General features: G+C 37.4%; 42 protein-coding genes, 16 pseudogenes and 1 other annotated feature. Of the genes and pseudogenes, 31 read left to right on the forward strand and 27 right to left on the reverse strand.

The window, feature by feature from the left end; all coding sequences use genetic code 11:
- Positions 1-186 (forward strand): integrase core domain-containing protein (locus tag FTT76_RS15755; protein WP_139791357.1); only part of this gene is annotated, 186 nt, incomplete at its 5' end.
- 172 nt (positions 187-358) lie between these two features.
- Here FTT76_RS15755 and FTT76_RS15760 read toward each other — a convergent pair.
- Entirely contained in the window at positions 359-580 is a 222-nt protein-coding gene (locus FTT76_RS15760; protein WP_004658364.1) for a helix-turn-helix transcriptional regulator, read from the reverse strand.
- Between the two features lie 194 nt (positions 581-774).
- Here FTT76_RS15760 and FTT76_RS15765 point away from each other — a divergent pair, with 194 nt between their 5' ends.
- On the forward strand, positions 775-1,026 hold the full coding sequence (locus FTT76_RS15765) for a hypothetical protein (protein WP_004658363.1): 252 nt from the start codon (positions 775-777) through the stop codon (positions 1,024-1,026).
- Positions 1,027-1,278: 252 nt separating this feature from the next.
- Here FTT76_RS15765 and FTT76_RS15770 read toward each other — a convergent pair.
- Positions 1,279-1,422: pseudogene (locus FTT76_RS15770) on the reverse strand (antitoxin HicB); the annotation flags it as partial.
- Here FTT76_RS15770 and FTT76_RS15775 point away from each other — a divergent pair.
- Positions 1,422-1,646 (forward strand): annotated as a pseudogene (locus tag FTT76_RS15775) (efflux RND transporter permease subunit); the annotation flags it as partial. The pseudogenes FTT76_RS15770 and FTT76_RS15775 overlap by 1 nt on opposite strands.
- 84 nt (positions 1,647-1,730) lie before the next feature.
- Here the strand turns inward: FTT76_RS15775 and FTT76_RS15780 are convergent.
- Together FTT76_RS15780 and FTT76_RS15785 are read right to left on the reverse strand one after the other, a co-directional pair.
- Entirely contained in the window at positions 1,731-2,618 is an 888-nt protein-coding gene (locus tag FTT76_RS15780; protein WP_127800877.1) for a cation diffusion facilitator family transporter, read from the reverse strand.
- On the reverse strand, positions 2,605-3,009 hold the full coding sequence (locus FTT76_RS15785) for a hypothetical protein (RefSeq protein ID WP_163146585.1): 405 nt from the start codon (positions 3,007-3,009) through the stop codon (positions 2,605-2,607). The genes FTT76_RS15780 and FTT76_RS15785 overlap by 14 nt, the downstream gene beginning before the upstream one ends.
- 79 nt (positions 3,010-3,088) lie before the next feature.
- Here FTT76_RS15785 and FTT76_RS15790 point away from each other — a divergent pair, with 79 nt between their 5' ends.
- Positions 3,089-3,502 (forward strand): Cd(II)/Pb(II)-responsive transcriptional regulator, encoded by a 414-nt coding sequence (locus FTT76_RS15790; RefSeq protein ID WP_005245163.1) that lies wholly within the window; start codon positions 3,089-3,091, stop codon positions 3,500-3,502.
- Between the two features lie 41 nt (positions 3,503-3,543).
- On the opposite strand, the gene FTT76_RS15795 is transcribed toward FTT76_RS15790, so the two are convergent.
- A complete protein-coding gene (locus FTT76_RS15795; protein ID WP_005245164.1) occupies positions 3,544-4,743 on the reverse strand; it encodes an integrase arm-type DNA-binding domain-containing protein in 1,200 nt (399 codons plus the stop codon).
- 642 nt (positions 4,744-5,385) lie between these two features.
- On the opposite strand from FTT76_RS15795, the gene FTT76_RS15800 reads away from it, so the two are divergent.
- Both FTT76_RS15800 and FTT76_RS15805 read left to right on the forward strand, forming a co-directional pair.
- A complete protein-coding gene (locus tag FTT76_RS15800; RefSeq protein WP_159153749.1) occupies positions 5,386-6,768 on the forward strand; it encodes an IS200/IS605 family accessory protein TnpB-related protein in 1,383 nt (460 codons plus the stop codon).
- A gap of 30 nt (positions 6,769-6,798) precedes the next feature.
- Positions 6,799-7,017 carry a hypothetical protein gene (locus FTT76_RS15805; protein WP_000550047.1) on the forward strand — a complete coding sequence of 73 codons (219 nt, stop codon included), beginning with the start codon at positions 6,799-6,801 and terminating at the stop codon, positions 7,015-7,017.
- Positions 7,018-7,161: 144 nt separating this feature from the next.
- Here the strand turns inward: FTT76_RS15805 and FTT76_RS17835 are convergent, their stop codons facing one another.
- From FTT76_RS17835 to FTT76_RS15820, 4 genes are read right to left on the reverse strand one after another with little or no spacing between them, the layout of a single operon-like run.
- A complete protein-coding gene (locus FTT76_RS17835; RefSeq protein ID WP_372551473.1) occupies positions 7,162-7,269 on the reverse strand; it encodes a hypothetical protein in 108 nt (35 codons plus the stop codon).
- Positions 7,270-7,329: 60 nt separating this feature from the next.
- A complete protein-coding gene (locus tag FTT76_RS15810; protein ID WP_127800785.1) occupies positions 7,330-10,530 on the reverse strand; it encodes a site-specific integrase in 3,201 nt (1,066 codons plus the stop codon).
- 4 nt (positions 10,531-10,534) lie between these two features.
- Complete coding sequence (locus FTT76_RS15815; protein WP_127800787.1) at positions 10,535-12,874, reverse strand: hypothetical protein; 2,340 nt, start codon at positions 12,872-12,874, stop codon at positions 10,535-10,537.
- A complete protein-coding gene (locus tag FTT76_RS15820; protein ID WP_002046161.1) occupies positions 12,861-13,310 on the reverse strand; it encodes a hypothetical protein in 450 nt (149 codons plus the stop codon). The genes FTT76_RS15815 and FTT76_RS15820 overlap by 14 nt, the downstream gene beginning before the upstream one ends.
- A gap of 317 nt (positions 13,311-13,627) precedes the next feature.
- On the opposite strand from FTT76_RS15820, the gene FTT76_RS15825 reads away from it, so the two are divergent.
- The 7 genes and pseudogenes from FTT76_RS15825 to FTT76_RS15855 all read left to right on the forward strand — a co-directional run.
- Complete coding sequence (locus tag FTT76_RS15825) at positions 13,628-13,795, forward strand: YhfG family protein (RefSeq protein WP_000946583.1); 168 nt, start codon at positions 13,628-13,630, stop codon at positions 13,793-13,795.
- Positions 13,796-13,807: 12 nt separating this feature from the next.
- Positions 13,808-14,404: a putative adenosine monophosphate-protein transferase Fic gene (locus FTT76_RS15830; protein WP_179990952.1), complete on the forward strand. Its 597-nt coding sequence runs from the start codon at positions 13,808-13,810 to the stop codon at positions 14,402-14,404.
- Between the two features lie 349 nt (positions 14,405-14,753).
- Positions 14,754-15,011 carry a hypothetical protein gene (locus FTT76_RS15835; RefSeq protein WP_004726728.1) on the forward strand — a complete coding sequence of 86 codons (258 nt, stop codon included), beginning with the start codon at positions 14,754-14,756 and terminating at the stop codon, positions 15,009-15,011.
- A 920-nt stretch (positions 15,012-15,931) separates the two neighbouring features.
- Positions 15,932-16,237, forward strand: coding sequence for a helix-turn-helix domain-containing protein (locus tag FTT76_RS15840; protein WP_000366814.1), 306 nt, complete (start codon positions 15,932-15,934; stop codon positions 16,235-16,237).
- The gene (locus tag FTT76_RS15845; RefSeq protein WP_000934717.1) at positions 16,237-17,502 is read left to right on the forward strand and encodes a type II toxin-antitoxin system HipA family toxin; all 1,266 of its coding nucleotides are present in this window, start codon (positions 16,237-16,239) and stop codon (positions 17,500-17,502) included. Before FTT76_RS15840 ends, FTT76_RS15845 begins: the two co-directional genes overlap by 1 nt.
- 748 nt (positions 17,503-18,250) lie before the next feature.
- Positions 18,251-18,445, forward strand: a complete 195-nt coding sequence (locus FTT76_RS15850) for a heavy-metal-associated domain-containing protein (RefSeq protein WP_179990953.1) — start codon at positions 18,251-18,253, stop codon at positions 18,443-18,445.
- A 176-nt stretch (positions 18,446-18,621) separates the two neighbouring features.
- Positions 18,622-18,843, forward strand: a pseudogene (locus FTT76_RS15855) (cation transporter); the annotation flags it as partial.
- Positions 18,844-18,956: 113 nt separating this feature from the next.
- On the opposite strand, the pseudogene FTT76_RS15860 reads toward FTT76_RS15855, so the two are convergent.
- The 6 genes and pseudogenes from FTT76_RS15860 to FTT76_RS15885 form a co-directional block, all read right to left on the reverse strand.
- A pseudogene (locus FTT76_RS15860) lies at positions 18,957-19,421 on the reverse strand (reverse transcriptase N-terminal domain-containing protein); the annotation flags it as partial.
- Positions 19,422-19,996: 575 nt separating this feature from the next.
- Positions 19,997-21,355 (reverse strand): annotated as a pseudogene (locus FTT76_RS15865) (IS66-like element ISAba25 family transposase); the annotation flags it as partial.
- A 74-nt stretch (positions 21,356-21,429) separates the two neighbouring features.
- Positions 21,430-21,765 (reverse strand): IS66 family insertion sequence element accessory protein TnpB, encoded by a 336-nt coding sequence (gene tnpB / locus FTT76_RS15870; protein WP_179990954.1) that lies wholly within the window; start codon positions 21,763-21,765, stop codon positions 21,430-21,432.
- Entirely contained in the window at positions 21,762-22,145 is a 384-nt protein-coding gene (locus FTT76_RS15875) for a transposase (protein ID WP_179990955.1), read from the reverse strand. Before FTT76_RS15875 ends, tnpB begins: the two co-directional genes overlap by 4 nt.
- 430 nt (positions 22,146-22,575) lie before the next feature.
- Positions 22,576-23,487 carry a ParB/RepB/Spo0J family partition protein gene (locus tag FTT76_RS15880; protein WP_119879449.1) on the reverse strand — a complete coding sequence of 304 codons (912 nt, stop codon included), beginning with the start codon at positions 23,485-23,487 and terminating at the stop codon, positions 22,576-22,578.
- 7 nt (positions 23,488-23,494) lie between these two features.
- Positions 23,495-24,274 carry a ParA family protein gene (locus FTT76_RS15885; RefSeq protein WP_179990956.1) on the reverse strand — a complete coding sequence of 260 codons (780 nt, stop codon included), beginning with the start codon at positions 24,272-24,274 and terminating at the stop codon, positions 23,495-23,497.
- 856 nt (positions 24,275-25,130) lie between these two features.
- On the opposite strand from FTT76_RS15885, the gene FTT76_RS15890 reads away from it, so the two are divergent.
- The 8 genes and pseudogenes from FTT76_RS15890 to FTT76_RS15925 all read left to right on the forward strand — a co-directional run bounded on the left by FTT76_RS15890 (position 25,131) and on the right by FTT76_RS15925 (position 32,333).
- The gene (locus FTT76_RS15890) at positions 25,131-26,303 is read left to right on the forward strand and encodes a replication initiation protein (RefSeq protein ID WP_127800989.1); all 1,173 of its coding nucleotides are present in this window, start codon (positions 25,131-25,133) and stop codon (positions 26,301-26,303) included.
- A gap of 162 nt (positions 26,304-26,465) precedes the next feature.
- Positions 26,466-27,699: pseudogene (locus FTT76_RS15895) on the forward strand (IS3 family transposase).
- Positions 26,741-26,857 (forward strand) — a sequence feature (AL1L pseudoknot). Its footprint overlaps the pseudogene before it by 117 nt.
- Before the next feature lie 121 nt (positions 27,700-27,820).
- The gene (locus tag FTT76_RS15900) at positions 27,821-28,879 is read left to right on the forward strand and encodes a 2,3-butanediol dehydrogenase (protein WP_004281883.1); all 1,059 of its coding nucleotides are present in this window, start codon (positions 27,821-27,823) and stop codon (positions 28,877-28,879) included.
- 262 nt (positions 28,880-29,141) lie between these two features.
- Positions 29,142-29,540, forward strand: a pseudogene (locus tag FTT76_RS15905) (aldehyde dehydrogenase family protein); the annotation flags it as partial.
- Positions 29,540-29,926, forward strand: coding sequence for a carboxymuconolactone decarboxylase family protein (locus FTT76_RS15910; RefSeq protein ID WP_177155611.1), 387 nt, complete (start codon positions 29,540-29,542; stop codon positions 29,924-29,926). The pseudogene FTT76_RS15905 and the gene FTT76_RS15910, both read left to right, overlap by 1 nt.
- Before the next feature lie 301 nt (positions 29,927-30,227).
- A pseudogene (locus FTT76_RS15915) lies at positions 30,228-30,546 on the forward strand (helix-turn-helix domain-containing protein); the annotation flags it as partial.
- 214 nt (positions 30,547-30,760) lie between these two features.
- A complete protein-coding gene (locus FTT76_RS15920; RefSeq protein WP_180004308.1) occupies positions 30,761-32,065 on the forward strand; it encodes a type II toxin-antitoxin system HipA family toxin in 1,305 nt (434 codons plus the stop codon).
- Positions 32,058-32,333 (forward strand): helix-turn-helix domain-containing protein, encoded by a 276-nt coding sequence (locus tag FTT76_RS15925; protein ID WP_016658816.1) that lies wholly within the window; start codon positions 32,058-32,060, stop codon positions 32,331-32,333. The genes FTT76_RS15920 and FTT76_RS15925 overlap by 8 nt, the downstream gene beginning before the upstream one ends.
- A 370-nt stretch (positions 32,334-32,703) precedes the next feature.
- Here the strand turns inward: FTT76_RS15925 and FTT76_RS15935 are convergent.
- Positions 32,704-32,922, reverse strand: a pseudogene (locus FTT76_RS15935) (IS66 family transposase); the annotation flags it as partial.
- On the opposite strand from FTT76_RS15935, the pseudogene istA reads away from it, so the two are divergent.
- Together istA and istB (FTT76_RS15945) are read left to right on the forward strand one after the other, a co-directional pair.
- Positions 32,920-33,765: pseudogene (gene istA / locus FTT76_RS15940) on the forward strand (IS21-like element ISAba8 family transposase); the annotation flags it as partial. The pseudogenes FTT76_RS15935 and istA overlap by 3 nt on opposite strands.
- Positions 33,765-34,538: an IS21-like element ISAba8 family helper ATPase IstB gene (istB, locus tag FTT76_RS15945; RefSeq protein ID WP_180004306.1), complete on the forward strand. Its 774-nt coding sequence runs from the start codon at positions 33,765-33,767 to the stop codon at positions 34,536-34,538. The pseudogene istA and the gene istB (FTT76_RS15945), both read left to right, overlap by 1 nt.
- A 22-nt stretch (positions 34,539-34,560) precedes the next feature.
- Here the strand turns inward: istB (FTT76_RS15945) and FTT76_RS15950 are convergent.
- From FTT76_RS15950 to FTT76_RS15960, 3 genes and pseudogenes are all read right to left on the reverse strand, one after another.
- A pseudogene (locus FTT76_RS15950) lies at positions 34,561-34,794 on the reverse strand (integrase core domain-containing protein); the annotation flags it as partial.
- A gap of 863 nt (positions 34,795-35,657) precedes the next feature.
- Entirely contained in the window at positions 35,658-37,442 is a 1,785-nt protein-coding gene (locus tag FTT76_RS15955; RefSeq protein WP_180190629.1) for a hypothetical protein, read from the reverse strand.
- Positions 37,435-38,871: a phospholipase D-like domain-containing protein gene (locus FTT76_RS15960; RefSeq protein ID WP_174763292.1), complete on the reverse strand. Its 1,437-nt coding sequence runs from the start codon at positions 38,869-38,871 to the stop codon at positions 37,435-37,437. Before FTT76_RS15960 ends, FTT76_RS15955 begins: the two co-directional genes overlap by 8 nt.
- An 86-nt stretch (positions 38,872-38,957) precedes the next feature.
- On the opposite strand from FTT76_RS15960, the pseudogene FTT76_RS15965 reads away from it, so the two are divergent.
- The 3 pseudogenes from FTT76_RS15965 to FTT76_RS15975 all read left to right on the forward strand — a co-directional run.
- A pseudogene (locus tag FTT76_RS15965) lies at positions 38,958-39,230 on the forward strand (integrase core domain-containing protein); the annotation flags it as partial.
- Positions 39,231-39,315: 85 nt separating this feature from the next.
- A pseudogene (gene istB, locus FTT76_RS15970) lies at positions 39,316-39,765 on the forward strand (IS21-like element ISAba8 family helper ATPase IstB); the annotation flags it as partial.
- A 75-nt stretch (positions 39,766-39,840) separates the two neighbouring features.
- Positions 39,841-40,353 (forward strand): annotated as a pseudogene (locus FTT76_RS15975) (DUF4113 domain-containing protein); the annotation flags it as partial.
- Here FTT76_RS15975 and xseB read toward each other — a convergent pair.
- The 3 genes and pseudogenes from xseB to FTT76_RS15990 all read right to left on the reverse strand — a co-directional run.
- The gene (xseB, locus tag FTT76_RS15980; protein WP_004644823.1) at positions 40,350-40,544 is read right to left on the reverse strand and encodes an exodeoxyribonuclease VII small subunit; all 195 of its coding nucleotides are present in this window, start codon (positions 40,542-40,544) and stop codon (positions 40,350-40,352) included. The pseudogene FTT76_RS15975 and the gene xseB sit on opposite strands and share 4 nt — an antisense overlap.
- Positions 40,537-41,799: an exodeoxyribonuclease VII large subunit gene (gene xseA / locus FTT76_RS15985; RefSeq protein ID WP_180004301.1), complete on the reverse strand. Its 1,263-nt coding sequence runs from the start codon at positions 41,797-41,799 to the stop codon at positions 40,537-40,539. The genes xseB and xseA overlap by 8 nt, the downstream gene beginning before the upstream one ends.
- 231 nt (positions 41,800-42,030) lie before the next feature.
- A pseudogene (locus tag FTT76_RS15990) lies at positions 42,031-42,618 on the reverse strand (recombinase family protein); the annotation flags it as partial.
- A 216-nt stretch (positions 42,619-42,834) separates the two neighbouring features.
- Between FTT76_RS15990 and FTT76_RS15995 the strand changes: the two are divergent.
- Positions 42,835-43,134: a hypothetical protein gene (locus FTT76_RS15995; RefSeq protein WP_000358348.1), complete on the forward strand. Its 300-nt coding sequence runs from the start codon at positions 42,835-42,837 to the stop codon at positions 43,132-43,134.
- Positions 43,135-43,307: 173 nt separating this feature from the next.
- Here the strand turns inward: FTT76_RS15995 and FTT76_RS16000 are convergent, their stop codons facing one another.
- The gene (locus FTT76_RS16000) at positions 43,308-43,622 is read right to left on the reverse strand and encodes a hypothetical protein (protein ID WP_070155405.1); all 315 of its coding nucleotides are present in this window, start codon (positions 43,620-43,622) and stop codon (positions 43,308-43,310) included.
- A gap of 2 nt (positions 43,623-43,624) precedes the next feature.
- Entirely contained in the window at positions 43,625-44,038 is a 414-nt protein-coding gene (locus tag FTT76_RS16005) for a hypothetical protein (protein ID WP_070155403.1), read from the reverse strand.
- 210 nt (positions 44,039-44,248) lie between these two features.
- On the opposite strand from FTT76_RS16005, the gene FTT76_RS16010 reads away from it, so the two are divergent.
- Positions 44,249-45,574: an ISNCY family transposase gene (locus tag FTT76_RS16010; protein WP_180025629.1), complete on the forward strand. Its 1,326-nt coding sequence runs from the start codon at positions 44,249-44,251 to the stop codon at positions 45,572-45,574.
- Between the two features lie 84 nt (positions 45,575-45,658).
- Here FTT76_RS16010 and FTT76_RS16015 read toward each other — a convergent pair.
- A pseudogene (locus FTT76_RS16015) lies at positions 45,659-45,754 on the reverse strand (transposase domain-containing protein); the annotation flags it as partial.
- Between the two features lie 88 nt (positions 45,755-45,842).
- Here FTT76_RS16015 and FTT76_RS16020 point away from each other — a divergent pair.
- Genes FTT76_RS16020 through FTT76_RS16030 form a run of 3 tightly spaced genes read left to right on the forward strand, consistent with a single transcriptional unit; the run spans position 45,843 to position 46,814 of the window.
- Positions 45,843-46,166, forward strand: a complete 324-nt coding sequence (locus FTT76_RS16020; protein ID WP_104505828.1) for a transcriptional regulator — start codon at positions 45,843-45,845, stop codon at positions 46,164-46,166.
- Positions 46,147-46,461, forward strand: a complete 315-nt coding sequence (locus FTT76_RS16025) for a DNA-binding transcriptional regulator (RefSeq protein WP_104505827.1) — start codon at positions 46,147-46,149, stop codon at positions 46,459-46,461. Before FTT76_RS16020 ends, FTT76_RS16025 begins: the two co-directional genes overlap by 20 nt.
- 38 nt (positions 46,462-46,499) lie before the next feature.
- Positions 46,500-46,814: a hypothetical protein gene (locus tag FTT76_RS16030; RefSeq protein ID WP_104505826.1), complete on the forward strand. Its 315-nt coding sequence runs from the start codon at positions 46,500-46,502 to the stop codon at positions 46,812-46,814.
- A gap of 699 nt (positions 46,815-47,513) precedes the next feature.
- On the opposite strand, the gene FTT76_RS16035 is transcribed toward FTT76_RS16030, so the two are convergent.
- Both FTT76_RS16035 and FTT76_RS16040 read right to left on the reverse strand, forming a co-directional pair.
- Entirely contained in the window at positions 47,514-48,014 is a 501-nt protein-coding gene (locus FTT76_RS16035) for an META domain-containing protein (RefSeq protein ID WP_074163995.1), read from the reverse strand.
- A gap of 2 nt (positions 48,015-48,016) precedes the next feature.
- Complete coding sequence (locus tag FTT76_RS16040) at positions 48,017-48,286, reverse strand: hypothetical protein (RefSeq protein WP_180190630.1); 270 nt, start codon at positions 48,284-48,286, stop codon at positions 48,017-48,019.
- Positions 48,287-48,407: the final 121 nt, after the last annotated feature.

Consider the following 48,407-nt stretch of genomic DNA (forward strand, 5'->3'; position numbering starts at 1 on the left):
TTATGGCGGAGCGTTAAATATGAAGAGGTGTATCTCAAAGCTTATAGCAGTGTCACAGATGCGAAAAAGCAATTGAGTGCATATTTTGAGTTTTATAATCTGAAACGACCTCATTCGAGTCTAGACAAAATGACACCAAATGAGTTTTACTATGATCAGCTACCCCAACAAAACAAGGTGGCTTAACTAGAGCGGAATATCACTTATAAATACGCTTTTAGTTGTTCAAACAAGTGGAACCACCTCTGTTTGTAATGATATTTTATAAAATTCAATATTAGATCTGCAGAGAAAAACTTATCAAACTAAGTATTGGCTAGTCTTTTTCTTCGAAAAACTTATCAAACGAAGTATTAAGTTAATCTTTTTCTTCAACTTCTTCCTTAAACTCAAACAAATCATTCATCGTACAGTTAAAGTACTTACACAACTTATCGGCGACTGGTAATTCAATACGTACAGCACGGTCATAATACATACTTGTGAGCGTGTTGCGATTGATACCTGTTGCATGCACCACTTCACTTAATTTTAAAATTTTTCTATCGCCCATGAGGCTAGATAACTTACAAGTAATCATATTTAAATTAATTTACAAAAAATAACTTGCTGTGGGTTATTTGAAGTTGTTGACTGAGTAATACTTTGCTAAAATTAACCTACAGCAGGTTATTACAACTTATAGAAAGTATATTTTATCCATTTCAACTAAATTATAACTTTTTAAATATAAGGATTGAACCTGCATTAGATTATTTTGTGGAGATGACCGCCGTGTTACCAAATGAGTTATTGATCAGCCAGCAAGCTCGTGACTTAGGAAATCAATTAATTAAAGAAATGAACATCAATAGAAGTTATGGAATGGCTAATTTTCTTGGAGTAAATACTTGCTATGATAATCATCAGGCTGTACTTATTTGGACATTTCAACTGCTTGAAAGGGAACCTGCCTTAAATGAATTAGCAGAAATTAAAAAATATTTTCTTTTAATCTTTCCAGATAGTGTTTATCAATTAGCCTAAGTTGTTTTTAAAATTAATTTATTAAATAAAAAGCACTAAATCAAAGAAAGCTTTATTTAAAAATACCTATTAATTCAAAAACATACCATTTACTGAATATATGAAGCATAGGTTCCTGCTCTATCACTCACTCGTACTAAAATTACATCGCTCTTTTTACTGATACTAAACAATTTATGTCCACGCCACGTTCTGCGGCTTCGAGGGCTAGTTTTTGTTGAACCACTGAGAACAAGGACAACAAACTGCCTACTATATTTTCCCGGAGAGTGGTGTAGGAACTTTTTCATTATTGCTAATCATATCAGCGACAACATCAGCAACGAGCTCCTCTATTCCTGAGAATGCTTTAGACTGATCCGCATCAAGCCAAGACAATGATGGAAACTCAGCACATCATTCGTTTAAGACCTATTTTAATGACGGCACTGGTCGCAAGTTTAGGTTTTATTCCAATGGCGTTAAACACTGGAATTGGTGCAGAAGTACAACGACCACTAGCAACAGTTGTTATCGGCGGTATTGTATCTTCTACAATTTTAACTTTGTTTGTATTGCCTATTTTATATCAATGGGCGCATGGCTCTGAGAGTAGCAAACAGCAATCCGACGAAATTTAAAATCAAAAAAAGCAGCTTAATTACTAGGTTATGCCTAATTAAGCTGCTTTTAATATTGTATGCCCAACATTTTATTGATAAAGCTTACTGCGCTTCATCCCGACAATTTTCATTTAAAAACTCAAACTCTATCGTTGTATGCGATAAATGATAGGAAGATAATTTAGCTGCAACTTCTTGTTTAAGCCTAATTAATTCTTTAACGTCAAAGTTGTCACTCAGCTCAAGGTGCGCTGTTAAAACGTGACTTTCACCATCTAGTGACCAAAAGTGCATGTGGTGGATACCATTAACTTCAGGAAATTCCATTAGTGATAGTTTAATACGCTTTTGAGTCTCTTTATCGGGTGCAGCTTGAAGAAATAAAACGAGTGTTGATTTCAGGTTTTTGAAAACATTAAACAAGATGAACAGCGTGAACCCTATTGATAAAAGGGGATCTAATATCGGCAGTTCAGCGAACAACAGTACGATAGAGACTATAAGAACGGCAACCCATCCAAGTACATCTTCAAGAAGGTGCCATGTCAGCACTTTCTCATTTAATGTTTCACCCGCTTTTAATTTTAATACAGCATATCCGTTAACGGCAACGCCGAGTATCGCTAGCCCTAACATCCCCTCGACTACAGGCATTTCAGGATTGGACAGCTTTGGAATTGCTTCAAATAAAATCCAAATTGAGCCAATGATTAAAACAATACTGTTTATCAATGCGCCAAAGAGAGTAAGTCTACGATAACCATAACTAAACTTATCTGATGCTTCTTTATCTGAAAAACGACTTAAAATCCACGCAAAACCTATTGAAAGACTATCACCAAGATCGTGAACTGCATCTGCCATTATCGCCGTACTGTTAGTGAGCCAACCACCTATAAATTCGATAATAGTGAATGTCACATTAAGGAAAAATGCCCAACCAATACGGTCATCTTTACCATGTTGATGACTATGATTATGGTTGTGCATTTTGTACCTCTAGTACTTTTCTATTTCTTAGTTTTGATACATTCATATTAATCAAGTGACGTATCAAGCGTTGATATATCCAGCGTTTGAACCCCGACAAGTTAGTCCCTTTTTCGAGATAGAACTCATCAGGGGAATCATAAAGCCCAAAGTCATCATGAATACCTTCTTTTTGAATATAGGTATTTTCTCCACGCCAATCTGTATCTGGTGATGAAAAGCACTTTGTTGCAACACCATAACCACAAAAATCATCTTTTACAAACTGATAAGCGGCACCAATTTTGTTGAAGTTATCCAAGTTTTTCCACCTACGTTGATCGATCAAGGATTGGATATCTTTGTGTTCAAAATTAACGATATTCGTATTGTTTAAATATTTCTCAGTCATTTTTTATATATCCTTTTCGTTGCATACTTATACTATAGACTCTATAGTAACTATAGAGTCAAATGTCTGGGGGAAATTGATGAAAATAGGCGAATTGTCAAAAAAATCGGGCTGTTCAATACAAACGATTAGATATTATGAAAGAGAAGGATTACTGTTAAATCCAAATCGTTCAGAAGGTAATTTCAGGCTGTATGATAGCAAAGCACTTAAACAATTGGAATTCGTAAAGCATTGTCGCAGCCTAGATATATCACTCAATGATATTAAACGTCTTATCGAATTAAAAAATAAGCCAGAAGAAAGCTGCTCTAGCGTTAATGCATTAATTGATCAGCAACTTGCACTAGTGAATAAACGCATGAAAGAATTAAGGGCGCTTAAAGCTGAATTACAACAAATGGCTAGTGCTTGTGGTTCGAACAACCCAACATACTCATTATATTCTGCTGACCATGTAACACGGCAAGTATATTGTTTACTATCCATTTGAAACCCCATAATGTTTTAAGTCTATGTATAAAAGTACGATTTTCACTTAGCAGTACTTAAATAATCACCCCACCACTGCATCATTTCAGTCCGCTGGGCTAAATAGTCAGCGTGATTATAGCTGGCACGGGTACGGTTCTTATCAATATGTGAAAGTTGTGCCTCAATCCAGTTATCCTGGAACAAACCTGAGTCATTCAAAATGGTACTAAAAGTGGAACGTAGTCCATGAGAGGATAATTGATGTTTTCCATAGCCCATCTTACGTATAGCCATATTTAATGTATTAAAATGAATCGGTTGATTATGTTTCCGTGGGCTAGCAAAAATGTACTTTTCACCGTATGACCATTGCATGACGTCTTTTAAAATATCTAAAGCCTGATCTGAAAGTGGAACTAAGAAGTCGGGAATCTCATGGCCTAATATGACTTTTCGTCGAAACTGTTTAATATGCAAGGCAGGTATTTTCCAGACTTTTTCATTTAAATCAAAATGATGAGGCTCAGCCAATAACAATTCAGCCCCTCGCACGCCAGTATGTAATTTGAACAGCAGTGCTTTTTTAATAATCGGATGGGCATCCAATTTTTGTAATTTATACTTAAAATCAGATATATCCTCCGCTTTCAAATACGGATAATTTTTCTTGATTTTACTGTTAATGGCGATTTTATTTAAACCATGCGCGATGTTGAATTCACAATAACCCATCGCTACAGCGTAGTCATAAATTTGGTTCAAATAACTACAAGCTTTCTTGACAGGTTCTTTTACTTGGCGTCCCTCTATTTTTTTGATTACTGAAACCAGGTCATAACGCTTGATGTTTTGAAAAGGTAGATCCTGAAGGTCTGGATAAATATCTTGCTGTAAGCATCTTTCTGCTAACTGTAGTACACCACAGCGGGGTAGATCGTTGAAGGCATTTTTCAGTTTGAACTGTAACCACTCCTCCCCGACCTTACCAAAGGTGATGACATTAGAGGCAGTATCTTGTTCAAAACAGAAATCATTGTCTTTAAAGTCATCTCTGACTTGTCGTGCCTTTTTCAGCGATAAATCAGGATAACGACCTAACTGAATGCGTCGACGTTTTTTAGTTTGTGGATCTGTATAGCGATAGCACCAAGATTTTCTTCCACTCGGCTCAATCTTCAGGCTAAGCCCATCTTCATCGGATAAAAAACTGGTTTTTTCCTTACAATGAGCTTGGCGAACTTTAATTTCAGTAAGACTCATGGAATTTAAATGAAACCTAACAATGGGTTGATTGGATCAATTATATCAAAATAGAACGCTTTATGTATGATGCGTACACTACGCATCATATATATTTGTAATATATTGTTTTATATATTTAATATTTTAAGTATTTGTATTTTAGTAACCATTATAAGTACCACCTCTTCTTTAAGTTCCCAACAACTCACTTTTTCTGTCATCAATGTTAAATAAGTCTTGTGCTTTAAATTCTTAGATGACCTCCTCTACCCTTTATTATCATTTTTATAAAAGTAACTATATGTACTCATTAAAATTTGTAGAGCTCAAAAACAAAAAAGACCGCTATATAGCAGTCTTTTAACTTAATTAAATAATAATTAATTCATTTTCATCATAAGTGCATAAGCATCACGTTTGTTTTGACGCAATGATTCTATCTCGGACTTCGTCAGCTGTTTTACGAGAGTAATTAACTATAACTAAAAATATAGACAAATATTTGCATAAGTTCTCATTTTGTCTATGTCGATTCAGTAGTGGCAAGGTGGGTATTTATTAGAGATTTAAATGATTATCTTTTGTATTTTAGGTGAGTGTCTTGGTATATTAGCATCCATATCTATTGATTATCCAATCCCTTAACCTAGGCATGACTTTGTGAAATTAACACGCATCCACCATTGTAAAAACTTGAATGTGCAAAAGTACAAACAGCTTGAGAAACAAGCTGTTTTACTTGGTCGTATTCGTAGCGAGGTGTGGGCTAAATATGGTGCTATTTCAGGTTTGAATATCAGTGACAGAGCTATTCGTGATGCGTGGATGAAAGAAAGTCGTGACTTTGGTGTTTCTGCAAATGCGTGGAAAGAAACGCTACGTGATTGCATAGGTGATATTAAAGCCTATCGAGAAGCATCAAAAGACAAAGTAAAGCAGGCGATCCGAAAACGCACCTCCTGTAATAATGAACAAAAAAGACTATACACCTTGCTTAAAAAAGATGAATGGATGACTGATAATTTCCTCCATCGTCAAATGCGTAATCACTTTAAGCATGGTGTTAATCACACACATAATCAAATTATTGTTCGTGCGGATATGTGTAAAACCTTTGAGTTAAATGGTCAATGTTGGCTTAAAGTACCAAGCCTAATCCCTCGACAAACCATTAAAATCCCATTAAATACGACTGTTGATTTTGCGCCACAAGGCACACTTAGAATCATTCTAAAAAACGGTAATGTTGAAGTTCACTCAACTTATGATGCAGTTGAAACACAGGATTGTGGTCAGGAAACCGTAGGTGTTGATAAAGGGTACTCAGAAGCTTTTGTGGACTCTGATGGCGATGTATATGGGAGTGGTCTAGGCAAGCTGATCTCAAGTGAATCAGATTATTTAAATCAAAAGTACAAGCACAGAAACAAGCTCAGAGCGATTGCTAAAGCTAAACCACACAAGAAACAGAAAATTGAGTTAAATAATCTAGGTCGAAAAAAACTAGATAAGCGACAAGATACTCAAAAAGCAAAGCTCAAAACATTAATATTTACAGCAACTCACAAGTTGGTTGATAAAGCCAAAGTGATTGTTGCGGAAGATTTAACATCCCCAATTCAAAGTAAACGCAACTATGGCAAAAACACCAATAGACGCTTAAATACATGGGCTAAAGGTTTGTTAGCTAATGCCCTAACTTCTATATCTCACCGTAGAGGTTCTACGGTGCATCTAGTCAATTCTGCATATACTTCGCAAAGTGATTCTTTCTTGCATGGCCTTTTAATAGGTACACGTAAGGGAGATCGTTTTCACCGTTTCAATGGGGAAGTTGTGCAAGCTGATTGGAATGCTGCGAGAAACGTGCTTGCAAGATTAAACGACAATGAGATAAGTCGTTATACGCCTTACAAAACTGTAAAGCGTATATTGCAAGAACGGACTGACCGCTACAAGTCGGAACTGACCGACTCAGGCTCTAGTTACACGCTTGGCAACAAGACATTAACAGAGTGCGAATTAGTCCTTGAGTATGTTTGAATACATTTTAAGGAACAGTAGGATAAAAACATGCACTTATTTAAATTAACTGACGAACAACTCGCACAAATTCTTATCCCGAAACGATTTGTACCACCTACTCCACCTGAACATGAAGGCAAGAATATGGTCTATGTATTTGATAGTGAGGATAAGTTTGAACTGACTTATGATGAGCTGGTGGAAATCATTAGCAAAGCTAGAATGGCTGGTCCGAAGTTGATACCTGTCTTAGGCACCGTGAATTAAATTGTGCAGTGTTCGCACGCCACTTGAAACATAACTTGATTGGAAATGAATTTGGGCTGAGAAAAATTCAGTTCAAATTTAACCTGACGGGCACACTAAAAAATGGGTAATTGTCAGATCGAGTTTGGACTACAACACTTTAGCTCATCGATTTACCATACCGCTAATCTTCACACCATTTTCGTAAATCCAGCGATCAAACTGTGATACTACATTCCGCTTATTAATCCAAGTCAGCATGGTGCTTTTCATAAAGGCAGTTTACTTATAAACAGGGAAATTTCTAAACAATTCCCCTTTAACATGCTTAGGCTATTTGATCCAGAGTTCATCTTTTTGCATCATTTTTAACATTAAATTAAATATAACCAGCGGAGTAACATTTTTTTTGTTAGAGCCGACAACTCTTTGAAAACTAAATTTAACGGTTCGCTCAGGAGCATCCAAATTAACTGGGTAGTTTTGTTTTTCTAAATACAGATGATCTCCTAACATTGGCTCTATACCAGTAATAAAATTAACAATTTGTTGCTCATCACCTTTCATTCGGCATTGAAAATGTAGAAAATTCTTACGCAGTTTTCCAAATAATAATAATATTTTAAGCGCCTTAACCATGTTCTTTTCTTTCAGTGCATCTTGCTGCCTATCATCTTTATAATGAAAATCAAGGAGAGGAATTATTTCATCTGGACGAGTCAGTTTTTTAGCCTTTTCGTAAAGTTCATCAAACCAACTCTCTTCTAAATTCTTACTATAAACATAATTCGTTTTTAAATTAAATTTTTGGCGATCCATCCATTTAGTGCTCATCCATTGACATCGTTGCATCCATTCTTGAGCTTGGGTATCTTCGCTTAATCGACCTTCTCTAAAACTTATCAAACGTTGAAAAGGTGTCAGAGTACTCTTCTCTATACTAAACTTCTTTTCTTGTCGGCCAGCCATCGTAACTGGCTGTGTTTGCTGATAAGAATTAAACCATTTCTGCTGCTGAGTATAACGATTTAGGTTTATGTAGTCTGTACTTGACTTCACTGGACTAAAACACTGTTCTAATACTTTTTTTGAAATGATACACGGCGAATTATAAATTCGATCGACTGCTAATAAATCCAAAACATGAAGGTAATTTGAAGCCGTTTGCTCAATACTGCTATGCCCCATCCAAGAGGCGAGCACCTGCCATTTATGTTGAATAATCTCTTCTTGAGCACGTGCTTTCATACCAAACAATAAATCCCTCATCTTTTTTGCTTTTACCCAAGGACAATCTGTGTAGGTCTTGATCATTTCTTTTGAACCGAGCAAAGTTATTGCTAGATAGTTAGCAGCACTGTGGCGTAATGTATGAAAACTAAAGCCATGATGCATACCTAATATTTGACTAAACAAATCTACTGTAATTTTGCTGATACATTGATCAGTTAATACACGATGATTCACACTAAAAAGTAGATCATCCTGCTGATTAACCAAATATTGCTCATAACGATGTTGTATGTAACGTTGTACTACTAAAAACTCATGTTCTGACAATGCAATTTTCAATGGTATTTGACGATTCGCACTTCGCGTTTTCAGACGGCGATATGAATTGTCTTGGATATGAAGCGTGATATTATTAAAAACTGTATTTTCTTTTTCTTTATAAAGTAGCTCTGGGCAAATAATATCTTGTATTTTAAGACAACGAACTTCATTTAATCGAAGTCCAGTTCTATAACTTAGTAAATACATCAGCTTTAAACAACTCAGATGATCGACCCACTCTGATGCCGTTGGCTCTTGACTTAAATTTTCTAGTTTTTCCAATAATTTGCCAAATAGCAAAGGACTCACTAGCCGTGCATTGCAAATTTGTAAATGCTTAAAACTTGAATTCTGTAACACCAATACCCCTGGAGCATCATAATTCTCTATACAGAATTGATGAAAATCTTTTAGGCGACCAAAACGGTATTCTGCGCTTTGGTGCATCTTACGAGAGGTTTTTCCTTTCACCGAATCTCGTTGAACTGCTTTTTCATCACGTTCACTGCTGTATTTCAATAGCTGCCGATATAAATCCTCATAGTCATCTATGGATTGTTGCTTTAAATCTAATTTATTGAGCCAAATCTCAAATATAAATTCTTTGCCAAACGATCCTAAGTAGCTTTCAATAGTTGATAATTGAAGCCCTCGTTTTTTTAAATGCATTAACCAGTGAATTAAGCGTAGTTGAGCATCAATTAAAGACTTTTCCTCCGTATTAGCATCAACTATCTTCTCCTCTAACACCCTTCTAGTTTCTTGCCAAAAACGTAGCGTGCGTTCTTCTTTATTCCTCTTTTTATCTAAACGCTCAACTTTTTGACCTTTACGTTTCTTTTGACCAAACAACATCAACTCATACGGAATCGTTTGTAATTTGCTTTGAACAGTCGGAACTTCAGGAAGTAACTGCTCTTGTTCAAAATGAATAGGGCGATTATCTGGTTCTGTGACTTGATTGTAATCATTATTCCACAGCAATCTAAATTCGGATGGCCTTAAAGCAACAGTATTAATCTCTTGCTGAAGCACATTACTCAAAAATATATCTATGCTGAGGTTTGGATTAAATTCGAGTACCATTTGCACATCATTAAATGCACGAAATCCACGGCGTTTAATTTGATATTGCAGATCCCCAAGACTTTTTTTCCTGCCTATCTTACTCAAGCTTTCTAAAATACAATCTTCAACTGAATGTTGCAGACAAAATTCTTTCTGAGCAGCTTTCAACTTTTTTAAATATTGCAAAATGAACTGCGCATATGGGTTAAAAAAAACATGTTTCCATTGGTACAACTTTCCCTGTTCTACATCGTTGCCATATTGAGAGTTTTCAACACGATAATGTAGTAACAATGGATTAGTGATTTTTTTGTAGTCCGAATGGTATAACCGAAAACAATTCAGATCTGTACCAAGCTCAATGGCCTCCTGCAATTGCTTCTGAATAGCAATCAAATGCTGTTCATCTGCACAGCCTGAAATATATATAAAACTTAAGCATAAATTTCCCCATAAGTACTTTGGTTCATTCCAATATTCAAATGAATCTTGCCAATACTGCCTTAATTCCTTAAGTACATGGATATGTAGATGCCCCTGTTCTAACCGTGACTCTGTACTCTCAATTTTTCTAGGCAGTACGATCCGTTTAGTATGTGGATTTAGCTTAATTCTGTATGATTTTTTATCTACATTCTGGTTGAATTGCTTCCTTCTTTTATTAAATTCATCTTCAGTAAATTGCATCAGTTTTGATTGTTCGTCTCGGCTCAACTTTTGACTCAAACAATCAACACTATCTTTAATGTCATGCCATTTTTCAGCGATCTGCTGATCAAGTTTTTGCTGCATTTCTTTCGTCAATACTTCAGGTGGAGAAGGCTGTCTATCTAGCGACTTTTTCACCATTTTATGAATATCAACAAATAGATCATCTAGTTGTGGTTTTATTAGTTCTTTGATTTTTTGCATACAACTATTTTCGCTCTAAGTGTTTAATCGATAAAGATTTGACATTATCTTGCAATTGCTGGCGGGCTTGCTGTACATAGACATTCGGGATAAGTGAAGAATGCGGATGAAAAGCCTCTCGGTCACGTTGGTCATGACCATACAGGGCCTGAATTAAGTGAAAAGCTAATGCTGGTTTACCCTCTTGCTGCTCATGCATCAAAAAGTTCATGTCAAAATGACGTAACCAATTCGAATACATATTCTTTGGAAAGACTCCTTGCATATATGAATTCACCCATTTTCTCGATAAAGGGATTAACTTAATTTTCCTGCTCTGCCATTCTTTGACAGTTATCGGCAAGATATCTTTACTAAAAATGACCTTACCAAAAAGATCATTTACAGTTATCTTCTTCTTTGCAAAGACTTGTCTAAAAAATGAACCGTACGCTTCAATAATTTGTTCTAAAAAGGCAGTGTAATTTTGCAGTGTTTTTATGAAAAAATCAGATAAAGGGATAAAACGACCATCTTTTCTTGCTTTACTATTTTTTTTATCATTCACATATAAAAGCTTGAGCTCAACACAATAATCATCCAAATTCCCCAACAGGTTTTTTTTAGGCCGACTTGCCAAACTCAACAAACTGATATGCCACATCCAACACGCATATGCATTAAGTTGATTAATAATGTGCTTATCTTCTTGGATGTTTTCGTGACAATGTCTATGTAAAATATGGAATTGCTCTTTCACAAAATTGGGTTCAAGTGCCAGTTGGCTCCCTATCCTTCCTATAGATAATGCAGATTGCACTTTGAATTGTTGTTGCAATATTTTTAGTTCAGCCGTGTCTTCAGTAAAATGTGTGGAATGTGGTGTAAGTGCTTTTTCTAAAAAGGCTAGATATGTGCTACTGAGTTGAGTTTTCGGTAGCCCGCCATAATAGATACCAGGCATGTGATGCTGACTATCCCGCCCAGCAATTACATGAGCAAGATATTCATTATATGTTTCATAATATATATGAAAATATAATTGAGCCTGCAGTTTTTCTACAGTGATCGAACCTACAAACCGATTATCAAGCCAATTCTTAAGTTTCGTATTAATGTGTGTTGATGAAATTAGTGGATTCGATGCTTGTTCTATATAGTCAAACCAAGCAGAAGGTAAATGTAGTTGATGTGTCATCACTTCATTCCACCGCACATGATTTAAGCTCTTAATCTTCTGCTCTGTAATTTTAAGATTTAATTTGAGTAAATATTCGCGACGTCTACTTGAACCATTCTGGATCAAAATTCCATCTTGAATAAGCTCGTTAAAATCCATCAGTGCGACGGGTGATAATCCCGTCAAAAGTGACAATAAACATGCTGCAGCGATTGCAGCATCCCTCCAGTGCCCGGATAACTCGGTTCTCAACACATAAACAATTTGCTTCAGTATATCTGGCGCCAAATAATGTGGATTTGTAACAAAAGGAGCATGACGGCGCTGGCGATGCCGCATTAGATGCGTCGCATTATCGCTGAGTATATAATTTAAATTTTTAGACTTTTCATCTTCTGAATAAAACTCCATTTCAGGATCTAATAGATCAACTTCACCCTCTTCATCTTTGTGAAGAGCAGCATCATAAATACTAATCTTTGCGTTATGTCCAATATCTACTTGCTTACCCGTTTTAATTTCACGAAATTTTTTGAGTTCATTTTTCGTCGGCCATTGCAAAACTTTGCTTTTTTTTGACTTACGCTGACGATGAACTACACGACGATCATCTAGTCTTTTAAAAATTATTAATAGAGCCGATAAATACTCTATGACTTGTACTTGTTCGAAATCTTTAATATTAAAAAGTTGATTACGATCCTCTTTTTTCAAATTACGTTCGTACGTGACATAACAATTTAGCAGCTTACTACATTCATGAAATAATTCAGCATGATTAGAATCCAGCACATATCGTGAGACATAGCGTAATAGGTCACAAACATGTTTTTGCTTATTCTCAGCTTTATCAATTTTTGCAAATTCTTGATACTGCCGATATGTTAAAAAACTCGCTTGTAGAATCAAATAACGTTGCGATGACAGCTCTTGTGTATTACTAGAATCTGGACATGCAAAAAAACTCACAGCAGCTAAAAAAGAATACTTACCGATCTGTCTGGAGCCTGATATATAGCTATAAATTTGTTGTGCTAATTTGTATAGAGCGTAGACATCTTTATACAAATCATCTGATAGATCGACAAATTGTGTATTTACAATATCATCACGTAATAGACAATAATCTTGTTGATATTTTTCTGCTAAATCTAAGAATTGCTCTTGTGTTTCAATGTTTGGCATATTCATTTTCGCTTAATATTTTTATCACGTTGCATTGTTTAAATTCATTGTGATCAGAACGATTTGGTAAAAGTTGATCCTTTATTGAATTCTTTGTTAGCTTAAAAAATCTTGCAAAAAATTTAGCATCCAGTTCTTTCTGAGCTTTTCTTTCAAAGCACAAGTGTTGTTGTGATTTTTCGATAAAATCATCAAGATTATGTATCAACTGTAAGATTGCAACATAATTAGAATGCACACGTAAGCCTGGCTCCGTTTGCATCAATAGCAAGATTTTTTGCCAAATTTTCACATAGATTATTTTGAACTTTGCTTGTACTACTACTTTCTGACTCTGTTTAATCTTTTTGATTTTCAGTAGTTCTGAGTTAATTTTTACTATCTCAAGTTGAACATTTTTTCGGTCAAAGCAAAAGGGCATGATAAATTGCCCCATAAAAATTTCTATATTTTTTACCAAATAGTCAAATCTTAACATTTTTATCGATTTAAAAAATGAGCATATCTTTGTATATGAAACTTCATTTAATTTATCAACTAAATTTTCTCAAAATTACAATTCTCAACAAATACATACGGTTTGCTTATCTATGACGGTCTAAATTTTAAGAATTCTTCCACTTTTTTTTAGTTTTCTGTTATTACATGAAACAATACCGTTGTATTACATTTTAGAAATGCTGTGTATGCAGCATTGATCAAAAAGATTCTCTGCTATACTTACTTCACGTGTAGCATCAATGGAGTTTCGAAATGCTCAGAACCACTGAACAGAAAAGAAAATATATTCAAGCGACACGTTCGCAAAACTATCAAGCCAGCCTAAAGCTTGAAGGCATTACAACGACAGCTCAAACAACTCAACAAAGTAAAGCTGAAATCTTGCAAAAATATAAGAAGTATTCGCAACCCGAATCTTAGTCAGGTGCATGTATGGATAAATATGGGGAAATGGGTGACAGCCTGTATTGTTACCCTGGCACAAATATCCTAAAGAACAAACTCAATATTCGTGATGAACAAATTTTAGAACAAGCTGAACTAGAACTGTCTGGATTGGCAAGTAACTTAATTGAATATGCTGAACCACCTTACGACTTACAATACTTAAAATCAATTCATGCGCAGCTCTTTGGCGACTTATACGACTGGGCAGGAAAGTTAAGACAAATCGATATTTCCAAAGGTGACACCCGTTTTTGTAATTTTTCCCGTATTGAAATTGAAACCAATAAACTACTCAAACCGCTTCAAGAAAAAAAATACTTTCAAGGCTTAGCACCACAACAACTGATTCCTCAACTTGCCGACTTGTATTGTGAGCTTAATGTCATACACCCATTCCGTGAAGGTAATGGACGTACACAACGGATTTTCTTTGAGCATCTGATTGCTCATTGTGGTTATGGTATTGATTGGTCTCGCATTGACTCTCAACAACAATGGATTCAAGCCAATATTGAAGGTTTTTATGGTAATTTAAATCCATTAATTAAGATTTTTGAAATATGCTTTATTCAAAATACCTAAAATTTAAGTAGTCGAAGCCCACAATCCTTAATGAGCCATCATCTTTGCTTCAATCCACTGATTAATTTCCCAAATAAACCAACAATCACGATTCTTAGAAATCTTAATACTCTTCGGGTAATTTAGGATCGTAATATTCAGATTACTTATCCAGAATTGAATAGATCGTTAACTTAGATAGACTTTTAAGCAATGTAACTTGCCGCATGTTTATCAACATATGTCTCAAAAAAGTCTGCCCATACATAGATTTATGGTGTTTAGTGCTTAAATTTCAGATTAATCTTCGTCTGATGACCTGAATGGATGTTACAGATTACATGCAGGTGAATTACTCTGTGGCTGTATCATGGCTTTTGTGCAATCCAATCCATTTGATCCGAATGTTCTCTTTTGCAATAAAGCAGCCTCTTCTGCTTTTCCTGAACCAACGAACTATGTCATTGATTTGATTCAACCGACAACAGTGATGCTGAATCAAATCTCCAAAGAAGGGATTAAATGCAAGAAATGTGGTAAGAAAAAGATAGGGGATGGAAGTTATTATCCGTCTAATTGGAACCAGCCCATGAGTCGAGATCAGTTGAGTAAGAATCATTTTAAATGAATAAGAGAAGGATGGCTTACCTCACTTCTCCGAATAACAATGCTATGCTTTTCAACCAAGGTTATAAATTGGCAACTACATTTCATTCTTCTTCATGCTGGTCCTATAGCCTGTAGACAATTACTACATCATTTGCATTCAATGCTCAATACAGCCTGTCAGCAGAACCGCAGCGATACTTTTTTTCGTGCATACATGTAGTGTTTAAATCCATTCATTTTTCAATGATCCTCTGCCGTTTATCACATTTATGGTCGATCTTTAACCTTGTGAAAAATGCACATACCGATCCCTTCAAACTGTCAAATTTATGTATGCATGACATTTAAAGAAAATTATCTGATCAATTTTTTTAGGTAAAATTCATCAAGAAAAAAGTTATTATTATTCATAACATCACCAATAACCACATAAAAACAATAATTTAATAAATTATTCTTCCAATTTTTTTATATTTAGTGTTATTACCTCTAAATCCATGTTTACCACCTTCTATTACATAAGTAATTTAGAAGTATCCACGATATAAATTGCTTGCCCTCACACCTCTCCCCTCTCACGCCCAAAAAATTTATACTGAAAGGCAGATTAAGCCCGTTCGAGTTACATATAGCCGCATGCTATATTGAAAGCATTAAGAAAATATCCTCAATATTTATAGGATTTTTAAAGTATGAACTAATTTTCGAAGAACCCTTTCTAAGTAATGTGACCTATTAGGAAAAATGAAAATACTGAAATCTCCGTATCAACAATCAGTCAAAGTACATCCTGATGATTTTCTGTAACCGATACCCAAGGACTATACCTACCCTTCTGATGTGCTGTGCAACAAAGCCCTCCTTAGCCACACTATAGCTATAGATTAATTCCATTATTTTGTGATTTAATTAAATTATTCATTCTTAAGACCCAATTTAATGGATTTATATTTCACTAAACCAGAAGAAGTTGTGACTCTTTTAGGTGAGCGTTTACGTAAGCAACGACTCTTTCTGGAGATGTCTCAAGCTGAGGTAGCAGCACGCGCTGGTGTCGGCGTGAATACAGTTTCGAATCTTGAAGCGGGACGAAATGTATCTGTTGAAAATTTAGTCCGTATTGCAATGGTCTTGGGTCGATTAAACGAACTTCAGGAACTATTTAAACCTCAGCTTAACAGTGTGAATGACATTCTTCGCTATGAGAGTCAAAGTAAGCGCCACCGTATTAAGAGGAAGGGATAATGCTCAATAGACTTAATGTTTATTACAACGGTTGGGGCGAATCATGGTTATGGGGAACGCTGATTAGTTCAACAGCCACGACAGGTAGACCCACCATTGCTTTTGAATATAGTCCAGAAGCAATACAGCAAGGTGTTGAGCTCTCTTCTTACTTGCTGCCTTTAAAAGGTCTACCATTCAGACAAGGTTTTCCTACTCATCAAATGGGACTCCCAGGTCCAGTCTATGACGCTTTACCAGATGGTTGGGGCATGATGTTGATGGATCGATATTTCAAAAAAATTGGCTTAAATTCAGCACGAATTGGACCTTTGGAGCGTCTGACCTATATTAGTAGTCACGCAATGGGTGCCCTCTCCTTTGAACCTTGTGTTGCTGACATGCAAACCTCAGAAAATATCCCTTTACAACAACTGGCCCAGGAAGTTCAAGAAGTACTCAAAGGTGAAGGTGGTGAATTTCTACAGCATTTATTGGTCATGGGTGGCTCCCCTCAAGGTGCCAGACCAAAAGCGTTGGTTTACCGAGATCCTGTCAATTTAGAGTTTTCGACTCAAGATTCTGATCAACATGAAGCCTGGCTGATTAAGTTTCCTGCTCAGCAAGAGCATCCTGAAGTCTGCGCCATTGAAGCCGTCTATGCAGAATGTTTGCGACTTTGTGCAATTGAGACTCCAGATACCCATTTCTTTAATTTGCCCAATGGTTTAACGGCTTTTGCTTCTAAACGATTCGATCGTCAAAATGGTATGCGGATTCCAATGCAGAGTTTGGCTGCATATACAGGAGCAGACTATAAAGTTCCAGGTAGCCTAGACTATCGCAATTTTCTCCGGGCAACCTTGATGTGTACGCAAGATGTACGAGAAAGATTGCATGCTTTTAAACGTGCTGTGTTTAATGTGCTTTTCAATAATCGGGATGACCATACTAAGAACTTTTCATTTCTCATGGAGAAAAATGGTCAATGGAAATTGGCTCCAGCCTATGATGTGACCTTCTGCGAGGGTCCAGGTGGTTATCATCAAATGGACATTATGGGAGAAGCGCTCAATATTTCCCGAAATGACATACATAAACTCGGTACTTCAGAAGCTAATCTGACTACTCTAGAAGTCGATGAGATCATCTTGACCATGCGTGAAATTGCACTTCAATTTAGTCAAATTGCGCAGCGCCTGTATCCCCATCAAATTCGAGAATCTACCCTACAGATGATTCAATCACGGATTCAACAGAATATTGATTTTTTAACTGAAACCTAAGCGTAAATATAAACTAAGCGCCAACCATCAACTGCAAATAGACTTTGATATAGTTAGTCGCTACATAATCTGTAGAACCTGTGAATTAGCTCTCTTTATAATCACGAATATTAGATGGATCACCGCCAAGATATATTCTGCAAACGTGAAATCACTACATCCAGATCGAAAATCACTAAGAAAAAACTGTCACCAAAAAAAGGTCTGCACTATGGATAGATGCAGACCAAACTCTGGATAACTACCAGCACGAGAAATATGTCGCAATTTTGCATAGACATGAATTTGATAAAATCAGCCCAGAAAGCCAGAAATTCATAAAAACTATTTCATCAATCCCCTATAACTTAATCACGTTCATGGTCGATCTTAAATCTTGTGAAAAGTACTCATGCTGACCTAGCCAAACTGTAAAACTCATGTATTCATAGCCTTTAAATGAATCTTTCAATCGGTATATTTAAGGTAAAAACTAGTAATCAGAAGTTATTATCACCCCCATATAAAACAAGGATCAACTTAAAAACAATAACTTAGTAAATTATTCTTCCATTTTTTTTATATTTAGTGTTATTTACTGTAGTCATTAGAACACTCTTCTTTGGAATACTCTGAAGAAAACTGTAAGGTTGTAAACAGACCAAGTTACAGCGAGTAACTGATTCAGAAAAAGGCTGGTTGTATGGTGAAAGTTTAGAGTTACTGTTCTAATGTTTTAAACAAATGTTTTGTTAAAAAGGAGCAACATATGAAATTTCACATCGCTAATATGACTTGTGGTGGTTGTGCACGCGGCATTACTACCGCAATTAAAGAGCTCGACTCGAATGCCTCACTCGATATTGATTTACAAAACCGTATTATTGAAATCAACACAACGGTGAGTCAGGATCAAGTCATTGCCACTCTCAGTGAGCGTGGATTTACAGCTGATCCTGCTTAATCTCTGTTAGAGTAACAGTGGGAATTCCTTACCACTTTTACTCTCTTATTTTCCTCATCGTACAGATAAAACCTGTACTTGCTTGAAATAAAAGTAATCCCTGAATTCCACCTAATCTTGGTTCGAGCTGATCTTCGCATATAGAACTCAGCATATCTAAATGATAGAGATCGTATATGAGTACCGAAATGACTGATACGCCACACTACAGTGAAACATTAGAGATTGAGGGGATGACATGTGCTTCTTGTGTAGGCCGTGTGGAAAAAGCTTTAAAATCTGTTGAGGGTGTTGAATCGGCTCATGTAAATCTGGCTACCGAAAAAGCAGTCATTTATGCGCATCAACCACTTGATCGCGCTACTTTAATTAAAGCCGTAGAAAAAGCAGGCTACGAAGGGCTTTGTTGCATAAATATGTAAGCATCTGATTTAAATAAATTTAATTTTGGATCAAAAAACAATCAAAACTTTTAAAATCATATAGTTATGAAATCTTTGTGCAACAAAGCCCTGAATCCATAAGAGTTCCGATCAGCAGTGGTCTCCGCGATGGGTTCCAAAGCCAGCAGATGGAGCGCCTGCATGGCCCGGCATTTCATCGTGGGTATCCCGAGAGGTCTCATCTTGCCATTTTTCTTCGGAATAAGGACTCTCCGAAGCGGAAGGGGCGTGTAACCTCGCCTCTTCAACGACATCATCGCACCGGTCTTGGCCTTGGGTGTATTCCAAGTCACCTTGTCGACCCCAGCCGTGTTTTTGCCTTTGTTTTCAGACACTCGTTTGACGGCCAATGCTTTGCCACTAAACGAGTGAGTCAGCAGCCATTGCAAAGCTTTCGCCTTGTTATGCCTGCCGTCTTGTACCGCCTTCACAATACGCGCTTGCAGCCCTCTGACATGACGCTGTACAGCAATCCAATCGATGCTGTCCCACGATGTGCTGGAAGGTGCACACGCTGATACTGCTGCATTCATTTGCTCTCCCTCCATTAAAAGGGTTCTACACACTCTCTTGTGATGAGAGACCATAAGGACGTCAGCCCGCTTTCGCGTGGGGTAATGTTTCAACCTCTATCCAACCCATTACAGACTGGCATTCGCTTTTTCCTCGTTCCTTCGCCCGCATCACCATGGGCAGTTTTTGCAAACTGCTTTCCCAATGGGAGTAATACGGGATTTCCACGTTCCGCTTACTGAAGTACATCGGCTTAGGTGCCTGCTATCGACCGGGAGGCGTATGGGTCACGAATGCGTAGTCGAAAGACGCAATTCCCACCTCCATTACCGTTTTGGTTCGAGCGTATCAGCCATTTCCGCTCGTTCAACTTGACGATCGTTACGCAGATTCACATGTGTTCACCATACCGATTATCTAGCCCTTGTCCGGCTATGGCTGCCAGAAGGGTACGCCTCTCACGATTGATACCCCGCACCTTGCGGTGCCTCGTTACATTGTCGAAGGCGCTCTTTATTCAGCCTTCTAGATTCACCCGGTGACACGGGTGGTTCCCGCAGGGGGAACAACTTCATTAAGCGACTTCGTGTCGCACCTCGACCCAATTATTGCAAATCGGTAGATTGCCATCATCCAGATAGCGGCTTAAAGCTGGCCAACGCTTCAGAGTGTAATTGATGGCCTTGGCGGTGGGAGAACTCGATGGCACTGTCAGATGATGTTGGTTGAGCCATTCATATAGTTGTTGCATCACTGGTTGACTATGCTGTTGTCGGTATTCGCGGCGGTCTTCCGCTGTACCATCGGTCTTTTTCCTGAGCTCTGCTTCTATCGCATACAGTTTCTGAATCAGCACTAATGCCTGTTCAGCGACCTGACTTTTCCCAGTTACATGCAGTTCATGGAATTTACGACGTGCATGCGCCATGCAGCCCACCTCAATGACATCGCCTGATTTAAAGCGTGCTTTATAACCACTGTAATCATCACAGACTAGATAGCCCTGCCAGCCTTTCAAGAACTCTTCAGCATGCTGGCCTGAACGACTATCCTGAAAGTCATAGATCACCGCCTGAACTGGATTGTACTGTGTAGTGGCATAGGCCCAGACATAACCTTTCTTCGGTTTTTTATTATTCTCACCCATCCGCATGATGGTGACCGGTGTTTCATCTGCATGCAGCACCTGCTGTTGTAGTACCACCTCTTTTAAGGCATTGGCCAGAGGTTCCAGTTCTACACCGCAGCGACCTATCCAGTCAGATAAAGTTGATCTAGAAAGTTCGATTCCCGCCCGCTGATAGATCAGACATTGACGGTACAGCGGCAAATGATCGGCATACTTCGATACCAGCACATGGCTGAGCAATTCAGGTGAAGCAATGCCTTTATCAATCACATAGGCGGGCATCGCTTGCTGAGTCAGAGTGTCACACTGATCACAGACCCATTTACCACGCACATGCTGTTCCTTATAGAACTGTGCCGGTCTGAAATGCAGTTTTTCACTGACATCTTCGCCGATACGACGGAGTTGGCAGCCACAAGCACATTGGGTTGATGCAGGTTCATGCTCAATACGGATGGTGTGTAGATGATCTGGCAGTGGTCGACGTTTAGGTTTATTGGTTTTGGCTTTCTGTGTCGCTGCATTAGTTTTATCTGCATTTAGCCGTTCCAGTTCTAGATCAACCGCGGCAATATCTTCTTCAACCGCTTCATCCCACAGATGGATTTGTTTTGCCGTTAAGTGTTCATTCTTTTGGGCGAATTTGTGCTTTTTAAACAGCGCCAGTTCATGCTCGTATTTTTGATTGAGAATAGAAAGATGTTGAACTTTAGAATCTAATTGCTGGTTTGATTGTGCTAGAGACTGATGCTGCATCGCCAACTGCCGGGTAAATTCCAGCAGTTGTTCATGGGTCAGTTGGCTTAAGTCAGGCAGCGTATTCATGACCGCAGTATGCCTGAGGTCATGAAGAGAATGAAATAGAACGTTTGGAGAATAGCAGAATAGCCGAGCTTGGTTTAGAGCATTGTTACCACTTGCTGTCGTCCAATGCGCTGCCAGGGCAAACCCTGGATTAATGCCTGTAACTGTTCCGGGTTGAGGACCACGGTTTCACCTTGGTGAACTTGAGCCCAGTGGAATTTTCCCTGTTCCAGCCGCCTGGCACACAGCCAGATGCCCAGTCCATCATGTACCAGCACTTTCATACGATGACCACGTTTATTACAGAACAGGTAGGCGCAATGCGGTTTGATGTAGCCAAAGGCTCTCACCACCTGAGCCATGGTCGTATCCATACCTGCACGCATGTCCATGGGCTGGGTAGAGAGCCAAATTTCATTGATACGGATCATGTTGCCAGTGCCTTGAGTAATTCTGCCAAGGCAGGTATTTCTGATGTCTGCCATTTTAGCTGAATATCATTATTCGTATGAGGCACGGTGATACACAACGTGATCCTCTCATCAATAGGTTGGCTGATTGCAGCAGTGTAAGGCAAAGCAATAAATGCTGGATTCACATGAGTAGGATCCTGCACGGCACCATCATGATGGCTGAAGATCCTGATCCAACGACTGACAAGGTTGGCATTAATACTATGTTGCAGTGCGACCGAAGCGATCGAGGTATTAGGATTTTTGCAGGCATTGACAATACTGAATTTGAATTCTTTGCTGTATGTTCTGCGTTTTTTAGCAACAGGAGGTGTTGCTGAATATATATCCATGTTCATAGATTAAGTCCCCACTTGTTTTTAGGTGGGAACTAAATTAAGGCTTATAGGATCGCTTGGTAAGGCTGTGTTAGCTGGATGCTTACTTTCTTTTACCTTAATAACGTATTTTTTTAACGGCAGCATACCTTTTGAAACACCACCAAATTATTTATGTTCCACCAGCACATATACTTCCCTATCGAAAAATCTGATAAGAATTGATTATTTTGATACAAAACCTGAAAACTGGGAGTGCTTATATGGACATATATAATATTTCCGGATAAATATAAAACTACTCCACAAGAAGAAAGGCAGAATTTAATCTCAGTCCGAAGTAACAGTACTCTCAAAGACCAAATGTAAAGAAGCATACTTAAGAAAATAAATTTCAATAATGCATGAGGATGTAATTAGTTTCAGGGTGCTAAGAAAGTGTAGCAACTTGCTACACTTTTTCGCTTTTTTGAATCAGCTGTTTTAAGAAATCTTCTAATTGTAAGAGACTGGCTTCGTCAATTTCCGAGATATTCAGAGAAACCTTAAGCTGTTTTTGATTCAGTTTGATATTCCCCGCAATCTTACCGGCATATTCAATTTTTCTGACCACGGATGTTGTGGTCAGTTTTTCTGGATTCTGACTCAATAGTTTTTCAGCATAAGTAGTAACTTTGCTTTGCTCGAGTTTTTTGTCTTTTAATTTTTCCCAAGCTCCGAGTAAGGCCACTTCGGCTTCAGAGAGTTGTTCAAGATGATCCGATAGAAATTTTTTGAATGCAGTTGCAGCAGTACGGCCTAGCAAGCCTGGTTCCACATCAAGGTCATTTAAAATTGCTTGCGGCAGTTTTTCGTATGCTAAATACTTGTACATATCTTCGCGATTTAAACCCAGTGAATTGGCTAAACGTTGCTTGTTTTTCTTTAATTTCTCATCAAGTGAGTTCAGGCCAATAAAAATCTCATAATCTGTCAGATCCTGACGCTTTAAATTCTCTGCCAGGGTTAACAAAGATGCTTCTACATTATTTGCATCAATTATAATGGCTTCAATCACAGACTTTCCGAGTAATTGATGTGCCCGTAAGCGTCGCTCGCCTGCAATCAGTTCATATTTCAGATTATCCAGTTTACGCACTGTAATGGGCTGCAAAAGGCCGATTTCATTAATAGAATCCGCCAGTTCTTTTAACTGTGACTCTTCAAATATTTTACGCGGCTGGTTTGGACTTCGGCTGATATCCTCAATAGGGACATTACGTCTAAACTCTTTCGGCTCTTTAATATTGTCTTTCTGTGCTTGCTGATGTTTTTCTGTATTCTGTTTCAGTTTCTGAGCTAAAAGCTCTTTGGTGCTTGCCATAATGCTCTCAGGTTTTAATTTTCACTACAATTTCATTGGCAAGGCTTTCAAAAGCCTTACGTACTTTTGAATTTTTTTCTACTTTCAAAAGTGGTTGTTGCAGAATCGCTGCTTGATTGACTTTAGTACTTTGAGGAATTGTGGTTTCTAAAATTTTACCTACCTGTTTCAAGGCTTCATCCCGAATCAGCTTACAGACATTCTGACGTTCATCATGCTTAATTAGTAAAGCGCCTAAAAGCTCTAAATCTGGATTAATACGTTTGATTTTTTCAAGATGATTTAAAAGATCTGTTACCCCATACAATCCATATTGTGATCCTGATTCGATAGGGATAATGACATGTGTTGAAGATGCCAAGGCATTGCTTGTTAATAATTTAAGGCTAGGTGGACAGTCGATCAATATAAAATCATAAAGATCTTTTAATAGTTTTAACTTGATATTTAACTCTTCAGAAGGACGGGGAGCTTCTTCTTTTAGTTGATCTTCAGTTTTTCCTAAATTTAAGGAACCATAAATTAATGATACTTTTTCAAAGTTCGTTTCTTCTTGTAATGCATCTGCCAACAACGAAATATCGCCCACTAGTAATTCTGCTGTAGTGACAGCAATTTCGCTTGGATGTTGGATCCCAATGTGTAAACTTGCGTTTGCTTGAGGATCTAAATCAATGACTAAAACTTTGTAGCCAAGATTGGCAAGTTCTGAGGCTAGGTGTACAACAGTCGTTGTTTTGCCACATCCGCCTTTATGGTTAGCAACAGTAATAATTTTTGCAGACATGCGTGTCAGATGCTTCCTTATTTCAATGTTTAGTAATATAAATAACTTTCATTCATCTTACTATAGTTTTTAAATTTATAAATCCTATTTATTCAGCTGTAAAACAACTTAAAAAATAAATTTTTAACTAAGCTAGCTTAATTAAAAATTAGAATAATTAGTTATTTAGCTAATTAATAATTAGGATCATATTTTTATTATATAAAACAAGTGCTTGTAACTTTAAAAGTGGAAGGTTTGTCACTATAAAGTGGAAGGTTTGTCACTATAAAGTGGAAGGTCTGTCACCGTAAAGTGGAAGGTCTGTCACTATAAAGTGGAAGGTTTGTCACTATAAAGTGGAAGGTCTGTCACTAGGGTGGAAGGTTTGTCACTACTATTTTTATAACTGCTATTTTTATTTAAAAATAATTTAAAAAACAAATATTTAAGCTGTTAATAAAGTCTCATAACTAAGCTTTAAAGGTGGAAAGATTGTCACTGTATCTTCTTAACCTGTGGATAATCTGTTTTTATTGGATATTTCCTGATGATTATATGTGCAGTTATACCTTTTAAATCTAACAAAAAGGTGGAAGCCTTGTCACATCAGGGTTTTTATCTGACTTAACCTAACTAGACCTGAATGAAAAAAGTAAAAATAGACCTTCTGAACTGTAATTTCGAGACTAAAGGTGGAAGGTCTGTCATCATGGGGTGGAAAGATTATAATTAATTCCACTTTAAGTGCAGGAAATCGGCTAAAATGCTTCTTTTTGATGACAAACTTTCCACTTTTAGAATATTGTGGTGAAAGTCTTGAAAGTTTTTCCACTTTTGTATATAAAAACTAAGTTAAATTATAAATATCACGGTTATGACAGAATCTGAACCATTGCAAGAAGAATCGAATTATATTCCTTACTGTATAGGCAACATTCGCCATAATGGCGTTGTCAGTACCAGTAACCGTTTAATTCGCCCAATCGAATTATCAGCCAATGAATATAAGGCACTTTTATATGCAATGGCGGTTGCGAATTATAGTGAGAAAAATAGGGTAGATGGTGAAATTACCGAACAAACTTATATTTATTTGTATAAGGATGATTTGGCAGATTTACTAGGATTAAATAAACGTAATTCAATTAATGTTGCAATAGATCGGATTTATAAAGAGCTTTCATCCCGGGTAGCTCATTTTATTATTGAGGAGCCAGCTGATAATGGTAAGAGAAAGACTAAAAAAGTACATTCTGTCGTTCCCATTATCCGTGAGTTAAGATGGGAAGATGATTCTAAAAATGCGATTCAGATTCGTTTTACCAGTGAGGTGTTGCCGTATTTCACTCAACTGGCTGGGGGTAATTTTACTACCTATCAGCTAAAACATCTTTTTGCCCTAGATTCTGTTGCCAGTATGAGTCTTTATACTTATTTCATTAAAAACGAATTTAAGTACGCCAATCAAAAGAGTTATGAAGTGCCATTACTTTTAGAAAACTTGAAAGCACTGATTGATATTAATGAAACCAAATATGATCGCTGGGTAGATTTTAGACGCTATGTATTAGACAAAATAGTGGCAGAAATTAACGAAAATACAGATCTACAGTTAGAGTATGAAACCGTTAAGAAAGGCCGTCCAATTGTAGGTGTGAATTTTAAACTGCATCATCGGATTGCTGATAAGGCACTGGATGAATTTGCAGTGATTGAAAAAATCTATCTTGATGTTCCATTTGAAGACAATGCATCCGTAAAAGAATTAGGGGCTAAATTCGATATGAATGTACGTTCTTGGTATATTTTTAATAATGATGAAAATTATCAGCAGTTCAAGAAGTGGTTTAAAAAAGTAGGATGCCTCACTGACTCTCAAGCAAATATTGTCATTAATGACACTTTATTCCAAATGGATTTTGCTGAAATTGGTATGGGGTTGAATGACTTTAAACGAAATATGAAGCATAAACTTAAAAGTAATCCGGAATTCGTCCATAGTATTCGTGAAAGACTGAATGATATTTTTGGTAAAGAGTTGATCTAGCGAAAAGTGTAGCAACTTGCTACACTTTTTAGATATATGTTCGTAAAGAATACAAGTGGTAAGGACCTTAGGATAAAAACGACTCTGTTGCATAAAGTGTGAAAATTGAGACTGAACCGTACCGGGTTTGTCGGAGACCAACTTTCTTGAGAGAATGTTCCAATGACAAAACCAAAATATACCCCTGAAATCAGAGAAAGAGCGGTTCAATTATTGATTGAATCTGAAAAAGATTATCCTTCTACTTGGGCTGCAATCACAGCTATTGCACCTAAGATTGGTTGTACTCCTGAAACATTGCGTGTTTGGTATTTAAAGCATATGGATCAACTAAATCCTGCCAAAGTACAACAGATATCTGACCAAGAAAAAATGAAGCAAATGGAACGTGAAATTAAAGAATTAAAACGTGCCAATGAAATTCTACGTAAAGCAGCCGCTTTTTTCGCCCAGGCGGAGCTCGACCGCCCACACAAATAATGGTGGATTTTATCCAGAACAATAAAGATCGATATGGTGTTGAAGCGATTTGTAGAATTTTACCGATTGCAGCTTCGACCTATTATCGGGCTTTAGATCTCGTTGATAACCCAGAACATCGAGCGAAACGTGCTCTGCATGATTTATATCATGCAGAGCAAATCAAACGTATTTGGAAAGAAAGTTTAGGTCGATATGGTGTGCGTAAGGTCTGGCAACAATTGAAACGTGAAGGTTATGTTATCGCACGTTGTACAGTTGCTCGATTGATGCAGAAGCTAGGTATACAAGGTGTTTGGCGTGGTAAGAATAAACAAACCACCCGTAGCCGAGATGATCAAAAACGAGCAGATGACTTAGTAAAACGCAATTTTAATGCAGATCATCCTGACCCTTGCGAAGCAATGCTTCTCAGGTCGCTGACTTCACGTATATTCAAACTCATTCAGGCTGGGTCTATACCGCCTTTATTATTGATGTGTTCTCGCGAGCAATTGTTGGATGGAAAGTATCAACACGTATGAATACAGATATGGTGCTCGATGCACTGGAGCAAGCATTGCATGATCGAGGCATGCCAAAGAACGTGATTCATCATAGTGACAGAGGCGTGCAATATCTTTCCATTCGTTATACCAATCGTTTAGAAGCAGCAAATTTACGAGCATCAGTCGGTACGACCGGTGATTCATACGATAATGCTTTGGCTGAAACGGTGAATGGCTTATACAAAACAGAGGTGATTGAATATTTAAAAGCGGATTGGCAAGGTTTAGCAGATGTACAACTTGCGACACTAAACTGGGTAGATTGGTTCAATAAAGAGCGTGTACACAGTGCACTGGGTTATGTATCACCTTTTGAGTTTGAAGCAATGTACTATGATAAGATTAACCCGTTAGGTCAGGTGGCCTAACTTAAATAAAAAAGTCTCCGACAAACCCGGTACGGTTCAGTTCACAAACTACATTACAGGTCAGTCTATTTTGACAGATGGTGGAATGGTTTACCGTTAACATCAATATAAGGAATACAAAATGAAAGCAGCTCGTTTTTATGACCGAGGGGATATTCGAATTGAAGATATCCCTGAACCGAAAGTACTTCCAGGCACAGTTGGAATTCAAGTTGCGTGGTGTGGTATTTGCGGTACGGATTTACATGAATTCATGGAAGGTCCTATTTTTATTCCACCTTGTGGTCACCCACACCCAATTTCGGGAGAATCTGCACCTGTAACAATGGGACATGAATTTTCAGGCGTGGTTTATGCAGTTGGAGAGGGTGTAGATGATATCCAAATTGGGCAACATGTCGTAGTTGAACCCTACATTATTGCTGACGATGTGCCGACTGGCCCCAATGATAAGTATCATTTATCAAAAAATATGAACTTTATTGGTTTAGGCGGACGCGGTGGTGGTCTTTCTGAAAAAATTGCAGTTCAGCGGCGTTGGGTACATCCTATTTCAAATGATATTCCTTTAGACCAAGCAGCATTGATAGAACCTTTATCTGTCGGTCATCATGCCTATGTCAGAAGTGGCGCAAAAGCTGGCGATATCGCACTGGTTGGTGGAGCAGGCCCAATAGGCTTACTTTTATCTGCTATTTTAAAGGCTAAAGGTCTCACGGTTATCATTACTGAACTGAGTGCAAAACGTAAAGAAAAAGCGATAGAAGCGGGTGTTGCCGATTATGTACTAGACCCATCTAAGGTTGATGTAGTTGCTGAGGTAATGAAAATTACAGAAGACCGCGGTGTAGATGTCGCTTTTGAATGTAGTAGTGTCAATAAAGTCATGGATACACTCGTTGCAGCAATGAAACCAACTGGTGTAGTCGTTATCGTTTCTATTTGGAGCCATCCTGCCACAATTAATGTGCATAGTGTGGTCATGAAAGAGCTCGATATTCGTGGAACGATTGCTTATGTCAATGACCATCAGGAAACCATCCGTTTAGTCGAGCAAGGTAAGATTAATCTAGAACCTTTTATTACCCAACGTATTGCATTAGATGATCTTGTTTCTAAAGGCTTTGAAACGCTGATTCATAATAATGAGTCTGCTGTAAAAATTATTGTTCATCCATAGTAAAGCCTAATTTGAATAAGCTAGAAATAAACTCTATGTAGCTATTTCTAATATCTTTATCGATAGAGAATGAGTCTGTACGTACAGATTCATTCTCAAATTTACAGTGTTGAGTGCCAGTATGATTTTGATCATAGAGCCTAGTAAAGATATAAGGCTTTGTTGCATAAATATGTAAGCATCTGATTTAAATAGATTTAATTTTAGATCAAAAAATAATCAAAACTTTTAAAATCATATAGTTATGAAATCTTTGTGCAACAAAGCCGTTGCAGGTGGAAAACAACACAGCGCTGGTGAGTTATTTTACGAACCGACCATTATTGCCGATGTAACTGCAGAGATGGATGTTGCAACTCAAGAAACTTTTGGACCATTAGCTGCAATTTTTAAGTTCGAAACTGAGCAACAAGCAATTGAGATGGCCAATGCCACAGAATTTGGTTTAGCTGCTTACTGCTACACACAAGATTTAGGTCGTGCGTGGCGCATGAGTGAACAACTCGAGTACGGTATGGTTGGAATTAATAAAGGCTTGATTTCAAATGAGGTTGCACCGTTTGGTGGAATTAAACAGTCAGGTTTAGGGCGCGAAGGCTCAAAATATGGCATTGAAGATTATCTCGAAATCAAATACACCTTATTTGGAGGATTAGGCTAATGAGTAATGAAAAATTTGAAAAAGGTTTAGCGATTCGTAAACAGGTGCTTGGCGAAGCTTATGTCAATAATTCGATCAACAATGCTGATGATTTTAACTTACCTTTACAGGAACTGGTCACGGAGTATTGTTGGGGGGCGGTCTGGGGACGTGAAGAACTGAGCAAACCTGAACGTAGTCTAATTAATCTGGCTATGATATCAGCCTTAAACCGTCCGCATGAATTGAAGCTACATGTTAAAGGAGCTTTACGTAATGGCGTGCCTAAAGACAAAATTCGAGAAGTACTCTTGCAAGTAGCAATTTACTGTGGCGTGCCAGCTGCTGTAGATAGTTTCCGTATTGCAAAAGAAGCAATTTTAGAATATGAACAGGAAAATATTTAAAAATTTTACCAATCAAAGGTTAAAATTATAACCGCATTATTAAATGCGGTTATTCTATTTGCGATTGAAACCTATGAATACTTTCAGCATAAGAAATATTGACAATTAAAGTGAGTAAATCATTACCATATATCAAAATTAATGAAAATTTTGCCACTTGATATCAATTTAACATAATCAATGTTATACGAAGTACAGCAACAACATTTGTAACTCCAAAATAGAAATGTCCGGTTTCTCCAAAGTAAAGAATACTCGCTTTTGCGATTATCGAAGCGTACGGTTTGATATGTTGGTGTTTATGTCGGATAAAGAACTTAAACGATTGTCGGTCTTGCAAGAAATCTGTGATCAACGCATCACCCAATCTCAGGCTGCTCAGCTACTTCACATTTCAGAACGCCAGATCAGACGCTTACTGAAAAAATATAAAGCTCAAGGTCCATCTGCATCAGCTCCTACTGCACATGGTCAAACCTGTAATTCCAAGCTCCTTTTAGACTCAAGTGGCTGAATCTAGTGCATGAAAAGCTGACCAGCATTCATGGATTCAATATTTTAACGAAAACACCGCATTCTTGGATGATTGCAGCTGACTTATTAACGGCTCATATCATGATTAATTTGAAGGACATGCTGATAAATGTAGTCTGCTAATGTTTATTGACGATGTTGCCTCAAACTATAGCAGCCGGTGAGATCAACTCACATGACTTGTTATTCCCATGTAGAAATATACTGGCTAACAAGCAAATAGAAAGATAATTAATATTATTTTATTAAAATAGGTATATAATAAGAATATTTAATATATTTTACTATTTTAATAAAGTTATGAGTAAATATTGTACCATTCAAATTTATCAGGATGACCAGTGGCTTGACTGTGCAATTGTTGAGTTGATGGGTGAAAATGAGCATGGTTGGCAAACACCAACTCGTACTTCATATTTATTTGAATATGCAATTTCTTATATGGACTTACATGATGGCCATGCACTCGCCTATCATTTTCCTGTGAATGTACAAAATAAAATTAATGAAACTTGGCCTGCTTTCTTAATGGATTTACTTCCACAGGGCTATGGTCGTAAAGAATTATTAAGACAACTAAATTACAGTGAAAATGCACAAGAACAAGCAGATTGGGCACTTTTAAAAGCTGGAGCTGGCAACCCGATTGGACATTTACGTATTAAAGAAGCTCATGAGTGGCTGCAAAGGAGCTTTCCGACTGATCAAAATATAGGCTTTAGCCTAAGTGAGATTATAGAACGAAAAGAGCACTTCATTGAATCGCTCGCCTCTTATGGCTTATTCATTGCCGGCTCTTCAGGTGTTCAAGGTGAATGGCCAAAGCTACTCCTCTCCCAAGGACATGATGACCTATTTTATTTAGATCACACACTTGCAGATCATCAGGTAAAAAAACATTGGTTAGTGAAGTTCAGTCGTGGTAGTGACGAAAGCCTGAATAAAATTTTAACTAATGAAGCACACTATATGAAAATTGCTCATTATTTGGGTTTACGCGTACATGAGGAATTACAATTACATGGTAAAACCCTGTTTATTCCAAGATTTGATCGCTACGTACAGGATGGAAAAGTCCAGCGTATTGCACAGGAAAGTCTTGCATCTCTAAGTGGAAAAGCTGGTTTTGGTATTAGGATGACTCATAATCAAATCTGTGAATTACTCACACAGTGTTGTAGTCATCCGAAAGAGGAGATCTTCGAATATCTTAAACGTGATTTGGCCAATGTTGCCTTAGGCAATAAAGATAATCATAGCCGCAATACAGCGATACAACGCTTGAATAATGGCATTATACAACTGACTCCACTCTACGATTTTGCACCGATGTGGTTACATCCTGATGGTATCGCACGAACGACTCGTTGGGAAAAAGATGATCATGGTGGTATGCCAATTTGGCGTTCAGTGATTGAACAAGTCACAGCGAAAACTGGTATTGAACATCATGAAATTCAGGCAGAGTTAGTCAAGCAATTACCCCTCTATCGAGGATTGATGGCCGAAATGAACAAATTGCAGATCTCTCAGGAGATTTTGCAAAATAGTCAGTACCGGATTGAAAATATATGCCAGCAGATTCAGGAGTTAGCACGTGGATAAGCGCTATAAACCTATGACGGCAATTGAGCAGTTAAGAAAGCGCCAAGAAATATTGGAGACGATTAATCAAAATCCTGACTGGCCATTTTACAAGGTTGCTCGTTATATCCGAACTGAGCTTCATTTGACTTTAAATGAAATGGCTAAAATCACAAAAATAGCACCCCAAACTTTGCAAAAAATGGAACAGCCCAATAGTAATCCGACTTTGGAATCTATGATGAAACTCCTAAGCACCTTTGGTTTAAAGATTGTTATTAGATATTGAGTTAAAAGTTATTAATTCAAAGGTAAGCATCCGGCTAACACAGCCTTACCAAGCGATCCTATAAGCCTTAATTTAGTTCCCACCTAAAAACAAGTGGGGACTTAATCCATGAACATGGATATATATTCAGCAACACCTCCTGTTGCTAAAAAACGGTAAGCGTCCGCTGAACACACCTTCTGAATTCATCCTATAAGCCTTAATTTAGTCCCCACTTAGAAACAAGTGGGGACTTAAATTTATGACTACAAATAATCAGACATCCATCGCATCTCTTGCGAAAAAACGAAGAACATACAGTGCTGAATTTAAACAGCAGATCGTTCAGGCTTGTAAAGCGTAAGCGTCCGCTGAACCCCATGCCTATTTTTTAATTTGAGTTGGATTTCCAGCGATGTGGCAGTAATTCTTCTATTTGGGTCGCTTTATGCGTCGGCAGCCTTTTCAGCACATCACTTAAATAGGCATACGGATCCAAGCCATTCAGCTTTGCTGACTGGATTAAAGTCATGATGTTTGCCGCTCGCTGACCACTGCGCAGCGAACCTGCAAACAGCCAGTTCTTGCGCCCTAAGGCCCAAGGTCGCATAAACCCTATTTACTCCAACGTGTAAACGCAGCTCATCCTGAATGGATTCCTGCTGTTGTGCTCTACCAGGAAATTTTAGGGTTGGGATATCCAGGAAAGATCAGGATCTTGAGGGAATATCTTGCAACATTAAAACCAGTTGCTCAACCGGAACCGATCATTCGTTTTGAAACCCAACCTGGCCAACAAATGCAAGTGGATTTCACCACGATTCGACGTAACAACACGACTTTAAAAGCTTTTGTCGCAACATTAGGGTATTCCAGAGCGACTTTCGTGAAATTTTATGATCATGAACGTACGGATGCATGGATCGATGGTCTAGAAAATGCATTTCAGTTTTTTGCAGGAGTACCTCAAGAAATCCTGTTTGATAACGCTAAAACGATCATGATTGAACGGGATGCCTATCAGGAGGGGCAGCATAAATGGAACCCCAAACTGCTCGACTGCGCCAAGAAATACAGCTTTCGTCCTCGCGTATGTAAGCCCTACCGTGCACAGACCAAAGGCAAAGTTGAACGCTTTAATGGATACCTCAAATCAAGCTTTATTGTGCCATTGAAAGCAAGCCTGAAGACTTCGGGTTTACTGTTAGATGTTGATGTCGCCAATGCCCACATTGGCCGGTGGCTGCATGAAACCGCCAATCAGCGGATTCATGCCACCACGCAAGAAAAACCGGCTGTTCGACTGCAACAGGAGCAGCAAAAATTTACGCCATTACCGCAATCAGATACAGGTTCTAGCACTGTACCTGTTGCAGCAGCACAGCATGTCATGCCCTACGAGAGTTTGCAGCATCCCTTATCGGTATATGACCAGTTGCTGGGAGTTTCCTGATGAATCTGCAATACGACCGTATAGAGCAGCTTTGCCAAAAGCTCAATCTGCCTGCCATCGCATCACAATGGTCACATCATGCACAACAAACATTAGGTCAAGATGGAAGTTATGCCGACTTTGTTGAAGCGATCTTGACGCATGAATATGCTGCCAAGCAACAGCGCAGTCAGCAGGTACTGATGAAACTCTCAGGCCTGCCTCAAGTCAAAACCCTGGAAGACTATGATTTTAATTATGCCCTAGGGGCCCCTAAATCACAGGTGATTGAACTGTTCAATCTGAGCTTTATTGCTAGAGCAGAAAATGTGGTGTTTCTGGGGGCTAGCGGAGTAGGAAAAACGCACTTATCTATGGCATTAGGCTATAAGGCCATCATGAACAACATTAAGATCAAGTTCATTACCGCAGCGGATTTAATGCTGCAACTGAGTACAGCCTATCAGCAAGGTAAATTGAAAACCTATATGCAGCGTGCGGTACTGGGACCAAAGTTACTGATTATCGATGAAATTGGTTATTTACCGTTTGGACGTGAAGAAGCGAATCTGTTCTTTAACGTGATTGCCAAGCGTTATGAAAAAGGCAGTACGATATTGACGAGTAACTTACCCTTTAGCCAATGGTCTAAGTCATTTGCGGATGATGTTACGTTGACCGCTGCGATGTTAGATCGGTTGCTGCATCACTGTCATGTGGTACAAATATCGGGTGAGAGTTATCGTTTAAAGGATAAAAAAAGAATTGGGATTCAGCCTCAGGTTGAAACTTAATACGAGATCAAAGGGGTCAATTTTACTTTGCCATTTGTAAGGTAAAAGGGGTCAATTTTAGAATGCCGTTGACAACATAACCTAGTGCACTATGTACACGCTCTTTATTGAACCAATCTACCCAATTTAGTGTCGCAAGTTGTACATCTGCTAAACCTTGCCAATCTGCTTTTAGATATTCAATCACCTCTGTTTTGTATAAGCCATTCACTGTTTCAGCCAAAGCATTATCGTATGAATCACCAGTCGTACCGACTGGAATTTTAAAAATTACCCAAGATAATCCTCCCTTAAAATGGGCATATATACCACTGCAGGATTTCACAATAAATTCTGATATTGATTGGAGTAAATCTATTGCTGAGATTGACCAACAACTTTATCAAAAATATAATTTGACACAGGATGAGATTGACTTCATTGAAAATAGAGCTAAAGCAATGGACTAGTCCAATTGTATAAAACTTAAGTACCCATTGAGGTAGCTTTTTTATTTAACATAAAATCTCTTATTCGAAATTCGACTATAAGCCCAACTTGATGTTGGGCTTTTTTAATACTTAAGCACTAAAAATGTTACTTTTTTGTTTAAAACTTATTTTATTTACTTTCAACAACTTAAACCAAAATATGCAACAGCATGCAACTTTTTTTTAAAAGTGCTTTTTTAAACTAAAAAATGAGTGCTACTTCTAGCAAAGATTTTTATTAAAAATCAGTGTTTTAAGTACCATTTTGCTACAGCTTTGATTTGAAAAAAAGAATCTAACTCTATAATTCAATTGGATTTATGGCATCCCGGAGGGGGCGTATGGTGTGTAAAAAAATCGGGCGTCTTTTTTCCCGATTTTAGGCGTCCCTCCCAAGGGAAAGTCTCCTGATAATTCAGCACACATCAAATTCCTTGAGGATTAAAAACCTGATGGATTATCAGCTAATTTTTGATTATCTGTCATTGGATGTATTCTCAAATATCCCAAGTTTTTAGAAAAAGCTTCTAGATTCTATATTTAGTTTAAGTGCTGAAAACAGTGTGATTATTTCACCATGAAAACAATTTAGAAACACTATGTTAGATGTTTTGTTGTAGGGAATACCCCTACAACATTAAGCTATTCTTTAAATATTCTGCTCGATATATTTGTGGTGGTCTAGAACACTACACATCATTTCATATTCTAGAGTTGGGAATTTAAGATTTACATCACTTAGAACATACTTCCAATCCAACTGATCTTTAAACTTTTCAACTAATTCAATAGACCATGGTAAAGATTTATTATCAACAAGCCCCCCATGATATTTAATTATGCATCCTCCCCCAAAAAAGGTTTTCCCACCCCAAAATAATCTATCTTTAAATTTCTGAATTAACTCAATAGACCATGGTAAAGCTTCATTATACGAAAGATGTTCCCAATCCCACTTATCTATATACTTTTGAATTAACTCAATTGACCATGGTAAAGCCCCATTATCAGTAAGGCCTTTTATATACATAGAAGATGGTAAACCCTTTATCCAAACACTCCCTCCAAAAAATAGTTTATCTTCATATTTTTCAATTAACTCAATTGACCATGGCAAGGCTTCATTACATGAAAGCCTCCCCCAATCCCATTTATCTTCATATTTTCTAATTAATTCAATTGACCATGGTAAGGCTTCATTACATGAAAGCCTCCCCCAATCCCATTTATATTCATATTTTCTAATTAGATCATTAGACCATGGTAAGGCTTCATTACATGAAAGCCTCCCCCAATCCCAATCATCCTCATATTTTTCAATTAGCTCATTAGACCATGGTAAATTTTCGTTTCGAGAAAGATAAATCCAATCCAATTTATATTTAAATTCTTCTATTAGCTCAATAGACCACACAAAAAGATCACTAAAAATAAATCTATTAAGCGTCTGTGTGTTCCAAATGATTTGATCTTGCAACCCATAAAGAAGCTCAATTGACCATGGCAGGGCTTCATTACATGAAAGCCTCTCCCAATGCCATTTATCTTCATATTTTCTAATTAATTCAATTGACCATGGCAAGGCTTCATTACCTGAAAGATTATACCAGTCCCACCGATCTTCATATTTTCTAATTAGATCATTAGACCATGGTAAGGCTTCATTATACGAAAGACAGTCCCAATCCCATTGATTTTTAAATTTTTCAATTAAATCTATCGACCATGGTAATGATTCATTAGATGAAAGATTCTCCCAATCCCATTGATCTTTATACTTTTCAATTAAATCTATCGACCATGGTATTGATTCACTATATGAAAGATATTCCCAATAAATTTTATCTTTGCACTTTTCAATTAATTCTGTAGTCCAAATTTCTTCTCTAACCCCATCAACAACATCCCAGTTCCATTTATCTTTATATTTTTCAATTAAATCTACCGACCATGGTAATGAGTCATTTTCTGCAAGAATATTCCAATCCCATTGATCTTTATACTTTTCAATTAATTCAATTGACCATGGTAATGATTCATTTTGTGAAAGCCTACGCCATTCCAACTTATCTTTATACTTTTCAATAAACTCGACAGACCACTGTAAAACTTCATTGCTTGATACTGCCGAGGCGGGCAATCTTTTCTTGTATTTTTCAATAAACTCAATAGACCATGGTAATGATTCATTTTGTGAAAGCTGTATCCAATTCCACTGAGCTTCATATTTTTCAATTAATTCATTAGTCCAATCTATCTGAGTATTTTTAGAAAAGTATGTATATACATATTCACTCTCAATGAACTTAAGTATATTTACGAATCTACTGGCATCATCTTCTTGAATTAAATTTAAGAGTAAAGAGGTTTGTTTTCTGCTTCTTTGGATCTGAGTTTGATTCAAAACACTAAGGGCGATCTCATTCTTACTCATAATTTTCTCCCTTTTTTAAATTATCTAAAGCAGCAAGCCAATATAACAATTCACTTTCAAGTCTTTCTCTTTTGCTTTTGAAAAATGCAATCCACTTTTCTTCATTCTCACCAATGCTCTGCATTGCAACCACTACATCATCTTGCTTTAAGTTCTTAAGAATATTTAAGTTGCTTTCAATTTTATATTTGATTTCCATTATTGCTGAACGCAAAAGTTCATTTTCTTTTAAGATACTTGCTTTCGTATGCGTAAAATTACCTTTCTGCAAGTTAGCGTAAATGATTTTTACTTGTGCTATATCATTATTGTCATAAGCATCTTTCAGTTTTATAAATATTTCACTAGCTTCTTCTTTTTGAGCTTCTGGTACTTTATCTGGATGACAAATGTTACAAGCCTTTTTAAACATAAGCTTTAACTCTTTTTCTGACATTTCATCCAGACTATCTACAATAGTTTGTCGTATTTCTTCATATTCTTCTGAATAATCCGTGAAGTCTTGCTCTGCTTGTTCTGCTTCCTCTTTTTTTGAATTAGCAGTTTCCTTATTATTATCTTTTTCGTCTGAAAGATATTTGTGATATTCAGCTTTAGCTCGTAAAATTTCCTTTGTTATATCGCCTAATATTTCAAACTGTCTGCGATTAAATAATATTAAATTACGCTCAATATCAGACTGTTCATTAGTTATTGCTTCAAGTCGGAGTTCGAGAATTTTTAATTCAAATTTTAATTCTAGAATTTCGTTATCTTCACTTACTATCACTGCTGTAAAATTTTTAAGATAGTTAGCGATCTCCTCAACAGCTTGCTGATATTCTCCTTGTTCTAGACAACGACATATCCCCCCTAAAGAGTATGTTTGAATAACAGGTTTTAATTTACCTACTTGTACTGCTATATTTTCAACTTCATCAAGTAAAATACTATTTTTGATTATTTCTAATCTTGTTTTTACTGCATTTGGTGATATAGCGATCTCAAAGCTAGATGAAGATGGATTAAGTAGTTTTTCAAAAATATCTAAATAATCCTGACAAATTTGAACATTCCCCTCAATCACGGTAATGTTTTCTTCATTTTTTCGTGCTTGGTTTGTCCAATTGTAAGAGCCAGTGATCACCACACTTCCATCAATCACACAAAATTTGTGATGCATCTTATTAAATTTTTCAACGTCTAAAAATTCAACCTGACAACCATAGTTCTTTAACCTAATAAAGTTAAGCTTGCCTTGACCACAATTTATTTGATCATTGATTAATATTATTTTTATATCTATACCTTGTTGTGCTTTCTTACACAATTCATTAAATAACTCTGGATCTGTAAACCAAGCAACAGCAACTCGTATTTCTTTTTCAGCAGAGCGCAAATTGGCAATAATAATTTTATGTATATCTTCAAAATATGCCTTAACCCTCAAGAAACCACCTCTTTTTAAATATCTATATTAATCACCAATAAGATGCTTATTTTGCTATGTATCACTACTCAATACTAGGAAAAACTCTCACACAACCCAATTTACGAGCATCAGTCGGTACTACTGGTGATTCATACGATAATGCTTTGGCTGAAACAGTGAATGGCTTATACAAAACAGAGGTGATTGAATATCTAAAAGCAGATTGGCAAGGTTTAGCAGATGTACAACTTGCGACACTAAACTGGGTAGATTGGTTCAATAAAAAGCGTGTACACAGTGCACTGGGTTATGTATCGCCTTTTGAGTTTGAAGCAATGTACTATGATAAGATTAACCCGTTAGGTCAGGTGGCCTAACTTAAATAAAAAAGTCTCCGACAAACCCGGTACGGTTCAGTTCAGATAAGCAGGTGCTGTCTTTTAAATCTTTGTGCAACAAAGCCCTAGCGGAGTAGGAAAAACGCACTTATCTATGGCATTAGGCTATAAGGCCATCATGAACAACATTAAGATCAAGTTCATTACCGCCGCCGATCTCATGCTGCAACTGAGTACAGCCTATCAGCAAGGTAAATTGAAAACCTATATGCAGCGTGCGGTACTGGGACCAAAGTTACTGATTATCGATGAAATTGGTTATTTACCGTTTGGACGTGAAGAAGCGAATCTGTTCTTTAACGTGATTGCCAAGCGTTATGAAAAAGGCAGTACGATATTGACGAGTAACTTACCCTTTAGCCAGTGGTCTAAGTCATTTGCGGATGATGTTACGTTGACCGCTGCGATGTTAGATCGGTTGCTGCATCACTGTCATGTGGTACAAATATCGGGTGAGAGTTATCGTTTGAAGGATAAAAAAAGAATTGGGATTCAGCCCCAGGTTGAAATTTAATACGAGATCAAAGGGGTCAATTTTACTTTGCCATTTGAAAGGTAAAAGGGGTCAATTTTAGAATGCCGTTGACATGGTCAACGCATCTACCACATTGATGATCTTAAAGAAGCCATTTCCTTGTATGTTATGGATGCGGTTAGCAGACTGAGAGATGATAATTTGTTGTGTGGTTGTCTGATTGGTTTCGTTCAATCAAACCCATTTGATAGCTCAAAGCCCTTCTACAACAAGTCTTTATCATTAGCTTTACCAGAACCTACCGACAACTTATTAGTGCTCTCTAAACTCGCTACAACGATGATTGATGGCCTGTATGCAAAGGATATAGCATTCAAGAAATGCGGCGTGATTCTGACGTGTCTCGAACCAAAGGAAAACCATGTGTATGACATGTTCACTGATATGAAACACATCGAAGTCAGCAATGCCTTGATGGATTCCCTTGAAGCGATTCATCTTAAGTATGGCAAAACCAAGATTGCCTTGGGCGCGAGTTTAATGCCGAACAGAACATGGAATATGTCACGAGATCGGCTAACACAGAACTACTTTAAGTGGGATCAACTGCTAACAATTAAAGATTAATCCTTAAAGCTTTCATTCAATGCTTGTTGTACTGCATCAATGCGTTGCTTACAGTTTTTATAAGCTGCCATGGATTCTTCAACAACTTTCATCAGGTTATCAATGTCCGGCTCCTCTTGAGACTCTAGAAGCTCAGCATTCTTCTTTAAGATGTCATAGCCTTCTTTAAATGTTAGTTGTTGTTCACTCATTTGGTTTCACCTGTAAAACTTGTGTATTGATTAAACCATCATGTAATTGAATCGCCAAAGTTTGATCCTTGGCTTGATGAATGGATGTTATAGCCTTCCCTCCACTACGAACGATGGCATAACCTCTAGCCAATACATTTGTAGGGTTTTGGATCAGCGTCATTCGCATCAGCGTTTCCACATTAAGCGTTGCTCGTTTCAATTGTTGCTGAGCAAAGTAATGGACATTCGTCTTCACTTGGTCAGCTTGTTTGCTGGCTTGATTAAGTTGTGCCTGAGCCATAGATTTGGTGATTTGCATTAACTGATCATTTTGGCTTTGGTACGCTTGGATCTGCTGCTGAGAGTACAGTTGGATGGATTGAATGAAAACCTTGACCTCATCTACACGTTCAGCAATATGGTTTCTAATACCGCCAATCACTTTACTTGGTGTATCAAAAGATCGATGTGCAATTTCATCGAGAATGGTCTTATCTCGTTCATGTCCAATACCAACCCAAATAGGTACTGATCGTTTGCAAAGCAAAGCAGCTAGATCGTAATCATTCAAGTAAGCCAAATCATTGACAGCACCACCACCACGAATGATGACAATCAAGTCAGGAGGTGTTTTGTATTCATTGGCCCACTGTCTTAATCCTTGGCTTAAAGAAGCAATTATACTTGCTGCTGCTGTATTACCTTGAAATGTTGCTGAGTGATAGATGAATTCACAGACCCCTGCTTTATACAGAATATCAGCATCCTTTCTAAAGTCTCCTAATCCTGCAGCTTGTTCAGGTGCAATGACGAGAACCTTGTTCATGTCAAATGGTGTAGGGAGTTTCTTATTCTTGTCAATCAAGCCATCTTCTGTGAGTTGCTTTACGATCTGTTGGTAACGTCTCGCAAGATCACCGAGCGTAAAGCTTGAATCAATGTCTTCAATGTTTACTGAGAACCCATATTGTGGGCTAAAGCTGGCTTTGACTTTAATCAGAATATTCAGGTCCTTTGACAGCTCCATTCCACTTTCGTTCTGAAACTTGTACAGAAGCTTAGCTGCAGTGGACTTCCAAATGGTTCCTTTACAAGATGCAATGACTTTATCAGTGCCCTCTTCTTTTTCAGCAAGTTCTAGGTAGCAGTGACCACTCTTGGTGTTCAGGCTTCTAATTTCAGCTTTAACCCATACAGGATCACCAAAGGCAATCTTTACGATCTCTTGAACTGTTTCGAGGTATTCACTGAGGGAAAGCTGTTGATCAGGCATACTTAGTTTTTATGAATTGTAATTGTCAAAGACTATAGAAAGTTTGGCTTATAGGCAAACACCTATAGGTTATGATAATAATGCCACTTCATGTATCGCAAGTCATGCCGGTTAGGACCAAAAAAGTGGCTAACATTTCAACTAAAGGTCTTCAATGGCTACTCGAATCCTGCCTTGTTGTGCACGAGATTCGACAAGCTGATTCAGCCCTGCATCTTCTCCTCGGTTCATTACTCGATACACAGTAGCTACCCCACAACCAACAGCTTTCGCAATTTCCTGCTTAGTCATGTTATTTGTAGCAAGCAACTCCTTGATTCTTTTGTGCTTGGCTTCATTTGGTTTCTTACCTGATGGTTTGTACCCTGAACGCTCTAAGCCTTGCTTGATCCTTTCTATACGTTTCTCGTTATCCAAACGAGCCATAGTAGCAAGTAGATCAATCAGCATATTGTTGATGAGATCTAGTATCGAACTTGTAATACTGTCATTGGTTTGGATTAGTTGATGAGTAGTCGGAAGGTCAGCAACAACTAAGCGAAGCCCCTTCTCTTGGATTCTACGCTTAAGCTCTTGGAAGTCTGCTTGGCTTAGACGGGACAGATGATCAACGCTTTCTACCAATAACGTGTCGCCTTGGTTTGCTTCTGTGAGCAACCTGTTTAGTTCAGGACGATCCAACTTCGTCCCTGAGAAATTCTCAATATAGGTAACCGATTCACCTAACTTGAGCCTTTGGTTTAAGTCATCTAATTGGTTTAGTGCTCTCTGTGCATCTTGATCTTTGGTTGAAGCTCTTAAGTAGATTCTAGTCGTCATGGTTTATCATTTGAGATAATTGAATATACTACAATGATATAGCTATCATTAAATCAACATAACAACTCTAATGATATTTCGTTGTAACTAACTGTTTCCTTATCATTCGGGTATACTCTTTTGATAAAAAAAGCATAACTAAAAGCCATGCCTTGGGAATTCGTATAACGTGTATTATGTTAATTTTAGGGAAACTTAATTCTATAGGTGATACCAATGGACAAAAAGATAGAAGAGAAAACTAAAGATATTAATGAAAAAATTCAAAAATTGGATTTAGCTATCCAAGAACTAATAGAAACTACAGACAATTTTTTTATTAATGATAAGTACTATGGAATTGAATGTGCTTTTATTTTAGACCATGCACTAAATATTAAAATGCACTTTTTCAACAAGTATCCAGCATTTGCACCACCTCACTTACGAGGAGTAGAAAATTATGATCGAATTATACATATTAGAGAAAATAATCCTGAAGATAAGCTAGAACAAATTTCTCCTCTTAAAGACTAAATTTTCTAATCGCGTACTTAGAAGCCCCTATTATTTAACATAATGGCTGTTATACGAGATGAAAAAACCTAGGCACTGGCCTAGGTGTTAAATTAAAAAAATACATAAAAATTAAGGCTATAGTCTCAATTTTTCAACTTCGTATAACGTGTATTATGTTAATTTTAGAAGATCTATACAATTCTGTACTTTTTCACAATCATAGAAAAAGCAAATAAAATACTTATCCAAAATAAATAATCAATAAAAAAATTGAGAAAAACAAATTGATCCATGCCGATGAAAATAAATAAAGGATTGATACTTATACTTCCGACTGGAGAGGTTTCACCATCTATAAGGAACTGGAGAGGAAATCCCCCAGCTATGACTTTAACTTTTTCAAGCTTATCTACAACTATGCGAGCAACTAATATATTTTTTTGATAAAGCAAAGATACGTAAGTCAAAATAATCGCTAAAAAATTAAAATATAATATTTTTTTCATAACTATTCTTTATCTTTTAAGTTAATTAAAAACAGCCAATAACATAAGCCAGGAAATAGAGCCAGAAAGCTAGCCCATGTATTGGTATACATCTTCCACCAATCTTCAGCAATCTTTCCAGTATGCCCCCATCCTAAAAGAATAAAAAATGGAGTAGCAATAATTAGAGAGGTAATACAGATGGTTAATAAATTAAGACTGTTATAACGATTTAAAAGAATTGAGAATATGTAGCTAAAAGGCACAGTCAAAATACAATAAGCCAAGTAAATAAGACCGTGTCCTACAAGAACTACGAAAATCGAGTATAGGCTGTATTCGTGATTCACTGCGATAAACAGGACTGTTGTTAAAAAAAGTAAAGGTAAAGGAGCAAGTAAGAGTGCTTTTACTATTTGTTCATTTGAGTATTTCACTAATTTAATTCTCTTATCTACTCAATAAATAATAATACTATAACGATTTTATTGGAGGTTTTTTGATTCTATTTAACATAATGGCGGTTATACGAATTGAACGTGTAACTCCAAAATAGAAATGTCCGGTTTCTCCAAAGTAAAAATGTCCGCTTTTAGAATATGCACTTTTGCAATTTCGTTAGCGGACGGTTTGATATGTTGGTGTCTATGTCGGATAAAGAACTTAAACGATTGTCGGTCGTGCAGGAAATCTGCGATCAACGCATAACTCAATCCCAGGCTGCTCAGCTACTTCATATTTCAGAACGTCAGATCAGACGCTTACTGCAGAAATACAAAGCTCAAGGTCCCGCTGCATTAGCCCATGCCGGTCGTGGCCAAATCAGCAATTCCAAACTTCCTGAAGAACTCAGACTCAAGTGCCTCAATATTGTTTCTGACCAACTCCATGGTTTCGGACCCACTTTAGCGCATGAAAAGCTCACCACCGTACATGGATTCGATCTTTCAGTAGAAACCCTGCGTTCCTGGATGATTGCAGCTGACTTATGGATTCCTCGATCCAAGCGCCTGAAACGCCCGTATCAGCCTCGTTACAACCGGGATTGCTTTGGTGAACTGATCCAAATTGATGGCTCATATCATGACTGGTTTGAAGGACGCGCTGCTAAATGCTGTCTGCTGGTGTTTATCGATGATGCTACAGGAAAATTGCAGCATTTACGCTTCTGTGAATCAGAATCAGCCTTTGATTATATGATTTCAACACGCTTGTATGTTGAGCAGCATGGTAAGCCGTTGGCATTTTACAGCGACAAACATTCAGTCTTCAGGGTGAATCAAAGCAGCAAGAAAGACACCAAGATTACCCAGTTTGGACGCGTACTCAGTACCCTGAATATCGATATCATCTTCGCCAATTCACCACAGGCCAAAGGCCGTGTGGAACGTGCCAACAGAACCCTTCAGGATCGTCTGATCAAGGAGATGCGTCTGGAAGGTATCAGCTCGATTGAGCAAGCTAATGCCTGGCTACCCTGCTTCATTGAGCAGTTCAATCAGAAGTTCGCCAAGATGGCTTTTAATCCTAAGGATCTACATCGGCCTATCACTGAAACAGCCGAAGAATTAGATGATATTTTTACTTGGCGTGAACCCCGCAGAGTCACGAATAGCCTGACGATTACTTATGATAAATGCGTATATCTCCTGGAAAACACCGAAGAAAATCAAAGGTTGATCGGTAAGTATCTTGAGTTCCTGGAATACCCGGATGGTACAGTCGCGATTGAATATCAGGGAAGAAAAATCAATTACAGCATCTTCGATAAATTAAGTCAGCTTAACCAGCGAGAGATTGTTGAGAATAAACGTTTAGGTGCAGTTCTCAATCATATTCAACAACAGCATGAAGAATTGGAACAGCAAAACAAACGTAATCGTTCTCAATCTATGCCAAGCAGACGTGCACAGAAGACAGTAATCAAAGAACGAAATCTGAATCCTGTGCTTGACTTGGAATTGTCCATATAGGACATTTCTATTTGGTTATTAGGTAGGACATTTCTACTTAGGAATAACAGAACGTAAGCGTCCGCTGAACCCCATGCCTATTTTTTAATTCGGTTCAGGTTTCCAGCGGTGTGGTAGCAATTCTTCAATCTGAGTCACTTTATGTGTCGGCAACCTTTTCAGCACATCACTTAAATAGGCATTTAATCCTGAGAACTAAGAATTATCATTTAAAAATACCACAAAGTAGTATAAAATAAACTACTACAAGGTAGTATGAATGCAATCAATGTATACAATATGTGAGACTCCATTATTTACTAAATACTGTCTTGTTTATTGGACTCAGGAAGAATATGAGGAATTCAAAACATTCTTAGCATTAAATCCTGAAGCAGGAGATGTAGAGCCTAATGCAGGTGGTATTCGTAAGATTAGATGGACTAGCGGTGGTAGAGGTAAAAGTGGTGGTGTCAGAGTCATCTACTTTAATCGTTTAGCAAATGGAGAGATTTGGTTATTAACCTTGTACAGTAAAAAGCAAACTGTACAGCTTAGTAAGAAGACTCTTCAAGCATTAGTGGAGAAACTAAATGACTCGTTTAATGACTGAAAAAGAACTTGAGGCTTTTGAAGCAACTAGGGATATTGAAGCTGAAATATTACAAGGCATCGACGATATGCTTACTAGTAATGCAGCGAAAAGAACCGTAATCACTGAGACAGATGTAGCGTTAGCTCGTAGAAAGGCTCAACTAACACAAGATCAGTTTGCTAAGATTCTTGGCGTATCAAGACGTACTCTTGAATCATGGGAACAAGGTGCGAGAAGACCATCAGGAGCAGCAACATCCCTTATTCGATTATTTATTGTTGATCCAAAATTTGTAAAAGAGAGTCTGGCTTAATTTAGACAGCTCTCTACTATATTTATTTAAGGTTTTTTATGAAGCACTTAGGATTTGTGGGAAAAAGTACTGAATATTTAGGGTATACCCATATTGAAATTATCAATAGCTCATTACGCTTATCTTTCAATATTCCATCAACAAAAGATCTAGAAGAAACCTTTAAAAAGATAGTCGAAAATAACTATGATTTACTCATGGAAACATCAGCAGAAATCGAGTTCGAATTAGAAAGTGAAACGCTAGCAAAGATAGAAACCATCATAAAAGAAAAAGGGATTGAACTTGATGAGTTTGTTCAAAATGCGCTGATTAAACTTATCAACCAAAATGAATTGGCTAAGACTGATTAGACCTTAAATGCAGACAATAAAAAACCCCAGCATCCTGCCGGGGTTTCTCATATTGGGTTGCTAGGTATGACTCCTGTCTTACCTCACGCTCCTGGTGCGATCTTTCTTATTCTTGTTGTTTGGAACTTCCTGTTCCTGATGAGTTCATCATAGGAAAATTCCACTGTTCCTGGTAGCCGCAAAGAGCCGAGATTGTTGTGCGCCAGGGCGTACAAAATAGCCTAAATTTTATCCACAGCCATTGGGGATAGTTTCGGATCCTGAAAGCCGATGAAATGGGCACTGATTGCCAAATTGATCGTTTTTTAATCAAATTTACTGGCAAAATATTACAGATCTGCTTAAAAACTCACCAACTTATTACAAAAGCCGATTTTTTGCTTTTTCTTAGTCATGGCTAAATTTTCAAGTGATTGATATTTATATTAATATACAAGTGTATTGCGTATAACCACCATTATGTTAAATAGGGAATTCAAAGCTCTTTCTAAGAGTTGGTATAGTGGTAATACTTATTGAGTGCGTAAAAGAATTAGATTAATAAAATACTCAAAAGAAAAATAGTAAAAGGGAACTTACAGAAAATAAGTTACCGGCTCTTAAAATTATATTTAAACAAAGAAGCCCAACTAAATGATTGGGCTTCCTCATATCTAACTTTACCTTATGATTTTCATCAGTGTACTGCAAGAATTTAGACTACTTGTTGACTTGAACACCTTTAAAAATCAATTTCTCTTTTTTTTGTGTTTCTATAAGCAGTTGTGCCTGCCCCTTACGAGATTGAAGATATAATGTGGGAGCATTCACCAGAATATCTATCATCGTACTTTCACGTAAGTTGATATCATCAGGACAGCCCATCATTGTGGCAACAATTGGTTGTTCAGCATATAAATGATTGCCCTTAAAATGAATACCAATCGAATTTATATTACAAAACAAATTCCCAATATACAGCATCTTTTCTGCAAATTTTAGCGTGATAGGTTGGTCAGGTTTTGAAGCCAGAAATAATGAATCTATACGTTCACTATTAGCATTTGTTGCCTCGATTAATTCCCAAGAAAATTGCGCCAAGGTCTGCTCACTAAAGGACATCACTTGTAATTCTTGTATCTTGGACTGATCGGCTGATGAAGGCTTATGACAAGCGCTCAAAAGTCCAACGACGAACATCAGTATAAATATTCTAGTCATCGTTATTGTCCGTATAATAATGAGTAACCCTCTTTATAGAGTTCATCAGTAGACATATAGGTCATATATCCATTAGGTTTGGCGGCACCTCCGCAATACCCCTGACCTTTCATGGAAGAACTCCATGTGCCTTGATAAGTTGCAGTAGATAATAACCCTGCCGCCACACTTCCAATAAAGATTGGACCACCACTATCGCCACCCCAACAATCCAACGTTGGACCTGAAACTTTTACCCATGTTGCATTACACACACCTGCCCCTGATGGCACTGTTGCAAAGTTAGCGATGAGGCAGCCTTTTGTCTTATTCAAAGGCCTTACATTTCAAAAACTCTGCTTACCAGGCGCATTTCGCCCAGGGGATCACCATAATAAAATGCTGAGGCCTGGC

The organism is Acinetobacter sp. YH01009 (assembly GCF_013420765.1).
Taxonomy (GTDB): domain Bacteria; phylum Pseudomonadota; class Gammaproteobacteria; order Pseudomonadales; family Moraxellaceae; genus Acinetobacter; species Acinetobacter amyesii.

Bases quoted from the DNA above. Each gene is read 5' to 3' on its own strand.
- FTT76_RS15760 (WP_004658364.1), bottom strand. From the start codon at position 580: ATGATTACTTGTAAGTTATCTAGCCTCATGGGCGATAGAAAAATTTTA.
- FTT76_RS15780 (WP_127800877.1), bottom strand. From the start codon at position 2,618: ATGCACAACCATAATCATAGTCATCAACATGGTAAAGATGACCGTATT.
- FTT76_RS15785 (WP_163146585.1), bottom strand. From the start codon at position 3,009: ATGACTGAGAAATATTTAAACAATACGAATATCGTTAATTTTGAACAC.
- FTT76_RS15790 (WP_005245163.1), top strand. From the start codon at position 3,089: ATGAAAATAGGCGAATTGTCAAAAAAATCGGGCTGTTCAATACAAACG.
- FTT76_RS15795 (WP_005245164.1), bottom strand. From the start codon at position 4,743: ATGAGTCTTACTGAAATTAAAGTTCGCCAAGCTCATTGTAAGGAAAAA.
- FTT76_RS15805 (WP_000550047.1), top strand. From the start codon at position 6,799: ATGCACTTATTTAAATTAACTGACGAACAACTCGCACAAATTCTTATC.
- FTT76_RS17835 (WP_372551473.1), bottom strand. From the start codon at position 7,269: ATGAAAAGCACCATGCTGACTTGGATTAATAAGCGGAATGTAGTATCA.
- FTT76_RS15810 (WP_127800785.1), bottom strand. From the start codon at position 10,530: ATGCAAAAAATCAAAGAACTAATAAAACCACAACTAGATGATCTATTT.
- FTT76_RS15815 (WP_127800787.1), bottom strand. From the start codon at position 12,874: ATGCCAAACATTGAAACACAAGAGCAATTCTTAGATTTAGCAGAAAAA.
- FTT76_RS15820 (WP_002046161.1), bottom strand. From the start codon at position 13,310: ATGGGGCAATTTATCATGCCCTTTTGCTTTGACCGAAAAAATGTTCAA.
- FTT76_RS15825 (WP_000946583.1), top strand. From the start codon at position 13,628: ATGCTCAGAACCACTGAACAGAAAAGAAAATATATTCAAGCGACACGT.
- FTT76_RS15830 (WP_179990952.1), top strand. From the start codon at position 13,808: ATGGATAAATATGGGGAAATGGGTGACAGCCTGTATTGTTACCCTGGC.
- FTT76_RS15835 (WP_004726728.1), top strand. From the start codon at position 14,754: ATGGCTTTTGTGCAATCCAATCCATTTGATCCGAATGTTCTCTTTTGC.
- FTT76_RS15840 (WP_000366814.1), top strand. From the start codon at position 15,932: ATGGATTTATATTTCACTAAACCAGAAGAAGTTGTGACTCTTTTAGGT.
- FTT76_RS15845 (WP_000934717.1), top strand. From the start codon at position 16,237: ATGCTCAATAGACTTAATGTTTATTACAACGGTTGGGGCGAATCATGG.
- FTT76_RS15850 (WP_179990953.1), top strand. From the start codon at position 18,251: ATGAAATTTCACATCGCTAATATGACTTGTGGTGGTTGTGCACGCGGC.
- tnpB (WP_179990954.1), bottom strand. From the start codon at position 21,765: ATGATCCGTATCAATGAAATTTGGCTCTCTACCCAGCCCATGGACATG.
- FTT76_RS15875 (WP_179990955.1), bottom strand. From the start codon at position 22,145: ATGAACATGGATATATATTCAGCAACACCTCCTGTTGCTAAAAAACGC.
- FTT76_RS15880 (WP_119879449.1), bottom strand. From the start codon at position 23,487: ATGGCAAGCACCAAAGAGCTTTTAGCTCAGAAACTGAAACAGAATACA.
- FTT76_RS15885 (WP_179990956.1), bottom strand. From the start codon at position 24,274: ATGTCTGCAAAAATTATTACTGTTGCTAACCATAAAGGCGGATGTGGC.
- FTT76_RS15890 (WP_127800989.1), top strand. From the start codon at position 25,131: ATGACAGAATCTGAACCATTGCAAGAAGAATCGAATTATATTCCTTAC.
- FTT76_RS15900 (WP_004281883.1), top strand. From the start codon at position 27,821: ATGAAAGCAGCTCGTTTTTATGACCGAGGGGATATTCGAATTGAAGAT.
- FTT76_RS15910 (WP_177155611.1), top strand. From the start codon at position 29,540: ATGAGTAATGAAAAATTTGAAAAAGGTTTAGCGATTCGTAAACAGGTG.
- FTT76_RS15920 (WP_180004308.1), top strand. From the start codon at position 30,761: ATGAGTAAATATTGTACCATTCAAATTTATCAGGATGACCAGTGGCTT.
- istB (WP_180004306.1), top strand. From the start codon at position 33,765: ATGAATCTGCAATACGACCGTATAGAGCAGCTTTGCCAAAAGCTCAAT.
- FTT76_RS15955 (WP_180190629.1), bottom strand. From the start codon at position 37,442: ATGAGTAAGAATGAGATCGCCCTTAGTGTTTTGAATCAAACTCAGATC.
- xseB (WP_004644823.1), bottom strand. From the start codon at position 40,544: ATGAGTGAACAACAACTAACATTTAAAGAAGGCTATGACATCTTAAAG.
- xseA (WP_180004301.1), bottom strand. From the start codon at position 41,799: ATGCCTGATCAACAGCTTTCCCTCAGTGAATACCTCGAAACAGTTCAA.
- FTT76_RS15995 (WP_000358348.1), top strand. From the start codon at position 42,835: ATGGACAAAAAGATAGAAGAGAAAACTAAAGATATTAATGAAAAAATT.
- FTT76_RS16000 (WP_070155405.1), bottom strand. From the start codon at position 43,622: ATGAAAAAAATATTATATTTTAATTTTTTAGCGATTATTTTGACTTAC.
- FTT76_RS16010 (WP_180025629.1), top strand. From the start codon at position 44,249: ATGTCGGATAAAGAACTTAAACGATTGTCGGTCGTGCAGGAAATCTGC.
- FTT76_RS16020 (WP_104505828.1), top strand. From the start codon at position 45,843: ATGTATACAATATGTGAGACTCCATTATTTACTAAATACTGTCTTGTT.
- FTT76_RS16025 (WP_104505827.1), top strand. From the start codon at position 46,147: ATGACTCGTTTAATGACTGAAAAAGAACTTGAGGCTTTTGAAGCAACT.
- FTT76_RS16030 (WP_104505826.1), top strand. From the start codon at position 46,500: ATGAAGCACTTAGGATTTGTGGGAAAAAGTACTGAATATTTAGGGTAT.
- FTT76_RS16035 (WP_074163995.1), bottom strand. From the start codon at position 48,014: ATGACTAGAATATTTATACTGATGTTCGTCGTTGGACTTTTGAGCGCT.